54 protein-coding genes, 3 pseudogenes and 2 riboswitches (1 of these 59 running past the window's edge) are annotated in these 57,671 nt (G+C 39.8%); of the genes and pseudogenes, 4 read left to right on the plus strand and 53 right to left on the minus strand.

Features of this window, described 5'->3' with window-relative positions:
- The 32 genes and pseudogenes from M4D81_RS29030 to M4D81_RS29185 all read right to left on the minus strand — a co-directional run.
- Positions 1-435 (minus strand): annotated as a pseudogene (locus tag M4D81_RS29030) (hypothetical protein); the annotation flags it as partial.
- 498 nt (positions 436-933) lie between these two features.
- Positions 934-1,299, minus strand: coding sequence for a copper resistance CopC family protein (locus M4D81_RS29035; RefSeq protein ID WP_260068996.1), 366 nt, complete (start codon positions 1,297-1,299; stop codon positions 934-936).
- Between the two features lie 167 nt (positions 1,300-1,466).
- Positions 1,467-2,327, minus strand: a complete 861-nt coding sequence (locus M4D81_RS29040) for a M56 family metallopeptidase (protein WP_260068997.1) — start codon at positions 2,325-2,327, stop codon at positions 1,467-1,469.
- Positions 2,320-2,745, minus strand: coding sequence for a BlaI/MecI/CopY family transcriptional regulator (locus tag M4D81_RS29045; protein ID WP_260068998.1), 426 nt, complete (start codon positions 2,743-2,745; stop codon positions 2,320-2,322). The genes M4D81_RS29040 and M4D81_RS29045 overlap by 8 nt, the downstream gene beginning before the upstream one ends.
- Before the next feature lie 191 nt (positions 2,746-2,936).
- Positions 2,937-3,680, minus strand: a complete 744-nt coding sequence (locus M4D81_RS29050) for a pirin family protein (RefSeq protein WP_260068999.1) — start codon at positions 3,678-3,680, stop codon at positions 2,937-2,939.
- 192 nt (positions 3,681-3,872) lie between these two features.
- Positions 3,873-4,157: a cytochrome aa3 quinol oxidase subunit IV gene (gene qoxD, locus M4D81_RS29055; RefSeq protein WP_260069000.1), complete on the minus strand. Its 285-nt coding sequence runs from the start codon at positions 4,155-4,157 to the stop codon at positions 3,873-3,875.
- Between the two features lie 2 nt (positions 4,158-4,159).
- Entirely contained in the window at positions 4,160-4,756 is a 597-nt protein-coding gene (qoxC, locus tag M4D81_RS29060) for a cytochrome aa3 quinol oxidase subunit III (RefSeq protein ID WP_260069001.1), read from the minus strand.
- Positions 4,753-6,702: a cytochrome aa3 quinol oxidase subunit I gene (gene qoxB / locus M4D81_RS29065; protein WP_260069002.1), complete on the minus strand. Its 1,950-nt coding sequence runs from the start codon at positions 6,700-6,702 to the stop codon at positions 4,753-4,755. The genes qoxC and qoxB overlap by 4 nt, the downstream gene beginning before the upstream one ends.
- A gap of 24 nt (positions 6,703-6,726) precedes the next feature.
- Complete coding sequence (gene qoxA / locus M4D81_RS29070) at positions 6,727-7,650, minus strand: cytochrome aa3 quinol oxidase subunit II (protein WP_260069003.1); 924 nt, start codon at positions 7,648-7,650, stop codon at positions 6,727-6,729.
- 365 nt (positions 7,651-8,015) lie between these two features.
- Positions 8,016-10,220, minus strand: a complete 2,205-nt coding sequence (locus tag M4D81_RS29075; protein ID WP_397376785.1) for a heavy metal translocating P-type ATPase — start codon at positions 10,218-10,220, stop codon at positions 8,016-8,018.
- 146 nt (positions 10,221-10,366) lie between these two features.
- Positions 10,367-10,741 carry an ArsR/SmtB family transcription factor gene (locus M4D81_RS29080; protein ID WP_036638592.1) on the minus strand — a complete coding sequence of 125 codons (375 nt, stop codon included), beginning with the start codon at positions 10,739-10,741 and terminating at the stop codon, positions 10,367-10,369.
- 131 nt (positions 10,742-10,872) lie between these two features.
- On the minus strand, positions 10,873-11,910 hold the full coding sequence (locus tag M4D81_RS29085) for a flavin-containing monooxygenase (RefSeq protein ID WP_260069005.1): 1,038 nt from the start codon (positions 11,908-11,910) through the stop codon (positions 10,873-10,875).
- A gap of 264 nt (positions 11,911-12,174) precedes the next feature.
- Positions 12,175-12,651, minus strand: coding sequence for a C40 family peptidase (locus M4D81_RS29090; RefSeq protein ID WP_260069006.1), 477 nt, complete (start codon positions 12,649-12,651; stop codon positions 12,175-12,177).
- A gap of 3 nt (positions 12,652-12,654) precedes the next feature.
- Positions 12,655-12,787, minus strand: a riboswitch (cyclic di-AMP (ydaO/yuaA leader).
- 252 nt (positions 12,788-13,039) lie between these two features.
- On the minus strand, positions 13,040-13,945 hold the full coding sequence (gene lgt, locus M4D81_RS29095; RefSeq protein ID WP_260069007.1) for a prolipoprotein diacylglyceryl transferase: 906 nt from the start codon (positions 13,943-13,945) through the stop codon (positions 13,040-13,042).
- A gap of 393 nt (positions 13,946-14,338) precedes the next feature.
- A complete protein-coding gene (locus M4D81_RS29100) occupies positions 14,339-14,791 on the minus strand; it encodes a disulfide oxidoreductase (RefSeq protein ID WP_260069008.1) in 453 nt (150 codons plus the stop codon).
- Positions 14,792-15,475, minus strand: a complete 684-nt coding sequence (locus tag M4D81_RS29105) for a DsbA family protein (RefSeq protein WP_260069009.1) — start codon at positions 15,473-15,475, stop codon at positions 14,792-14,794.
- Positions 15,476-15,578: 103 nt separating this feature from the next.
- Positions 15,579-16,292, minus strand: a complete 714-nt coding sequence (locus M4D81_RS29110; RefSeq protein ID WP_260069010.1) for a cytochrome c biogenesis CcdA family protein — start codon at positions 16,290-16,292, stop codon at positions 15,579-15,581.
- 43 nt (positions 16,293-16,335) lie between these two features.
- Positions 16,336-17,181, minus strand: coding sequence for a cytochrome c oxidase assembly protein (locus M4D81_RS29115; protein WP_260069011.1), 846 nt, complete (start codon positions 17,179-17,181; stop codon positions 16,336-16,338).
- Positions 17,182-17,466: 285 nt separating this feature from the next.
- A complete protein-coding gene (locus M4D81_RS29120) occupies positions 17,467-17,832 on the minus strand; it encodes an ArsR/SmtB family transcription factor (RefSeq protein WP_260069012.1) in 366 nt (121 codons plus the stop codon).
- 83 nt (positions 17,833-17,915) lie between these two features.
- Entirely contained in the window at positions 17,916-19,325 is a 1,410-nt protein-coding gene (gene lpdA, locus M4D81_RS29125; RefSeq protein ID WP_260069060.1) for a dihydrolipoyl dehydrogenase, read from the minus strand.
- A gap of 33 nt (positions 19,326-19,358) precedes the next feature.
- On the minus strand, positions 19,359-19,994 hold the full coding sequence (locus tag M4D81_RS29130) for a CadD family cadmium resistance transporter (RefSeq protein ID WP_311200717.1): 636 nt from the start codon (positions 19,992-19,994) through the stop codon (positions 19,359-19,361).
- 24 nt (positions 19,995-20,018) lie between these two features.
- The gene (locus tag M4D81_RS29135) at positions 20,019-20,690 is read right to left on the minus strand and encodes a class I SAM-dependent methyltransferase (RefSeq protein WP_260069013.1); all 672 of its coding nucleotides are present in this window, start codon (positions 20,688-20,690) and stop codon (positions 20,019-20,021) included.
- A gap of 287 nt (positions 20,691-20,977) precedes the next feature.
- On the minus strand, positions 20,978-22,237 hold the full coding sequence (gene cypC, locus M4D81_RS29140; protein WP_260069014.1) for a CYP152 family fatty-acid peroxygenase CypC: 1,260 nt from the start codon (positions 22,235-22,237) through the stop codon (positions 20,978-20,980).
- 766 nt (positions 22,238-23,003) lie between these two features.
- Positions 23,004-23,474, minus strand: coding sequence for a signal peptidase II (gene lspA, locus M4D81_RS29145; protein WP_260069015.1), 471 nt, complete (start codon positions 23,472-23,474; stop codon positions 23,004-23,006).
- A 119-nt stretch (positions 23,475-23,593) separates the two neighbouring features.
- Positions 23,594-25,741, minus strand: a complete 2,148-nt coding sequence (locus tag M4D81_RS29150; RefSeq protein WP_260069016.1) for a heavy metal translocating P-type ATPase — start codon at positions 25,739-25,741, stop codon at positions 23,594-23,596.
- A 1-nt stretch (position 25,742) separates the two neighbouring features.
- Positions 25,743-26,111, minus strand: a complete 369-nt coding sequence (locus M4D81_RS29155) for an ArsR/SmtB family transcription factor (protein ID WP_036638567.1) — start codon at positions 26,109-26,111, stop codon at positions 25,743-25,745.
- Between the two features lie 426 nt (positions 26,112-26,537).
- Complete coding sequence (locus M4D81_RS29160; protein WP_260069017.1) at positions 26,538-26,744, minus strand: hypothetical protein; 207 nt, start codon at positions 26,742-26,744, stop codon at positions 26,538-26,540.
- A gap of 1 nt (position 26,745) precedes the next feature.
- Positions 26,746-28,149, minus strand: coding sequence for a sensor histidine kinase (locus M4D81_RS29165; RefSeq protein ID WP_260069018.1), 1,404 nt, complete (start codon positions 28,147-28,149; stop codon positions 26,746-26,748).
- On the minus strand, positions 28,146-28,853 hold the full coding sequence (locus M4D81_RS29170; RefSeq protein ID WP_260069019.1) for a response regulator transcription factor: 708 nt from the start codon (positions 28,851-28,853) through the stop codon (positions 28,146-28,148). The genes M4D81_RS29165 and M4D81_RS29170 overlap by 4 nt, the downstream gene beginning before the upstream one ends.
- Positions 28,854-29,236: 383 nt before the next feature.
- Complete coding sequence (locus tag M4D81_RS29175) at positions 29,237-29,461, minus strand: DUF2933 domain-containing protein (protein WP_260069020.1); 225 nt, start codon at positions 29,459-29,461, stop codon at positions 29,237-29,239.
- Between the two features lie 144 nt (positions 29,462-29,605).
- A complete protein-coding gene (locus M4D81_RS29180; protein WP_260069062.1) occupies positions 29,606-31,309 on the minus strand; it encodes a multicopper oxidase family protein in 1,704 nt (567 codons plus the stop codon).
- A 132-nt stretch (positions 31,310-31,441) separates the two neighbouring features.
- On the minus strand, positions 31,442-31,672 hold the full coding sequence (locus M4D81_RS29185; RefSeq protein WP_260069021.1) for an SHOCT domain-containing protein: 231 nt from the start codon (positions 31,670-31,672) through the stop codon (positions 31,442-31,444).
- A 171-nt stretch (positions 31,673-31,843) separates the two neighbouring features.
- Here M4D81_RS29185 and M4D81_RS29190 point away from each other — a divergent pair, with 171 nt between their 5' ends.
- Complete coding sequence (locus M4D81_RS29190) at positions 31,844-32,107, plus strand: hypothetical protein (RefSeq protein ID WP_260069022.1); 264 nt, start codon at positions 31,844-31,846, stop codon at positions 32,105-32,107.
- Between the two features lie 759 nt (positions 32,108-32,866).
- On the opposite strand, the gene M4D81_RS29195 is transcribed toward M4D81_RS29190, so the two are convergent.
- The 4 genes from M4D81_RS29195 to M4D81_RS29210 form a co-directional block, all read right to left on the minus strand.
- On the minus strand, positions 32,867-33,442 hold the full coding sequence (locus tag M4D81_RS29195) for a YdhK family protein (RefSeq protein ID WP_260069023.1): 576 nt from the start codon (positions 33,440-33,442) through the stop codon (positions 32,867-32,869).
- Positions 33,443-33,581: 139 nt separating this feature from the next.
- Positions 33,582-35,030 carry an MFS transporter gene (locus tag M4D81_RS29200; RefSeq protein WP_260069024.1) on the minus strand — a complete coding sequence of 483 codons (1,449 nt, stop codon included), beginning with the start codon at positions 35,028-35,030 and terminating at the stop codon, positions 33,582-33,584.
- Positions 35,031-35,381: 351 nt separating this feature from the next.
- Positions 35,382-36,164, minus strand: a complete 783-nt coding sequence (locus M4D81_RS29205; protein WP_260069025.1) for a flagellar motor protein MotB — start codon at positions 36,162-36,164, stop codon at positions 35,382-35,384.
- Positions 36,165-36,322: 158 nt separating this feature from the next.
- A complete protein-coding gene (locus M4D81_RS29210) occupies positions 36,323-37,774 on the minus strand; it encodes a UDP-N-acetylmuramoyl-L-alanyl-D-glutamate--2,6-diaminopimelate ligase (protein WP_260069026.1) in 1,452 nt (483 codons plus the stop codon).
- Between the two features lie 222 nt (positions 37,775-37,996).
- Between M4D81_RS29210 and M4D81_RS29215 the strand changes: the two genes are divergently transcribed.
- Complete coding sequence (locus M4D81_RS29215; protein WP_260069027.1) at positions 37,997-38,923, plus strand: stage II sporulation protein P; 927 nt, start codon at positions 37,997-37,999, stop codon at positions 38,921-38,923.
- Between the two features lie 42 nt (positions 38,924-38,965).
- On the opposite strand, the gene M4D81_RS29220 is transcribed toward M4D81_RS29215, so the two are convergent.
- From M4D81_RS29220 to M4D81_RS34985, 7 genes and pseudogenes are all read right to left on the minus strand, one after another.
- Positions 38,966-40,150, minus strand: a complete 1,185-nt coding sequence (locus tag M4D81_RS29220) for a D-alanyl-D-alanine carboxypeptidase family protein (RefSeq protein ID WP_260069028.1) — start codon at positions 40,148-40,150, stop codon at positions 38,966-38,968.
- Positions 40,151-40,367: 217 nt separating this feature from the next.
- Positions 40,368-41,213: a hypothetical protein gene (locus M4D81_RS29225; RefSeq protein WP_260069029.1), complete on the minus strand. Its 846-nt coding sequence runs from the start codon at positions 41,211-41,213 to the stop codon at positions 40,368-40,370.
- A 22-nt stretch (positions 41,214-41,235) separates the two neighbouring features.
- Positions 41,236-41,748, minus strand: a complete 513-nt coding sequence (locus M4D81_RS29230; protein ID WP_260069030.1) for a TlpA family protein disulfide reductase — start codon at positions 41,746-41,748, stop codon at positions 41,236-41,238.
- Between the two features lie 15 nt (positions 41,749-41,763).
- Positions 41,764-42,477, minus strand: a complete 714-nt coding sequence (locus M4D81_RS29235; RefSeq protein ID WP_260069031.1) for a cytochrome c biogenesis CcdA family protein — start codon at positions 42,475-42,477, stop codon at positions 41,764-41,766.
- Between the two features lie 113 nt (positions 42,478-42,590).
- Complete coding sequence (locus M4D81_RS29240; protein ID WP_260069032.1) at positions 42,591-44,792, minus strand: spermidine synthase family protein; 2,202 nt, start codon at positions 44,790-44,792, stop codon at positions 42,591-42,593.
- A gap of 164 nt (positions 44,793-44,956) precedes the next feature.
- Positions 44,957-45,166: pseudogene (locus tag M4D81_RS29245) on the minus strand (sensor histidine kinase); the annotation flags it as partial.
- A 421-nt stretch (positions 45,167-45,587) separates the two neighbouring features.
- Positions 45,588-45,941: a four-helix bundle copper-binding protein gene (locus tag M4D81_RS34985; RefSeq protein ID WP_466046931.1), complete on the minus strand. Its 354-nt coding sequence runs from the start codon at positions 45,939-45,941 to the stop codon at positions 45,588-45,590.
- A 191-nt stretch (positions 45,942-46,132) separates the two neighbouring features.
- Between M4D81_RS34985 and M4D81_RS29250 the strand changes: the two genes are divergently transcribed.
- Positions 46,133-46,690 carry a C40 family peptidase gene (locus M4D81_RS29250; protein ID WP_311200718.1) on the plus strand — a complete coding sequence of 186 codons (558 nt, stop codon included), beginning with the start codon at positions 46,133-46,135 and terminating at the stop codon, positions 46,688-46,690.
- Between the two features lie 117 nt (positions 46,691-46,807).
- On the opposite strand, the gene lgt (M4D81_RS29255) is transcribed toward M4D81_RS29250, so the two are convergent.
- The 8 genes from lgt (M4D81_RS29255) to M4D81_RS29290 form a co-directional block, all read right to left on the minus strand.
- A complete protein-coding gene (lgt, locus tag M4D81_RS29255; RefSeq protein ID WP_260069033.1) occupies positions 46,808-47,602 on the minus strand; it encodes a prolipoprotein diacylglyceryl transferase in 795 nt (264 codons plus the stop codon).
- Between the two features lie 50 nt (positions 47,603-47,652).
- Positions 47,653-48,390, minus strand: a complete 738-nt coding sequence (locus tag M4D81_RS29260) for a sulfite exporter TauE/SafE family protein (protein ID WP_260069034.1) — start codon at positions 48,388-48,390, stop codon at positions 47,653-47,655.
- A 72-nt stretch (positions 48,391-48,462) separates the two neighbouring features.
- A complete protein-coding gene (locus tag M4D81_RS29265; RefSeq protein WP_260069035.1) occupies positions 48,463-49,320 on the minus strand; it encodes a M56 family metallopeptidase in 858 nt (285 codons plus the stop codon).
- On the minus strand, positions 49,317-49,748 hold the full coding sequence (locus M4D81_RS29270; RefSeq protein WP_036638517.1) for a BlaI/MecI/CopY family transcriptional regulator: 432 nt from the start codon (positions 49,746-49,748) through the stop codon (positions 49,317-49,319). Before M4D81_RS29270 ends, M4D81_RS29265 begins: the two co-directional genes overlap by 4 nt.
- 70 nt (positions 49,749-49,818) lie before the next feature.
- Positions 49,819-50,745: a WD40/YVTN/BNR-like repeat-containing protein gene (locus M4D81_RS29275; RefSeq protein ID WP_260069036.1), complete on the minus strand. Its 927-nt coding sequence runs from the start codon at positions 50,743-50,745 to the stop codon at positions 49,819-49,821.
- 153 nt (positions 50,746-50,898) lie between these two features.
- The gene (gene asnB, locus M4D81_RS29280; protein WP_260069037.1) at positions 50,899-52,770 is read right to left on the minus strand and encodes an asparagine synthase (glutamine-hydrolyzing); all 1,872 of its coding nucleotides are present in this window, start codon (positions 52,768-52,770) and stop codon (positions 50,899-50,901) included.
- Between the two features lie 277 nt (positions 52,771-53,047).
- Positions 53,048-53,527, minus strand: coding sequence for a C40 family peptidase (locus M4D81_RS29285; protein ID WP_260069038.1), 480 nt, complete (start codon positions 53,525-53,527; stop codon positions 53,048-53,050).
- 4 nt (positions 53,528-53,531) lie between these two features.
- Positions 53,532-53,665, minus strand: a riboswitch (cyclic di-AMP (ydaO/yuaA leader).
- 358 nt (positions 53,666-54,023) lie between these two features.
- Positions 54,024-54,353: a four-helix bundle copper-binding protein gene (locus M4D81_RS29290; RefSeq protein ID WP_084046982.1), complete on the minus strand. Its 330-nt coding sequence runs from the start codon at positions 54,351-54,353 to the stop codon at positions 54,024-54,026.
- A gap of 382 nt (positions 54,354-54,735) precedes the next feature.
- Between M4D81_RS29290 and M4D81_RS34990 the strand changes: the two are divergent.
- Positions 54,736-56,792 (plus strand): annotated as a pseudogene (locus M4D81_RS34990) (copper-translocating P-type ATPase).
- 73 nt (positions 56,793-56,865) lie between these two features.
- Here the strand turns inward: M4D81_RS34990 and M4D81_RS29300 are convergent.
- Together M4D81_RS29300 and M4D81_RS29305 are read right to left on the minus strand one after the other, a co-directional pair.
- Positions 56,866-57,333 carry a MarR family winged helix-turn-helix transcriptional regulator gene (locus M4D81_RS29300; protein ID WP_260069039.1) on the minus strand — a complete coding sequence of 156 codons (468 nt, stop codon included), beginning with the start codon at positions 57,331-57,333 and terminating at the stop codon, positions 56,866-56,868.
- 40 nt (positions 57,334-57,373) lie between these two features.
- Positions 57,374-57,671, minus strand: partial view of an N-acyl homoserine lactonase family protein gene (locus tag M4D81_RS29305; RefSeq protein WP_260069040.1) — the final stretch only. Its footprint extends 548 nt past the window's final position; 298 of the gene's 846 nt are visible here — the last part of the coding sequence; its start codon lies beyond the right edge, outside the window — the gene reads right to left on this strand; the stop codon is at positions 57,374-57,376.

Consider the following 57,671-nt stretch of genomic DNA (forward strand, 5'->3'; position numbering starts at 1 on the left):
GTTATCACTGGTGTTGGTTGCACCACTGGTGGAATTAACCGTTTCGTTAATGGTAGAGTCACTATCGGTATTAGTGGCGTTCGTTGCCGTACTTTGGTTATCGACTTTTTCGAAAATTTTCGAGTCGCTGTCGCTTTCCGAATGATTTTTAGCGCCACTTTCGCTTGTAAGTTGATCGTTAATGGTGGATCCGCTGTCGTTATCATTTGTGCTTGTGGCATTACTAATGGCATGAGCTTGGTTTTTAGCAAGGTTTTTAGCAAGGTTTTTAGCAAGGCTTTTGGCAATCGCCTTGTCTATCGCCTTGGCTAAGGAAATCGTCACTTTGACAGGCGGCTTGCGGTGTTTGTGTTTTTTACGATGACAGCTACACGCTGTTTGCTGGGAAGATTTTTTTTTGCAGGTTGTTTTTCTTTTTCTAAATTCCTTTGTCATTACTTCTATCCTCTCCTTTGATGGGGGTAGTTGACTACCCTTTAGTATATTTGCCTGCTATTAACTCGGAAACGGCGAATCTACCTATAAATTTTTGTCCATCTATCAAATACACAGAAAATGGGCAAAAAAAGACCTTGTCTCGCTCTCGGCAAGACAAGGTAAGGTCCATGACAAAGGAGGTGTAGCTACCCTATGTTTGATATATGCAGGAGGACGGGTTTTCGCTCCCCTTGCCCTGGACAGTCAACCGGGGTATTGCCAACAAAACGCGGAAAGCGTACGCTAAGAAACCTTGAAATTTATTAGCCTCAATCTATCCAAATGATTCCATCCAAAAGAAGCAAACCCTCCCTACTTTGCAAGGGCTAGGGGGATTACCAAGAATATAAAAGAGAAAAGAATCGGAAATAAGATCAACCTCAAATAGTCGGTGATTCCTTAAGTATAAGAAACGTTGGCTTTTTTATATAGAAAAATCCTTAGAGTATATTTTCGTCAAAATGTTGGATGGACCCCTTCTATAGGGTGACCGTCTTTTCCAACAATTCTCCATTCAACGGTATACGTACCATTTTCAAGAGCAGTCCCATCCATAATGTGCCTTGTCATCGTATTCCCCTCAATCGTAGTTTGATCAAGAGGCACTTCCTGTTTCGATTCATGAATGATTTTAAAAGAGCTAAGTTTTTCAATATTCGTGTTAAATTGCAGGGATACATCCTTAAGTTCCGTCGTTACGGTTTCCCCTTCTTTGGGTGATGACATTTCCAATTGAGTATGTGCAAATATGGTAGTTGGGAAGGCAAAAACAAGAGCAAAAAGCATCCCTATTATTATTTGCTGACCTATTTTCTTTATCATAATAAAGCAACCCTTTCAAATTTAAATTAATATTGCTATCAGACTAACACATGAAGATATGTTCATTCAATAATGTTAAAACTCTAATTCTGACAAATTTAAGACAGAGTGAATTTCTTATGCAGAAATTCACTCTGTTAGATTGTTGCGCACTTCATAGGAACGAATTAAATACATTCCATGATGATGATAATTCCCATTAATACCGGCACAATCAGAGAAGCATACAAAGCTTTCTTTCTAAATACCATCACTTGTAATTGACGCTCGGGGTCCATCAGCTGCTGAATTCGATAATTGATCGCGGTATGCGAGAAGTGCACACCATAACCCGGAGTTTTTACGGTTTGATTCTTGATTAAATCAAGGAGTACATGGCCTAAAGGCGACTCACTCCCCATCTTTGCAATTGCAAATCGGTCTGCATTCAGTTCCATCCATATTTGATAGTATTGGACCAGCTCTTTTACGATCGGGACATAAATAAGACTCTTCGAACCGATACATAACATTACATTATGAAGAGGATGCCGCTTTAAACAGTGAAACGATTCATGTAAAATAATTGCATTTAGTTTCTCTTCATTGAAATGGTTGATAAGACCGGTAGATAGCACGATGTAGGGCTTAAAGAATCCTGACGTCACTGCAATCTTTCTTGAATCTGAGACTACTTTGATCCTACAATTCAAATCTACGTTTTTTTCAGTATAGTAAATAGACAAAACAGGTAATTCGTTAGAACTAACGAATTTCCCCCAACTTCGATATAGAAAAAATTGTTTTATGGTTTGATAACTAAGAATGATGAGTGAATAAGCAATAAAAGCATTTATAAAAATCTCATGATTAAACAATGCATCTCGAATGGTAGACATCATCAATGGGGTGATATCGGAATCAAAAGGCACGTCTTTAATTTGGTGAAGGACATTGTAACCCATCTGAAGCAAGACAGTTGCACAGATTAGTAAAGCAATGGTTAAGGATATTTTCGGATTATGACTAAAATCATTTGGTTTATTCATCTCGTCTCATTTCCTTCAACTTTAGCTCTAATTGTTTGATTAAATCAGGGTCAGCACTGTCTAGATTATCGATTAGATTTTTGACCAAAAATGTACCAAAGTCCGCAAAGAGACTGTCTGTAACAGCTCGTGTCTGCTCAGTGATAAACTCCTCTTTCGTTTGTGGGGCATAAAAATGCGACACCTTGGATCGCCCTTTCCCCGTTGATTCTCTAATGAGATATTCCTTTTCCACCAGTCTTGTCATGACCGTCATGACAGCGTTTTTCGATATAGGGGTCTCATCATCAATCATTTCGTGAACTTCTTTTATTGTGACTCTACCTTTTGCCCATATGATATCCATAATTTTGGCTTCTAACGAGCCAAAAAAACGATTAAGACCTTCCTCATCCATGTTAATCTTTTTTATTCGCATGATAATCCACCTTTTCCAAGTTGATTAATATCATAGTATGATGATTTAAACCGACTACTATACTTTAAATCATCTTTGGGGATATGCCAATAACACGCATTCAACTGGATGAGGATCCTTTTTATAGGAGTAAAAAATATCTTAATCTGTCAAAGAACGAAGAATAACTATACCCAGACCTGAATATGCACTTAAGCAAAATCATACTGCCTTACGTCAACAATAACGGCTCGAAGGTAACCATTGTGAGAAGTTTGAAGATGTACATCTTCTGCGTCACTTTCCGTGGAATAAACCGCCACAAAGTCCCCTTTTTGAAAGTAGCCTAAACCATCATTGAGATTCCCTTGGCCTTCAACGATAAACATGGTCATGAGTCGAAACGGTGCAAGGGTTAATGACGTTGATGCCCTGTGTTCAAGTTCCAAATCTATCATGGAAACATCTGTTTTTAGAACAATTGGGGAATTGTCACCAATGATCTGACGAACTCTCACACCTCCCTTTTGTTTCACAGAAAAAGCACTAGACTGATACCCACGATGGCGTGGAAGATCCCTAACACTTTGAGAGCGTTTCGGATCAAACCATATTTGAAATCCATGTGCTCGGGGACCTAAGAAACGCTCTTGATGACATCCCCCCGTTGCAGTCTGCAGTACGTGGACTCCTCCCCGACTAACTCTATAGACCTTCCCTTTCACGTCATCATGTTCCATTGTTCCCTGAAGCATGTAAGTCAAAATTTCGAACCGATGATGATATTGTATAGGGGAACTAAAATAATCACTTACTCGAAACCAATTCCAGTAAAACAGTGGACCCACTTCCTTTTCGTCCGGTGTTTTACCACAACTGACAGGTATATGACCGTTTAATTGTGCCCCCCATTCCATAAACCCTTGATTACGAGGTGGATAAATGTGAATGTTCATATATAGCCCCCTGTTAAAACAATTCAACTCGTATGAATGAAGAATACGCCACCAATAAGCATTCAGGGAGAGCTGCTGATTTACTTATAGATAAATGTTACATTGGAATCAGCGACTACTTATTGAAATAACAAGAAGTAGTCGCCCCAGTACAACATCTATAGAGAATTGCACATTGATTCAGATATCAAATTAGTAGTAACCCCAGATTAATGTCAGAAGTGTTCCGAATATCGTGACTAAGGCAATGAAGATCCCATAATACAGACTTGTATATATTGATTTCTTATCTTCCGTCTCACCAGCATGCATAAACACAACCAATTGTATAGCTGCCTGAATGAACGCTGTCACAAGAAGAATAGTAGCCCCGACGGCGAAGGACATATCCAAGAAGTATACCGTAAGGGCAGCGGCGATCAGGACAAGTGAAAACACAAAACCGATCACTTGTTTTCGCGGAAATAACTCTTTCATGTTCACATCATTCCTTTCAGGAAGACGAAGCTAAAGATGAAAATCCAAACAACGTCAAGGAAATGCCAATACAGCGAGAAAATGAAAGCTTTATTCGTGGTTGCCGGTGTTAATCCATGCTTTTTGATTTGAAGGATAATGAACAAACCCCAGGCTAAACCTATCGCAACATGCGCCCCATGAATGCCTAAGGTAGTGAATAGAATCGCAGTAAAGCCACTTGTCTGGAGTGTGGCCCCTTCATGGACGTACACAAAGAAATCATATATTTCGACACCCAGAAAGCCTAACCCGAGAAGCAATGTGATGAGAAAAAATGTGATCATGGCTTTGGGTCTTCCTATTCGCATAGCATGTATGCCTAAACCGATTGTGAAACTGCTTGCCAACAGCAAAATCGTTTCAATTACTACAGGGGCGATTTCAAATAATTCGGCACCTGTCGGGCCGCTGCCTGTTCGATTAACCAATGTAAAATAAGAGGCAAACAGCGTTCCGAAAAGTGCAATTTCAGCTCCAAGAAAAATCCAAAATCCAAAAATATTAAGCCGGTTTTGTTCCGTTCCGTATTCTAGTGGGAGCGATGGATCTGTTTTCATTCTCTAACCTCCCCCAATCTTTTTTCAGTATCAATAATTTTTTCAACTGGGATGTAATGTCCATCATCTTTTTCAAATGAGCGATAAGCCAAACAAGCAAAAATTCCGATTGTAGCTGCAATGGCGACGCCCCACATCGCGAACACTAGTGCAAATCCCCATACGAAGAAAATGATCGCCAGGATGAATGGTAATCCGCTATTATTGGGCATATGAATTTGATCTATTTTATTTTTGAAAAGATTGAATCCTTTCTTCTTATAATCCCAGAACGCTTCAGTTGAATTTACCGTTGGAATTACAGCAAAGTTGTATTCAGGTACTGGACTGTGTGTCGCCCACTCTAATGATCGAGCGTCCCAAGGATCAGCCGGAATATCTCTTGATGCAAAGCGAGTGCTGTAATAGATGTTATACACGATAAGCACAAATCCGATTAAAAGCCCAATTGCTCCAATAAATGAAATCATATTCCACAGACCAAATCCGGTAGACTCTGAATATGTGTACATACGTCTTGCCTGTCCGTCCAAGCCAGAGATAAACATAGGGAAGAAGGTTACACAAACACCTACCGCAATAAACCAGAATGCCCATTTCCCAATTCTCTCATTTAGCATAAAGCCGAACATTTTTGGCCACCAGTAAGTAAGACCCGCAAGCATCGCAAAAACGACTCCTGGAATAATGACCAGATGGAAGTGGGCCACTAAGAACATGGTGTTATGGTACTGATAATCCGCACTGGCCATTCCCAGCATGACACCGGTTACTCCACCAATGGTGAAAATGGGGATAAACCCTAAGGAATACAGCATGGGAACCGTAAAAACAATTTTTCCTTTTCGAAGGGTGAATAGCCAGTTAAATATCTTGATCCCCGTCGGTACGGCTATAGCCATGGTCGTAATCGAGAAGATACTGTTCACGAGCGCTCCCTGGCCCATTGTAAAGAAATGATGTACCCAGACTAAGAATGAAAGAGCAGAGATGGCAACCATGGATATTACCATGGATTTATAGCCATAGAGATTACGTCGAGCAAAGGTAGAAATAATCTCACTATAAATACCGAATGCCGGCAGGATTAAAATGTATACTTCTGGATGTCCCCAAACCCAGAACAAATTAGCCCAAAGCATGTCCATACCGCCATCTGCCGTTGTAAAGAAGTTGGTGGCAAAAAGTCGATCCATTGTCCCCATGATGAGTGCAATGGTTAGGACAGGAAACGCAAACACAATAATAAGGTTGGTAATCAGCGCAGACCATGTGAACATAGGCATCTTCATCAAGGTCATACCTGGTGCTCTCATTTTTAATATTGTCGTGATAAAATTGATACCCGTTATTAAAGTACCAATGCCCGAAATTTGAAGAGCGAACATATAGTAATTCGTTCCTACGGACTGGCTAAACTCGTTCCCGGCAAGAGGGAAGTAAGATGACCAACCAGCATCAGGAGATCCACCGATTACAAAAGAAATGTTAAATAGCATAGCACCGGAAAAATATAACCAATAACTTAAGGCATTTAGCCTCGGAAATGCAACATCACGAGCGCCAATCTGAAGCGGCACCACAAAGTTCATTAAAGCCATAATAAATGCCATCGCCATAAAAATAATCATGACAACCCCATGGGTCGTAAATATTTCATTATACTCTTGGGCTCCAAGAAGATTATTATCAGGTACGGCCGTTTGTGCACGCATCATAATCGCGTCTGCGCCGCCTCTGAATAACATCAGCAGAGCAGATATGAGATACATGATACCAATACGTTTATGGTCAACCGTTGTTAGCCACTCACGCCATATGTAACCCCATTTTTTATAGTAGGTTAAGCCAAAGATTATTGCGAAAACGGTAAGAGCTATAGCAACCATTGAGGCATAAATCGTCGGCCCCGGGTTGGGGACGGCAAATCGATCGAAAAAATCCATGCTTCTGTCTCCTTTCTGCTGAACTCAATGGTTCATGTTGCTCATATTGTTTTCATCAGGATTTTCTTCGCCATTTTCTTCAGCTGGAGAATCACTTTCAGCATCCGTTTCTTTGGTTGAAGGATGGTGACCTGCTGGAGGTGGTGAAAAGCCTAAGTGTGTTCCTGTAAATGTTGACTGTCCAAGATGCCCTGGTTCGAGAAGTTCTTTAAACTTCTCTTCAGTGAGGGGGTTAGCTGTCGCTTTAACTTCATTGACCCATTCATCATATTCTTCTGGAGATAGTGCTTTTACGCTAAATGTTTGTTGGGCAAAACCTTCACCAGAGAAGTTTGCGTTACGGCCGGTGTATTCGCCTGGCACATCAGCTGCAAGGTTTAAAGTGTTTACCATATCAGCCATGGCATATTTCTGTCCGCCGAGCTGGGGAATCCAAAAACTCGATATGGGTCCGTAAGAATACAGTTTGAATTGAATCGGTCTGTCAGTCGGGATAAATAAGTAATTTAAGGTTTCGATATCTTCTTCAGGATAACTAAAATGCCATTTCCAGTTGGAAGAAGATGCGTATATGACTAAAGGCTCCTCCTTATATCCTTTAGGGATAGCTTCCACCTCATAAGTGGATTTCACCGTTACAAACGAAAGGAAGGCTACGATTAATATGGGGATCGCTGTCCAGAGTATTTCGAGTTTGAGACTTCCTTCTATATGAGGAGGTTCATACTCATCACTTTGCTTGGAGGCTCGATACTTCCTAATAATCAAAACATAAAGTGCAATCACAACCACAACAACAATCGCCATGGTCCAAATGGATATCATAATGACATCAGCTGTTGTACGAGCTTGCGGTCCCTTTGGATCTAAAACCTTAAGTGGCTCACAACCGGTCAGAACAGTAGCAAAAATAAAAACCAATGATAACATTGCCCATTTTATTTTCATGAAGTACCCCTTTCTCAAAAATTCATGCCATACGTTTTAGGTTGTCGGATCGCGCTCAATAGTTATCTCTTCTTCACTCCTCGCTGTCGACTTATACGTGCTTAAATCATTGTATATAAATAAGACTATGTATTGTAGTTTTTTAGATGGATTGTCATAACTCTTTCACGCTTTATTCACCTTTTCAACACTAAACAGCCTCAGAATATTCATAACCTTGTTCTGTAATGTTAAAAAGTTTATATCCTAAGCCCAGGATATAGCGTCGAATCCATGTGATTCTTTAGAGGTTGCTGTTTTGGGACTGCTAAAGAACCTACTATGTTTATGAAATAAAAAAAAGAGCCGCTTACGGCTCTTTGATTTTAACTCTTCATGACACGAACTGCGTTTAATACAGCGAGGAGTGTTACCCCAACGTCGGAGAAAACGGCTTCCCACATCGTTGCAATGCCGAAGGCTCCAAGTAATAAGAAAATGGCTTTAACTCCGAGTGCGAAGATAATATTTTGCCAAACAATTCTTCGGGTTCTCTTCGCAATACGAATTGCTGATGAAATCTTGGATGGTTCGTCTGTCATAATCACGATGTCAGCAGCCTCAATGGCTGCATCTGAACCAAGTCCACCCATTGCTATTCCCACATCAGCTCTAGCTAATACCGGTGTATCGTTAATACCATCTCCAACGAAGATGATTTTCTCTTTTGATGTTTTCTGTTGATCCAGCTTTTCAATTTCTTCTACTTTATGCTGTGGAAGCAGTTCAGCATGTACCTCATCTAATCCGAGTTTGCGTCCCACAGCTTCTCCTACAGTTTTGGAGTCACCGGTTAGCATAACTATCTTTTTAATTCCGAGTTCCTTCAAAGACCGTATGGCTTCTGCAGAATCCTCTTTCACCTCATCGGAAATGACAATATACCCTGCATATTCTCGATCAATACTAATGTGCACGATAGTTCCTAAATCTTCAGGTTGATTAAATGGAATTTGTTCTCTCTTCATTAATTTCGCATTACCGGCCAAGACCTCTTTTCCATTAACCTTTACTTGAATGCCATGACCAGATATCTCGTTGTATCCTTCCAATTCTTCTTCACGTGTTTCCTGCCCGTATGCTGCTCTTATCGATTCTGCAATCGGGTGGGTAGAGTGCATTTCGGCATATGCTGCATATTTGAGCAACTCGTCTTTAGAAATCTCGCCCATTGGATGGATATTGGTTACCGTAAATGCTCCCTTTGTAAGGGTTCCCGTCTTATCAAACACAACATATTTGACATCATTAAGAGCTTCAAGATAATTACTTCCTTTAACCAATACCCCTTTTTTCGAAGCAGCTCCAATACCACCAAAAAATCCGAGCGGAATCGAAACAACTAAAGCGCAAGGACATGAAATAACTAAGAATACTAAGGCACGATAAATCCAATCAGAGAATGTGGCTCCACTTATAATAAGGGGAGGTAACACAGCGAGCAATACCGCAATAATGACCACCACTGGCGTATAATAGCGGGCAAACTTTGTTATGAAATTTTCTGTTGGTGCTTTTTTACTGCTGGCATTTTGCACTAGATCCAGAATTTTTGAAACTGTAGATTCACCAAATTCCTTGGCTACTTCTACCGTTAATACGCCATTCTTATTAATAAATCCACTTAGGACATCTTGACCTGGTTCCACTTCTCTTGGAATAGATTCCCCAGTTAATGCAGAGGTATCTACTGCTGAATTCCCTTCAATGACCTTACCATCCAAAGGTACCCTTTCGCCTGGCTTTACGACAATAAAGTCACCGATCTTAACTTCTTCCGGAGATACACGTTTTGTATCGTTACCCATTTTAAGGTTTGCATAGTCAGGGCGAATATCTAAAAGAGCACTGATGGACTTTCTAGAACGATTTACAGCGATCCCTTGGAACATCTCCCCAACCTGATAGAACAACATCACGGCGACACCTTCAGGGTATTCCTGAATGGCGAAAGCACCAAGTGTTGCTATCGTCATAAGGAAGTTTTCATCAAAAACCTGGCCGCGAACAATATTTCTAGCTGCCCGAAAAACAATATCTCCACCTATAACAATGTAAGCTACTGCAAACAGTGCAAATTCTAAATAACCGGAAAAAGAAGAAAATAAGCCAACCGCTGCAATAGCGGTACCAAACAATAAACGAATTAACATCCGTTTCGTATTTTCATTTCCATGTTCATGAGAATGTCCGTGATCATCTCCATGACCGTGACTGTCCTCTGAATGTAATGCCCCTGCTGCAGATTTGTTCTTTTCAATCACTCGGATATGAGGCTCTAGTGTTTTCACTTTCTCCTTGGCTTTCGATACAATGTTTTCAACCTGTCCGTTTGCTGTTTCCATCGTTAGTGTCTTCGTTACAAAATTAACGGAACAGGAACTTACACCTTCAATTTTCTTAACACCATTTTCGATCTTCATTGCACAGTTAGCACAATCCAGTCCTTCTAATATCAACTCTTTTTTAACCCTTTGTTGTTGAGCTTCCATCGTATGTTCTCCTTTCCACCAACCTTGCCGTACACACATGAACAATTATTCATATGTTATTTAAACTCATTATATTCAAATGAAAAGTTAGTTGTCAATTATTTCGTACATTCTCCGCTACATTAGGTGAAGACTTCTAAACACAACAAAAACAGCACCAGCAGCTGACTGCGGGTGCTTTCATGTTATTCTCCATGCATTGTATGTTGTAGGGTTTGTGTAAAAATTTGCTCGATGTGTGTATCATCCAATGAATAAAACACCGTCTTGCCCACTTTACGACGTTTTACGATCCTCATATTACGAAGGTATCGCAGTTGATGCGAGATCGCTGACTGCCCCATCTCGAGTAATACAGAAAGATCATGGACACATAATTCTTTCTGCAATAAAGCATTGATCAATTTAACCCGAGTAGGATCACTGAAGGCTTTAAACCAGTCTGCCACTTGAACAGCTGCATGTTCATCAATCATTCCGGCCCTAACTTGTTTTAAATCAGCCTCAGACCCAAAGCATGATGTGTCACAATCTTCAATCAAGGGATCCTTCTGCTCCATTTTCGTAATCACCATCCTATTTACCATTACCACTTATTTTATAGCAAAGGCACAAAAAACGAAAGGATTACGATTAACAAACCGAATTTTGTCAGAAGAAAGTGTCCCGAACTACTACTCCTACCCTGTTTTTATTCTCTCAGCAGATGATCAACAATACGCTTAGCATCATATTTCACCCATCCAAGCAGTGCTGACCCTCTTGATGTTTGCCACGGTAATCCAACAAAGTAGAGTCCTTTTACAACGGATACACCTTCCATATGATCGATATGTCCATCTTTAAATGCCGCTTTTATGTCTATCCAGTGATCATCACGTTTAAAACCTGTAGCCCAGATAATGTTGTCGATATGTATAGGAGTTCCTTCGTTCTGAAAATATAACTTTTGATCCACTATCTTTTCCGTCCTTGCATGGAGTTTTATCCTTCCTTGTTGAATGAGCAGCTTTAACTCCTTTCCATATATCTGTTCTGGCATTGCGTGCAACCATTTACCTAACATACTTTTGCGGTTTGCTGTTAGAAAGCCCACCTTGTCAAAATACCAAAAAATACTCTTGCCGAAAATATGTAACGGTTTATATTGGATCTCACTGCTTGCGGACAAATGCACTTCAAAATCATCTGCCAATTCACTGGAAATTTGGGCCCCGGAGTTTCCTGCACCTACAACACAAACAACCCCTTCTTTAAGTTGGTTCTTATTTCGATATTCAGAAGAATGTAATTGTATAACTGCATCTCCTACCTTATCATGAAAGGAAGGTACAAGTGGCTTCTGAAAAGGACCGGTGGCTACTATAACCTTTTTTGATCTAAATGTACCCTCCGATGTGGAGACTTCAAAGATACCATTGTTCATGGTTAATGATGTAACTTGTGTATTACTTTGAATAGGAAGCTCTAAACGATTCGCATAATCTTTCAAATAATCTGCAACCTCATTTTTATGTGGTAAACCCTGAGGATCACCTTGAAAGGGAACACTTGGTAGACTATTATACATTCTTGGCGTAAACAGATGAAGAGAATCATAGCGATCTCTCCAAGAATCACCAACCTCCTTGTGACCATCAAGGATGAGAAAATCCACAGATTTTTGTTTGAGATAGTAAGCAGCCGCAAGCCCGGCTTGACCTCCACCGATGACTATAACATCTAACATATAAATATCATCCCTCCTTTTAATATTTTTATTTAAAGTATCATATGAGCATTTATTCATCAATAATGAATATCCCAACATTGAGTATCGGCAGAAATGCACATCTTCTAAATAGGCATCAAGTCATTAGTTTTTGTACACTTAAATAATAAGCACCAACGTATGTCTAAGAAGGAAACACGATTGCAAGCCATGAGGGTAACATTGAATTGAAATCATAAAACAAGCCCTTCATAAATGAAGGGCTTGTTCTTTTTAATTATTTCAGTTGTAACTTCCGACCATCATCGTGTAACTTTTTTGACTAATGGTTCTTCTTGCTGTTACATAACGCTGTTTGTAATAGGATTCTGAAAGTTTACTTATCCTTACACCCTTACTGCTGGACGAATGTGCAAATTGACCATTACCAATATAAATTCCAGCATGAGAAATGCCCTTGCCACTCGTATTAAAAAAAACTAAGTCACCCGGTCTCAGATTAGCTTTGGACACTGGAGTGCCTACCTTGGCCTGAGCTTTTGATGTACGTGGTAAATCTAGATTGAATTTATCAAAAATGTACAGAATAAAGCCGGAACAATCGAAACCACTTGAAGTTGTACCTCCCCATTTATAGGGTGTTCCAACGACTTTACTTACTTCAGTAGTCAACTTAGGTTGATTATCCGCAAACGCACTTGCTGCTCCCGAAGATAATATAATGGCAGACCCTAACAACGACAGTAAAATTTTCTTCAAGATTTTTTCTCCCTTCGATGCCTACGGAGTTAGCTGAGGGTTCGGTAGAAGGATCCCTATACTCCCTTTACTACAAGAATAATTCACCCAAAAATGGTTCCCCCGTTTTCAAAACGAAACTCGGCATAATTTATGAATTTTTTGTAACCCTACATAATGTAGTCTATTTATTACCCTTTTGTCAATCTTATCTTTTAATTTCTTTCCCTCCTCCAATAAATGTTGTGATTCGTTCATATTCTCCTATTTAATGGACTTAAATCATTACATTATTCGAAGAATAGCTGGTTTGAACGGTCTAATAAAAAAAACAATATTGTAACAATTTTGCGGAGGATAGAAATTAAAATGGCAGTCGAACCTGGTTCGACTGCCTAAATTGAAATCTTTAAGATTTGTTAGAGACGATTGGATCTGCATATCGTTCAGGATGGTTTCTAAACCTTCGGTATGCAATGAGGCAAATGGCAATTAAAATAATAAAGACACTCAATAACTGCGAGACACGAACTGTACCATAACTCATTTCGCCTTCCTGGAACATAAGCCCCATCGGTGACCAAAGTAATTTCATCAAATCTGCAAGCCAGTTAGAGGCATACCATGCTAAACTGTCGGTACGCAGTCCTTCGATAAAAAACCGCCCGATGGAATACCAAGTGAAATAAGTCAAAAATAACTCACCTGAACGTAGAAAAGGCTGGCGTCTCAACCATAAGAGCAACAACAAACCAACCAAATTCCAAATGGATTCATACAGAAAGGTCGGATGATAATAGATGCCCTCGACATTCATTTGATTGACAATAAAGTTAGGCAAGTGTAGTGTTGTCCTGAGAAAATCCTCAGATACTGGCCCTCCATGAGCTTCTTGATTTATATAATTTCCCCAACGCCCGATCAATTGTCCTATAATTAAACCCGGAGCACATAGATCTGCGATACGCCAAAAATTATAGCCACGTATACGAAAGAAAAAAATCATAGCAACGATCGCTCCGATTAAAGCTCCGTAAATGGCGATTCCACCGTTCCATATTTTGAAAACATCCCAAAAGTTATCGCGGTAATCTTCCCACTTGAATATGACATAGTAAGCTCTAGCCCCGACGATAGCCGATGGCACGCCAACTAGCACCATATCCAAAAAGAACCCTGGATGGATCTGATACCGCTTGCCTTCTTGAATAACGACGATTAGACCAATGAGAGCTGCTACGCTTAAGATAATTCCGTACCAGTATAATTGAATTGGCCCTAATCGAAATGCAATTGGACTAATCGCATCGAACAAACCCTCTCACCTCAATCCCACATCGTTTGTAACCGATGTATTGAGTAGTTCATAATTAATGTTGAAATTACGATTAAACACCCTATATTCACATAAGGAAGGCGATACATGTTGAACAATGATTCTTTTCTTTCACTTCTCAAGCCTAGGATTATCATCTTTAGCTCACTGTTACTGTTTACTATGATTAGCATCGTTTTTCTGACGGATATCTACTTTATTCATTTCAACAAAACCGTTCATATGATAGCACATTATATCAGTCCGTTTATCATTCACTTAATGTTATCCCTTTTTGTGAAGAACAAGGTGTCCTGGTTACTTGGTGCAACGCTGACAACGATTATCTCACTAGTACTGATTCTAGTAGTGGTTTTGGTGTTTTTTTAGCAATTAGTTGCCTGATTTTGGGCTCACGCCAGTCTCAGATCTAGTGAGTACCATTAAGATTGTAATTAAAATAAAGGCTACTAGTGCGAGAAAAGGAATCGTTATAAAACCAAACCAATTAATGTATTGTACATTACACGGCACCCCGTTCGTGCAGGGCTTGATCTCTGCAAATCCAGGGACCTTCTGCTCCAAATAATGAAATAAGGAAACGCATGCTCCAAAAATCGAAAGTGGAAGCACATATTTTTTTATGCTTGTCTCACTGTAAAAGGCAGCAATTCCAAGAATGATACTGAGTGGATACATTAGTATTCTCTGATACCAGCACAATTCGCAAGGAATAAACCCCCTTATCTCGCTAAAATAGAGACTTCCAAGCGTTGCTGTAAGTGCGACAACCCAGGCTAAATATATTGTTTTGTCACGTACTCCCACTACTCGATCCTCTCCCATCTATTCCTTAAGTTGCGCATTGATTAAGGAAGATATCTCCTCATAATCAAACGGGTTCGATACCATAACATTATTGATCATAATCGTGGGTGTTTGTTGTACATTATATTCACGGACTAATTCCTCATCTAAACCAACTTGGTCTTCGATTTGTTTACTTCCCATATCTTCTTTAAGCTTCGCTAGATCGATATTAGGTGTATATTCTTTAGCAAGCTCCAACGCCTTGTCTGGGGTTAGCCATGCGTTATCATGCTGCTCTGTTTCAGGTTGTGCATTAAATACTTCATGATGAAATGTCCAAAATGCTTCAGGGTCTTGCAACCGTATCGCCTCTGCAGCGAGTGCGCCTGTTTTTGATTCTTCACCATGAAAAAGAACATTAATATAGGAAAATGATGCTTTTCCTGTTTCGATAAAGTCCTTCGAGAGTTGTGGCATTATATTCTCTCCCCACGCTTTGCAGGAGGGACATTTATAATCACCAAACTCCACGATTGAAACTTTTGCATTTTTGTCACCTAGGGTAGGCTGGTTTTCCGTGGCCGGTGGGTTGTCAAATACCCCTTCCGAACGATTTGATGGTTGGCTGTTCTGGTTTAACAATACCAAAGCTACCACCAGGCCCACAAAAATGATGGTGAAAATAACTAGATTTTTTGATGATTTCTTCTTATTATTCATGTTTCACCTCAGCTATTTATTCGTTTAGTTGCTTTTTTTAGATGTTTGCTTACTTGCCGTTTTATATGTTTATCACCGCCTTAATTCCAGATCTCGAACTACATCAAAAACCTGTAAACCCGCCGTATAACCCGATTAACCATATGGTGATTTTGGTCATTTGATCTGTGTAAAGTAATATTCCGGTAAGCACCATCATCGCCCCGCCAATTTTCATCATTAGTGAAGAATATTTTGAGATCCATTTTAATCTGCCTATAAAAAAAGCCATAATGAGAAACGGAATCCCAAACCCTAATGTATAGGCACTTATGTAACCGACTGCCTTCTCAGGATCTGTAACTCCCATAGCTAAAACGGCTGAAAGAATGGGGCCGATACACGGTGTCCATCCTGCAGAGAATGATAATCCAACTAATATCGATCCAAGATATCCTGACGGTTTATGCTTAAATTGAAACTTCCTATCTTTCATTAAAATCTGTAATTGAATAACTCCTAGCATGATTAATCCCATTACAATCACTAATAATCCACCTAATTTTTGAATCAATTCGCGATTATTCGAGAACAAATCTCCTACTAAACTGGCTGATAAACCTAATGCGAAAAAAATGACAGAGAATCCTAGCATAAAGCATATAGTATGTGCAAAAGCCTTCTTTTGCATGATCCCCTTACCATCCTTTAACTCCTTAACAGAAATTCCGGTAATGTAAGATATATAGGATGGATAGAGCGGAAGACAGCAAGGAGATATAAAAGACAAAAATCCTGCTGCAAATGCTATCCATAAAGTCAAGTTCTCTGGGCCCATAGTTAACTTCCTTTCTACAATGAGATGACATCAATAATTGAAATTAATAGTTATTACGTTGATTCGGTGAGTCATATACTTCTATGGGGTCATCATGTTTCTCCTTTCGGTACCATCTTACAGAAATGATTGCCAGTGTGACTACAAATGCAGTCTCTTGCGTCATTTTCATAATAATTCCGCCTAATTGCTGATCATCAATTGGACTCAAAAATGAAAATAATTGGGGAGCATTCACATATAGATCATAGAGAATGTTACCGGCAAAAATGATGGCTACACATGCTGGATATAACAGGATTGCATTCGCTGCAATATACCCTAACTTTTTTACATTCGATAGTTTATCAAGTTCTGGTACAGGGCACATGAGTGGCCACCACATCTGAAATGACGCAATTACTAACAAAACATGATATAAGCCTCCTAGGAATGGGACCTCCATCAGCTTACTAAAAACAACTGGGAAATGATATAAGGATAATGCAGAGTTAAATAGAAACATGGCTAAGATAGGCTGATTAAAAAATGAGAGAAACTTCGAGGAAAACTTGGTATTTAATAAAGGGCGTATCAACCATGATGGCGTACCTAAATAAAAAAACAGCGGCATAATAAAATATAATAAAGCTTGCTTCAGCATGTGAGCGCTAAATAACACATGATGATTAAACGCATTGATTGGACTTCCAACCGCTATATAAAACGTAAACAAACCTGAAATAGACAATATTTTTTGTCTGGTTTTAACTGGTTCACTTTCATAAAAACGGTTACGTAATGGACCAACATATAACAAATAGATTACAGATAATAAAACGGTTATAAAAAATACGAGCGGACCCCATAATTCTGAAAAACTAAAATGTGTTAATACACTCTGGTTCATCTATGGCAAAACTCCTTTTCCATATCAAACGGTTAAAAGACTACACAACATAGTATATTACAAACTAAAGATTACTGGTTATTACAATTGTTTGTCAACTTACTGAACGAATATGTGTATTTGCCACTGGATTTTAGGACGTCACAAGAGAATAAACAAAGAAACGGGTAGATCTGCACTCTAAGTGAGTTCAATCTACCCGATTCTATTCGTCAATTAATATGAGAAGTTACTAAATTTACAGATTCATTTGAACAGAACAGGTCCTCTTTGGATGATATAGGCTCAAAACTGAATAGTTTCTGACTGATGGTCTACAGCCAGCTTTATCAGCTGCTTTAACTGCATATCCTCTAGTGAGTAAAACACAAGTTTTCCTTCTTTGCGGTATTTCGCGATCCCCATATTTCTAAGCAGTCGTAAATGATGGGATGCTGTCGCCATTGTAGAACCAATAATATTGGCCACATCGCAAACGCACAACTCATCCTCATCGCATAAGGAATAGGCGACTTTTAACCGTGTAGGATCGGCAATGACCTTAAAAATTTGGGACATATTTTGAAAATCATGATTACTCAACTTTGCTTTAATACGTCTCACTTTATCTTCGTCGTAACAAAATATATCGCAGGTATCCTCAGTTGACATGTGTAACACCTCAATCTCATACTCATTTGAGTATTATCATATTTCAGTTACGGATGGTTGTCAAAAAGCCAATACGCATCAAACTAAATATGAATAGGATGTCCAAGAGCAACTTCAGCTGCTTCTGCAGTCAATTCACCAAGTGTTGGGTGAGCATGTATGGTAAGCGCAATGTCTTCTAAGGTTGAACCCAGTTCAATGGCTAATGCAATCTCCGGGATTAGATCTGATGCATTGGTCCCTACAATTTGTCCACCTAACACAAGACCGGTCTTCTTATCCCCTACTAACTTTACAAACCCTTCAGCCGAGGTCAAAGATAATGCTCGAGCGTTAGCAGCTAAAGGGAATTTACCTGTCAATACATCAAAACCCTGCTCTTTAGCTTCGAACTCAGAAAGGCCAACTGATGCAATTTCCGGATCAGAAAATACAACGGAAGGAATCACTTTATAGTCAAATATACTTGGAAGTCCTGCTATGGCTTCTGCTACGATTTTTCCTTCATATGAAGCTTTATGAGCTAATGCCGGTCCTGGAATAATATCTCCAATCGCGTATATATGTGGTAGACTGGTTTGACCTGACTCATTGACTTCAACAAGTCCACGTTCTCCTATTTGGATACCAATCTTATCGAGACCAAGTTCACCGTCCGTATTGGGTCTACGACCGACTGTAACCAGTACATAATCAGCCGTCGCTTGTCTTTCTTCATTATTTACTGTAAACGATACGGTAACTTCTTTCTCTGTTTGCTCAGCTGACTGTGCCATCGCATCCGTATACACAGTCGCACCCAACGAACTTAAGTTCTTACTTATAATGCGTGTGATATCCTTTTCGAATCCAGGCAATATGGTACTGGAACCTTCCAGCACCGTGATTTCTGATCCGAATTTTGCATACATTTGTCCAAGTTCAATACCGATATACCCTCCACCAATGATAATGATACGCTTTGGAATTTCAGTAAGGCTTAAAGCTTCCGTCGAAGATAAGATACGACCTCCGAATGGAAATGATTTTAATTCAATCGGACGAGAACCTACTGCGACGATGCAGTTTTCAAAATGATAATGGGAGCTTTCCTGCTTATTGGATACTTTTACTTCACGCTCACTAATAAATGTTGCTTCTCCTTTGATAACCGTAATTTTATTTTTTTTCATCAGCGATTGGATACCTGACTTCAGGCGATCAACCACGTCCTTCTGCTTCCATTGCTGAATCTGGGAGAAGTCAATTTCTATATCCCTTGCTGTTAATCCGGGTATTCCTGGATTATGCATATGTTCGTGTCGATGTGCTGCCGAGATCAACGCTTTGGACGGTACACACCCGCAATTCAAACAAACGCCGCCTAGTTCCGACTTTTCAACCAATAATACTTTCTTCCCGAGTTGAGCTGCTCTGATTGCAGCCACATAACCACCTGATCCCCCGCCAATTACCAACAATTCAATGTCCTGATTTGCTTGATCCATCCTAATCTCCTCCATCTTGTTATTTAAATGTTTGTATTATTATTTAATTAAGCTTCTGACAACATCCAAAACATCACCATGAAGCATGATGGATATACCCAGAACGATAAAAACGATTGGAATGATAACATTACCGTACTTCTGCAATATCTTCACAATAGCAGGGAAACTCGCTAGACGATACCCCAGGAAACACCAGACAGCAACCATAACCAAGAAAACAATCGAGATATAGATGAGTGAGTCACTGCTTTGGGTTGTAAAAAAAGGGATATATATTCCTAGGTTATCTCCACCGTTTGCAAAAGTAATCGCTGCAACCTTAACAGTCAATGGACCAAAAAAACGATTACCGCTTAATTGAGACTTTACATCACCTAATTTCTCGAGTGCTTCTTCTGCCTCATCTTCCTCTTTGGTGAAGAACATTCGAATACCAAGATAAATCGGTATCAAGCCAAGAAATCCAGCCCACTCTGGTGGCAGAAAAGTAAAACCAAAGGCACCAAGTAAGCTTAGTATTACTAAAAGTCCGAATCCAAGGTACTGACCAATCACAATTTGCATATGGCGAACTTTATCGATTTGGGCAAAAAAGATCATGAGGATAAAAATATCATCAATGTTGGTTACGATAAAGGTACCTATGGCTGTTAAGAGTTGTGTAATAGACATATTGATCCTTCTTTCTATATGGGCTTAACTGCACTTCTTTGCTTTATAAAGTGAAAGGCTACCATATAAGGTTGCATATTGAGTTGTTTCCTTTATCGTATGAAATCCGGCCTTTAGCGCAAATTCAGGTAAAAGTCCCTTAACATTATCCGTGGTGGTTGAAAATCCATCGAGGATTTGAATGGAATAATATGCAACTCGCATAAAGCCATTTTTCGCTTTCCCCCAATCGGCGATATGAAGCTCTCCTTCGGGTTTAAGCACTCTGAATATCTCCTTTAAGGTTTGGAGCTTGTTTGTTGTGGTTAAATGATGAAACATTAGACTGGTGACCACACGATCAAAGGAGTGATCAGGGTATGGTAATTCGTACGAATTCCCTTGAACAAACTTAATATCTAAATGCCTCTGCGCGGCCTTTGCCTCTGCAATTCGAAGAACATCGGGATCAATATCAAGACCGGTGACCTTTGATTCAGGATAGCTTTGTTTTAATTGCACCGTTAATGTACCTGTGCCACACCCGAGATCCAGGATTCGTTGTCCTGAATAACTTTGAACTTGTTTGATTAATTGGTTTTTAAATGTAGACTCTCTCATTGTCCAACGTAATACAGAATCGTAAAAAGACGTGAGCCAGTGAAACCGTAGAGCCGGAATGTAATCTGATTTGGTTTGGTCGTTTCTCCTCTTCATTGATCTACCCCAATTCATTGAGAATGAATAATCAAACAATCATTTGAATGTAATTATAATACACCATTATTTTCTATTAGTCAAATGTTCATTTGATTGTTTTTTTCACAAACTGAATTATTTCCGAACAGATTTAGGACATACATTTTAGACTGGTATCTTTAGCAATCTGAACAAAGAAAGCACGTCTCAATTACCGGTGGCTCCAAAAGAAATTAAGCAACCTTAATCCGGAGATACTGACTAAGGTTGCTTGGTACTCTTTTTCTGCTTTAAGGTGAAATTACCTACATCCTCCTCTTAACATTATTGATCTCTACTTTACTGTGCGGAATACTGGGCATGTTGACCATGCCGAAACTTAGATCTTGGTCGGGAACATCATAATCAATTTGATTTGCTAGATAATCAAGGGATACTTTCATGACTTCAATTGTGACCCACTCACCAGCACAGCGATGACCCATTAAGTAGTCGCCACCACCCTGCGGAATGAAGCTGAAGGGGCTTCCTTCCCATTTGGCAAACCGATTTGGGCAGAACATATCAGGCTTTTCCCAAATCATGGGGTCATGATTTGTCCCATAAATATCCAATAAGGTTAATGTGCCTTCTTCAAATCTATAACCGTTCCAGGTAAAATCTTTTTTTACCAAAGCTACAACGAACGGAAAAAACGGATAGAAACGGCGAACTTCTTGTACAAACATTCGAGCATAATTTGCATCGCCGGATATAAGTTTCTCCCTTTCTTCTGGATAGTGGTGTACTGCCACCCCAATGAAATTAATGAATACGGCGATGGCCACAATCGGTCTTAAGATATTGATCACTTCTACAGCGGCAGTCTCTGTATCCAAAAGATTCCCTTCCAGATCGCGATGCCAAGCAAATCTGTGTAATGCTGAATTTACAGGGGGATTCACTTTCCCATCACGAACCTCAATAATGAGGTCTCCGACCCACTTTTCCACCTGATTCCGCGCATGTCTCCCTAGCCAATGAACTGGACCAATAGTAGCAGCTGACTCGAACATTGCCCCCAAATCTTTTGCTAACTCCTTAACTTCATCTTCTTGAACAGGAACACCAGCCCACTGGCAGGCTATCTTGCACATAATTTCCTTTGCTTCATCATAAAGAATAACCCTATCCATCTGTTCCCATTTGTCGACTGCTTTCTCCCACTGTTCTTTTGTAATGTCATTTAGGATTTGAAGTCCGTCAGGAGACATGAGAGACATAAACATTTCTTTTCGTTGTTTATGGGCATGTCCATCTAGCGCCTGAACACCATTCTTTCCAAACAATGTTTGCGCCACTCGGTTTGGTGCTGCATCCTTCCTTATAAATTTCTCAGTGTCATAAAAAAGTTCCGCAGCTTCCTCTCCCTTCATGCAGATAGCTTTCATGCCAAGTAATCGGGTTTCAAAAATTTCAGAATTAAAACTGTGACATCTGTTCGAAATGTACATATATCCTTCTCTCATAAGGCTCAAACTATGGTCGATTCCTTCTTCTTTAGGCATTTGATTTGTATTTGACACATATGTCTCTCCATTTCTCATGATTAATGATCATAATATTTACTCCTTTCCCTTCTTTATTCAAAAATTATGTAACAGATTTTTCGGAAAGGCGGTTGAAGAATCTAAAGCTGATGCTAAGGAGCTATGATTGAACGAAGATCTTCTACTTACGCAAAAGATAAGAAGGATTTGTGGGACGTGTTTATGCGTTGACATAAACTTATTATTCCCTAATTCCTGGATATCCCAAGTTCCGCGATATATGCGTCAAAATCATTTGAAGATACCATACAGCAGTTTATCAAGCCTAACCGTTTACAAATTTTGTCGTCATTATAACTTTAAAAGCGAATGAAGTAGCCCAATACGTACGAAAATCAAATAAACGCCAACGATCCGAATACCGGAGCAATGACGTTTATTCGCGTTAATACTAAATTAAGTGCTTAAATAGGAATGAAGCGCATATATCATCAAGTTAACTTCGATAAGGAATCCCATTAGAGCCAGCAAAGCGGACGGCTTCCCCCACCAACCACGTGATTACCGGAGATGTAAATACACACTATAGAGTAAACATATATATAACGCTCCTATGTCTTTGGAATCCATCCCCAAAATCCGCAAAAGGCAATTTATGCCGCAAATGAACGCTAAAAATAGCGTTCTAAGGGTGAAGATGGGGAGATTAAAGGTTCGATAGATGATTTCGTCTATCAGATCCGGATCCACACCTAAATCCACGATTTGTATCACCTTGCCAAAAGGCCTTCTTCAACCACTCCTAACTACTCCTGCCTGATGCCTTCTCCGTTCTAGATACCCGCAGTGTATTGATCATAACCAAAACAACCCCTGTGACAATAAAGACATCGGCCATATTAAACACGGGATAGTTGATAAAAGTAAATTCCAGCATATCCACAACTTCGCCGTGAAGGGCCCGATCTACAAAATTTCCGAGTGCCCCTCCAAAAATCAGAGCTAGAGCATAAGCAAGCACTTTTTGTTTTCGATGAATTTTGTACAAGTAAAAGATAATGCCAATAAGAACAATTGTCGTCACCACAATGAAAAAGAGCCGCTGGTTTTGCAGGATACCAAACGCGGCTCCCCGATTTCGTATGGATGTTAGCTGAATAAAACCCGATATTAGTGGTATCTTTTGACCGATATCCATAAAAGCAGCTACACACCATTTGATGAACTGGTCCACAGCAAAGGCGACAATCGCAACGACATAGTAGTGAAGCACATTTACACATCCTCTCAAATAAAGAGTTAGAGGCGTTTACCTCTAACTCTAGTTTAATTTTATGATCGGCTATATGGATAGCCAGAGCCTAATGCTTGAATAACCTCAGCCCGTACTTTTTATTCTTTCACGCGCATTAGACGTAAGCCATTCAAGGCAACCAGGAGTGTCGCACCCATATCGGAAAGAATGGCAATCCAAAGCGTTAGCCAACCTGGAATAACGAGCAGCAATGCAATCAGTTTAATCGCAAGTGCAAATGTGATGTTTTGTTTGATTATCGATAGCGCATTTCGGCTTAGTTTAATTGCGAAAGGCAGTTTTCTTAGGTCATCCCCCATCAAAGCCACGTCTGCAGTTTCGAGCGCTGTATCCGTCCCAGCTCCGCCCATGGCTATCCCAACTGTTGAAGCAGCTAGTGCAGGAGCGTCATTAATACCGTCTCCAACCATGGCTACATTTCCGTATTCAGATCTCAACTGTTTAATGAAATCTAGTTTATCCTGAGGTAATAATTCGGCCTGTACATCCGACACGCCGACAGATCCAGCGATAGCTGTGGCCGTACCTTTATTATCACCTGTGAGCATAATGGTTTTCTTGATGCCAAGTTGATGCAGTTTTTGAATAACTTCCTTACTGGAATCGCGAACTTCATCTGCTACAGCAATCACAGCAAGGATATCCTTTTCTGTACCAACAACCATAGCCGTTTTCCCTTGATTTTGGAGGAACGAAACCAGTTGCTCTTGGTCAGGTGTGAACTGGACCGTTGGCAATTCCTTAAACAGTTTTGGATTTCCAATATAATATGTCGTTCCGTTAACACTACCCTTAATCCCCTTGCCTGTTATTGATGAGAAATCCTCAACCATAATATCCGAATAAGAAATATTGGATTCCTCTGCCTTTCTCATGATTGCAGAGGCAAGAGGATGTTGAGAACGATACTCCAAGGCAGTAATAATGGAGAGTATTTCTTTTTCATTGGCAGCTTTATTCAATACATTATAATCCGTCACAACTGGAACACCTTTGGTGAGCGTGCCGGTTTTATCAAAAGCAATTGATTTTAAAGCACCCATTTCCTCCAGATATACGCCACCTTTGATGAGAACACCCTTCTTCGCAGCATTTCCAATAGCAGACACAATAGAAATCGGTGTGGAAATAACCAGGGCACAAGGACAACCAACCACAAGTACGGATAAGCCTTGGTAGATCCATGTTGTCCAATCTCCACCAAAGAGCAATGGTGGGATCACAGCGACCAATGCTGCCACAATCATAATGATAGGGGTATAGTATTTCGCAAATTTATCAACAAAGGCTTGCGATGGCGCACGTTCACCCTGTGCTTCCTCAACTAAGTGGATGATCTTTGCAATCGTCGTGTCATCAACCAGTTTGGTTACTTTAACTTCAAGCAAACCTTCTTCATTTAATGTACCGGCAAATACGTCATCATCTACTTTTTTCTCTACGGGGACTGACTCACCCGTAATTGCTGCCTGGTTTACTGCTGAATAGCCACTAACAACGACACCATCCATGGCTATCTTTTGTCCAGGCTTAACGATCATGATATCGCCTAGTGCGATGTCATCCACATGTATCATCATCTCCTGCCCATTGCGTCTCACCAGAGCTTCTTTTGGTGCAATATCCATTAGAGAACGAATGGATTGTCTTGCGCGATCCATCGAGAATCGTTCAAGAGCTTCACTTATTGCAAAGAGAATGACTACAATTGCACCTTCCGCCCATTCCCCGATTACTGCGGCACCAATAATAGCAACCGTCATAAGTGTTTTCATATCAAACTCAAAACGCATTAAGTTTTTAAAACCCACTTTAAAGAGCGAAAATCCGCCAATCACAATAGAGGCAGCAAAGAGCAAGGACGTAATCAGGTTTTCCTCTCCGTTTACAATTAAGGAAAGATATCCGAAAACGATCAGTAAAGCCGCATTCAATAACGTGCTATGCTTTTTATAAAATGGTTCCTTTTCTTCTTTGTTAGAGTCTGCTTTTACTTCCCTTTGGGCTTTTTCCGGGGCTACCTTAAGATTCTCAAAGGCACCGGCTTTCTCAAGCTCTTCAATCGTTGTGTCACCATACACGGAAATTTTAGATGCACCAAAATTCACCTTGGCATCTTGTACTCCCGGAAGCTGTTTCACATTATTCTCAAACTTCCCTGCACAATTCGCACATGTAAAGCCTTCTACACGGTATACATTTTTTTTATCTGTTGATTCAGCCATGTTACTCAACTCCAATAGCCTCCTTCTGATGCTCAATCGCGATACGGATGATTTGTTTCAATTGGGCATCCTCCATTGAATAAAAAACAAGTTTTCCTTCTTTACGATATTTCGTAATCCCCATGTTCCGCAGCAGCCGTAAGTGATGGGAAGCCGTTGCCATAGTAGAACCAATAATATTTGCAACATCACATACGCAAAGCTCATCCTCATCACAAAGTGCATAAGCCACCTTCAACCTCGTTGGATCTGCTAAGACCTTGAATACTTGAGCCATGTCTTGAAAATCATGTGTGCTTAGCTTTGCCTTCACTCGATTGACCTTATGCTCGTCATAACAAAAAATATCGCATGTATCTCTAACTTCCATTGAATCACCTCAATCAAATGATTATTTGATTATTATAATAATGCCTAGTTCTTAAATTGTCAAAGAAAACCTTAAAAGGCTACCATACCTTGCCGATCCCCTTACACCAGAGGATTCTTCGCTGCCGTTCAAAAGTTCCAAGCAGCTTCCGTTGCCTTCATCCATACGCAACAAGTTTCGGCTTCTCTATTCCCTCTTGCGAGGTCTTTTTGACGACGCGCAGGATTCACTTTATATTACGGCCTGGTATGTTGCTCGCCCTGTCTCCGACAGGTACTTTCGTCAATACGCTTCTACGCACAGATTTCGCCAAACGCAGGTATCTTAGCTCACGGGGGCTTGGCCCCTCCCGTGACCGAACTTTCACCGGCTAGAAGATGCTGGGCACGCAGTGTAAAAAAAGTGACTCCCTATGGAAGTCACCCTTTACTTGCCTTTTCCTTGTTTGAAACGAATCAAGCGATAGATAATATAGATGGCCGCACCTACGGCCGCCAATCCAATGCATGCCGATCTGAATATACCAACCTCACTTATAAACGAGCTCATTTGGTAATATGAGGCCGAAAACATTAAACACATCAACCCGAGTGTCATGAAAAATAAAGCAATAAACCAATCTGTTTTCTTCATCTTATTGATCCTCCTGCATCATCGGAAGGACGAATTGAACAGTAACACAGGTGCCTTTCCCAACCCTGCTGGTAACATGGATTGAACCTCCTTGCAGCTTCACTAATTTTTTGACAATCGACAAACCGAGCCCTGTCCCGCCCGTTTGCCGTGATCTGGACTTCTCGACACGATAAAAACGGTCGAAGATGTAGGGGAGCTCGTCGTCAGGAATTCCGATCCCCGTGTCCTGAATGGATAGTGTCAGCATGGTGGATGAATGGTGAAGATATACATCAATACGCCCTTCATCGGTATATCGTATAGCGTTCTCCAAAAGATTGAGGGCAATTTGCTCTAAACGCATGCCATCCCCTCGAATGTATGGAACAGACTCGGTGGGATGGACAACCAACTCCAACCCTTTTTCCTTTGCTTTTAACGATACCTTTTGGACTGACTGATGGATAACATACCTCAAATCAATCCATTCCATGGATAAACTGATCTTTCCTTCTTCCATTTTGGCAAGCTCAAATAGATCATCCACCAAATGCTGGATTCGAACTCCTTCTTGATAAATAATATCTAAATAACGGTCTTTCTCTTCCTCCGTCTCATACATATGGTTCTTTACAACCTTGGCATATCCCTCCAAATATGTGATCGGTGTTCGAAGCTCATGCGAAATATTCGCAAAGAACTCCTGTCGTGTATCCCGGTATCGTTGAAGATCTGCGGCCAAATTATTAATTGCTGCCGCCAAATCGCCGATTTCATCTTTGCTATGGATGTCCAACCGGGTTTCTAACTCGCCGACGGCGATTTTTTTCGTCGCTTTTTGCATCATAATGAGTGGTCGTGAGAAAAGCAATGCCATAATCCATGTAATGCCTATTGCTAGCAAAAATGCACCTACCCCGGATAACATCAACAAATTACGTATGGCTGTAAGCGACTTATCCATGCTTTGCATAGAAGCCATCACATAAATAGCTGAGGTAATCTGATGATCTTTATGGATCGGTTGACCAATCACCATATAGCGATGGCCTAATGGATCTTCATGCTCTAAGTTGATCGCTTTTCCTGAGAAGATTTTCTTCAAATCCTCTTTGCGAATAAAAGTACGATCGGCGGGATTATGTTCCCCTGTATGAAAAGTGATGTCTCCTGCTGCACTAATATAAAACATGCTGACATTCGAAAAATCGGCGAAGGTCAGCATCATTTCTTCCGAAGATGCTTCTGTGGTCTCGGCCATGGTCGAGACATGAGAAGTCATTTCCGTGATCTCTGTTTTCATTTCTGAATGGTAAAAGCTTGAAAACATTTGATATAGACTGACACCAAGGAAGAGGAGAACAATAAAAAAAATCGCAGCTATGATAAGCCCCAGTTTCATCCCAATTCGATTACTTCTCATCTTTCTTCTCCCTGCGCAATAAACTTATAGCCTACTCCCCAAACCGTGTGAATTGCCTCGTATCCAAGTCCTGCACGATTCATCTTCTCTCGAATATTTTTGACGTGGGTATCGACGACTCGAGCGTCTCCCGTATACTCATACCCCCATAATCGTTCAACCAAGTCATCACGCGAAAATGTACGTTGACTATGCTCAGCAAGAAAGTGAAGTAAATCAAATTCTTTGGGCGTAAAATCAATGCTTTTTTCATGAATGTAAACTTCTCGAGCACCTGCGTTGATTTTGAGGTTATTAAAAACCAACGTCGTATCTTGAGGTTTTTGGGCTTGATTGATCATAGATCGTCTTAGCAGCGAAAATACCCGGGCTACCAATTCCTCAGGTTCAAATGGCTTGGTTAAATAATCATCCGCCCCAATACCGAGCCCATGAACTTTATCCTTTGTCTCCGTACGCGCGGTGAGCATGAGGATGGGAATTATCTCCGTTTCTCGAACGGTTTTGCACACCTGCCAACCATCCATTCCAGGCATCATCACATCCAAGATTAGAAGGTCAAAAGAGTGCTGCTTGAGAATCGACAGCGCCTCATAGCCAGTGGAAGCTTCCTTCACCACAAATCCCTCTTTCACAAGATATAGGCGAAGTAGATTCCGCATGTTCCACTCATCATCTACCACAAGTACATGAATCTTTGACATTGTATCCACCTTCTTCAATGTGTAAATCCTACCCAAAATGTAAACGATTCATAGCGTCAAATGCAAGATGAAGAAAGAAACGTCGCCAGCATTCTGCTGAAGCAAAGGCAATTGATTCATTCTTTGGATGTTCTTCTGTGATGGATCTTGTTCATCAAAGGCATGAAAATCATATGGAATAATGGGCATATCAGCAAGATGCCTATTAGAATATTATTGGTTGGTTCTCCTCGAAAGGCACGAATCAAGACCATGAGAACGACGACTACAATTGGCAGCGCGCAGCATAATGTCATGATCCAATGATGCGACTTTGAAGCATGATAAGAAGATTGAGACTGATGGCTGTTTTCTTGATGATGCCCTCCACAACAACTCAACATTCATTCCTCCTTTAGATGGTATAACTTGGTTACATTCTGAAGATCATTTCGCATTTTTTCGTTTTGGGCCTTTAACTCGTTCAGTTCTTTCTGCATTCTTTGAGTTTCTTCACTCGTCCCATGTCCTTGTTTTTCATGCCCGTTACCGTGACCACCACGCATACCCAACATCATCAAGATCATCATGAGCGGGCAAACCAATACCAATAACCATGTCCAGTCCATCTCTAACTCCTCCTATATCTGGTGATGTAACTCTATTGTAGAAGAAGAATGTGTGGAAATCGTGTTGAAACGATGGAGGATTGATGTGACCATGAATCAAATCAAAACTCCTGCAACGGTTGATCGATGCAGGAGTCTTATTGATTATTCAGGCTTATTTCCTACGGTAGGGTCAGGTGTGTAATTGCTATTGTATCCATTGTACATGACGTCCGTAACCATACCTGCGGACGCATGATGCAGATCATGGCAGTGGAACATCCAATCCCCAGGATTATCGGCTTCAAATGCGACCACATATTCTTCGCCAGGCTTTACATTCAGCGTGTCTTTGATAACTGGCGTTCCTTCGAGCGGTTTTCCGTTCTTGCTTAACACTTGGAAGAAGTGCCCGTGCAAGTGCATCGGATGATCATCGGTCTTCGAATTATTCACGAAGGTTACTTTCACCTTATCCCCTTTATCTACTTTAATTGGATCGGTATCAGGAAATAGCTTTCCATTAATGGTGTAAACCATTTCTCCGGCTTTCATTTCCGTGTTCAGATCTAGCTTCACGTCTTGATCAAATTTCTGATCCAAAGAAAAATTGGTTCTTGCTTGCTGACCGTATTTGGTTAGATCAAAGGTCGGCAGCTCTTCGTTTGCGTTCGAAGCGTCGGGTCTGTCGGTTACTCCTTCATACTCAATGACTGCACGCATGTTCTTCACGCGGTCCTCTTTTCCATGTTCTTCTAATAGCCATGATCCTGGGTTATTAGCAGTAAATTCGAGATCATAGCGTTCGCCAGGCGCGATTGCAATGCCTTGATCGGTGATCACGGCTGGACTATTAACAGGCTGTCCATCAGATGCAATGACTTTGAACTCATGCCCATGTAAATGTATCGTGTGCGTAATGTAACCCGCATTGACCAAACGAATACGGACTTTATCCCCTTTCTTCACGGTGAGCTTGTCAATTGCATCACCTGTTTTCCCATTCATGGTATACACATCATACATGCTCATATCATGCCCAGCCATCTCTGTCATGTTGCTGGTATCGCCCATGTCCATTTGGCTGTGATCCATACCCTCCATGTCTTCATTGTTGCTCGTATTGCCCATATCCATCTGGCTGTGATCCATTCCCTGCATGTCTTCATTGTTGCTCGTATCGCCCATATCCATTTGGCTATGATCCATACCTTCCATGTCTTCGTTGTTGCTCATATCCATCTCACCTGAGCTCATCCATTCATCGAGTACAATCGTATAATCACGGTCATAGCTCTCGCTGGGATCTTCCACGATTAACGTACCATACAAGCCCTTATCCACCTGATTTACGCTATCTTGGTGCGAATGATACCAGTAGGTTCCTGGGACCGTTGCTTTAAATTCATATGTGAATTCCTTACCTGCAGCCACTGCATCTTGCGTTACGCCTGGAATACCGTCCATATTATTTGGAACCGGGTAGCCATGCCAGTGTATTGAAACAGGCTCCTCCAATTCATTCTTCAATTTAACTTTTACGGTGTCCCCAACCTTCACACGAATCTGCGGGCCAGGTACCGAATTGTTAAACGTCCAAACAGGCAAGGTCACATCATCCGATACTTTCAAGTTGCTCGCTTGTGCGGTAATCGTAAATTCCTTCCCATCTGCAACAGGAGTCGCTTGCGTCAATTTCATGTCCCCTGACTGCTCTTTGTTTTGACTCGTATTTTGTTGAGAATCCCCCATGTTCATCTTGGGTTGATCCGTACCTTCCATCCCATTTTGACTATTTGCATTTGCACAACCCGCCACGATGACACTAATGGCACCTACAGCGAGGAATAATTTTAGTTTACCCTTCATCATGAACCTCCTTTTGATTTTTCTCTTCATCAATATATCTAAAATTTGTGTTGAATTTATGAAGAAAAACTTTTTGAAATTAGAAATAATGAAAAGACCAGCTGGATGGTTTATCAGCTGGTCTGTTGATGTCTACTCTTCGATGATCGTTTTTCGTTGTTTAAATTCTTCTTCCGTGATTTCACCTTTTGCATACCGCTCCGCTAGGATCATAATGGGGTAGTTCTTCGTCCTGTTCTTTCTTGTCAGTGAAGCAACTACCCAATAAACCGACACGCCTACTGCAACAATCAGTATAAGCACACCTAAAAACATGAGCAACATACACATCATCATGAACGAGTTATTCATATTTATCATCATGTTATTTTTCACCTCGAAAAAAATTTCCTTGCATGGTTTACAAAGTTCAGTATTTCCACAAAAGCCCCATCAATGCCCTTACTCCTGGGAGGCACTGAATTTTTTTACATGAATGGTTTTTCCAAGATTGGGCTTTTTCATCAATGGCATTTGCCTTGTCGTGGTCATACAATGGTGAAGAAATCAAAACAAGGAGAGATCAGAAAAGTGTATTATGTGTATCCCAATACCTGGTATTATCCGCCGTCTCGATCCGTGCCACCCATGCGTCAGGAGATGATGGCAGCAGAAAATATGATGATGTCTGAACCTATGAAGGAAATGATGAACATGATGAAGCAGCATATGATGACGACAAATGAAATTAAACGTACCGTAGACAGTATTGAAGAAAGATGTAGACGAATGGAAGAAATGATGAAAGGTAAATCTTAACGAAAGGATTCAGAAGGATATACCTAGAACGCGTCTCTTTGACTGTATCTTACGCCTTAATGATAAATGGTAGGACACTACTCACCAACCCGCAGTCCTCAACCCTTTCCGGGACTAATGTTAATTAGCCCCGGATTTGCTGCTTTGATGGTAAGTGACGAGCCCCACAAAAAAGCCACTTCCGCGACTTCATATCCATATATGTTCTTGTCCTCCGACATATTCTTCAAACATAGGCGAGGATCGTTCTCTTCATCCATTATGTATACCTCTTTAGCAATGACACCGTGAACAGCCACGGCAGAAAAAGCAGCAGTTCACCCATAGTGGGCATGGCGTATGTTCCACCCCAACTTGATTTTGCTAATTTTCCGCACATTCAAGAAAGAGCAGAATATGCTACATTGACATACCGTAGTGTTAACTGAAATGAAAAGTAATCATATGAATTATTATCCTTGATTCGTTCAAATGCTTCATCTTTAAAAGGAGAAGTCTTTGAAATATGGATTATTGTAGGAGGTAGATGCATTTTGTCCGCATTTATTGGAATTATTGCGCTCTTACTTATTATCTTAAGTGTCCTTCGGCGGAGAACTAGTAGTTAAAATTAGGCATAAAAGATATGTTTGAATGACCTGTACTAAGGAACCCTCTATATCACTTTCGAATATCGAGAAAGAAATAAATCGTCGAACTAAAATCATCAATAAAGGAGAGCTTAATCAATTATGATTAAGCTCTCCTTTATGATTAAAATTATTTAACAGGGGATAACTCACTTTCTGTTACCCATTGATGATTTTTAACTTCTTCTCCACCGGTAGTAGGAGTGAAATCAACCATATATACTGTTGTTTTCTCTGCCGAATCAATTTCAGCCGTTGCTCCTTTCATACCCTCCATATGATCTGCATTTACAACCACTTCAGTTCCTGGTTTTAATGGAGCCTCGCCTGCATTTTGTAATTCTTCATGGATGACCCATTTGTGATTCTTCACTACTTCTCCACCGTTCGTTGGTGTATAAGAAATAGTGTACACCGTGGTATCATATGCTCCCACAATCTTTGCCGTTGCACCTTTCATACCAGCCATGTGATCTGATTCAATAATCGCTTGTGTTCCGACTCCATAGGTTGGATTCTTTGCGTCTTTCAAACCTTTAGGCACTTCTCCAGAGCCAGTGTGTTCCATGTTACCATGATCCATTTCCCCCGCATTATTTGGACTTTCGGGGTCATTATTATTAGCGTTGCCGCAGGCCCCCAATACTAATAAAAGGGACATGAATATTAATAATACAGCCATTGGTCTAATTCTCTTCTTCAACATAATTAACTCCCTTCATGTAAAGAATTTTGCCCTGTTTAGAACAAAGTTATTGAAAATGTATCCTTAACCTTAACAGTTATTATTGGTTTACCCTCTCTGTAAAAAATGTATTCATTATCGAGATCAGTTAGAGCAACAATTACATAGCTTTCGGTACGTTCGACGAATCCGCCTGTTTAGGGGAGCGGATAAACATCAAAGCTAATATCGCACCCGCAAAAGCAACCATACCTGACCAAAAGAATGCTTGTTGAAAACCATCATTTAGTGCTTCTACAGGGTTGGCACCCGTCGTGGAAGAAGTAGCTGATGCGGCAATGGCAACCATGATTGCTAGGCTAATAGCTGAACCTATCTGATAGCTTGTATTCGCTAGGCCGGATGCAAGACCGGCTTCTTCTGGCTTCGCTCCCGACATCGCGGCCATCATAGAAGGAATGTAGGCTAGAGACATCCCGAGAGCACCCAAAAGCGAAGCTGGAAGTACATTGATAAGGAAACTGCCGTCTACAGGCGTATTACTTGAGAACATGAGCATCGAACCGCCAAGGGCCGTCAACCCAATCACAATGTTTGCTTTTATACCGAATTTCCCAATCAACTTACCTGTAATAACGATCATGAAGATGGCAATCAAAATGGTCATCGGAAGCAGTCCAACCCCACCCGCGAAAGCGGAAAACTTTAATATTTGCTGCATGTACAAGTTTAGGAAGTACCATAATGGAATCAAACCACCTGACAGCATGATAAGCGCAATATTGCCAGCAGCCAGGTTTGGTGCTTTAAAGATTCCAAGCGGAACAAGTGGTTCTTTTTTGTTTAACTGAATGATTAGGAAAAGAACGAACAATATCAGCCCAGCGATAAGGGTCCATATGGTGATTGGTGCACCCCATCCATTATGCTCTGCAGTTACAATTCCATACACGATCAGAACCAAAGATGCTGTTACAGAGATGGAGCCTGCTATGTCAATACTTCCTTTTCTTCGTGTACCTTTCGCTAGAAGACCGGGAGATAAAATTAAGGCAAGGATACCAACTGGTACGTTAATTAGAAATGTCCATTGCCAACTCAACCACTCTGTAATAACACCACCCAAAAATACCCCAGCGGATCCTCCAGCAGCTGCGGAAGCGCCCCAGAAGCCCAGTGCCTTGCCCAATTCCTTAGGATTACCGCTAAAAAGCATCATCACAATGGTGAGAGCCGAAGGTGCTATTAACGCGGAACCGAATCCTTGCAGTGCACGACCGATGTTTAGTGAATCATCGTTCCAAGCAAAGCCCGCAAGTAAAGATGCTAAAGTAAGAATCAAAAATCCCCACATGAACATGCGTCTTTGTCCAAAGAGGTCGGATAAACGACCACCTAGTAGTAATAACCCTCCGAAGAATATTACATAGGCATTAAATACCCACTGTAAACTTTCCTGTGTATATCCTAGCGCTTCTTGAATTGCCGGTAACGCAACTCCGATAATCGAAGTATCCATAATCACCATAAAATTCGCAAGACATAATAATGCTAGTGCCATCCATCGTCTTGGATCTGCTTGCGAAAGACTCTGTCCTTGTTTAGACATTTGTTTTATCCTCCTTTAGCTACATATCTCCGGATTTCATCAATCCAAAATTAACGCTTTCGACGGCCGTCAAAAAGTGAAGTTAATTATATGCCATAATTTACCGGAGATTGACTGCTTTTATAGTATAGCCCCCTACCCTATATTGTCAACATATTTTTATTTTTTATTTGACTTTGATTCCCTGCTCATAATCAAACGGTTTCACAGCAAATAACAAAAACGCTCAGATTTTTAATATCTTGAGCGTTTAAATTAGTGTTATAGATTTAGCTTTGGTCTAAATGAATTTTTTTACGGTACCATTATTTAAAACATAAGGCCATTCTAGCCTTCTTTGATCAAAAGAAATTAAAGTTGTTTATCTATAACGAATCTTCGTACAAGGGATACCTCCACACGCCGATTCATTGCCCTCCCCTCAGAGGTAGTGTTTGTGGTTTTTGGACGAAATTCTCCAAAGCCAACAATCTGAAATCTTTCCGGATCCATTTTATTATTTTGAAGCAAAATATCCATGAATCGAAGCGCTCGCTTCTGACTTAATTCCCAATTTGAATCAAATTCGCTATTACTAATCGGCACATTATCGGTATGTCCTGCGACGATTATATTATAATCTTCAGTTTCTTCTAAAATCATGGATATAGCCATAACAATGGCCCGTGATTCAGGTTTTATAACAGATTCACCAGAATTATACAATGTAGTATCACTAATCATTATAGTTAATTCCGTTTTAGTCAAACTCGTTCGAATCTTAGTTTCAAAACCACTTGTTTGTATGAATGAATCGATCTTCTTCTGTATCTTTTCAAGATCTATCTGCTCTAAATTGACTAATGTGTTTATTTGCTTGGTAATCCTTCTATCGATAGTTTGCTTAACGTTTACTGTACTATCCATTCTCATATCAGATTCTATAATTCCAGACTGTGACAATACCCCCGAACCAGAACTAAAATATGTACTGAATGCTTTACTCATCTCTTCATATTTCTTCGCATCTATTGAACTCATTGCATACAACACAATAAATAGTGCTAGCAACAAGGTTAACAAATCGGCATAAGGAATCAACCAACCTTCATTAACATGTTCCTCGTGTTCATTATAGCGTTTTTTTTTAATCAAGTTTGTTCCTCCCATCTACAAATTAGTATTAGCTATGAAATTACATAGTAAGATTAGCGGGTTATGACAACACAAAACTCAATAACACTATGAATTATAGTGCTATTGAGTTCAAATTCCCCGTATTTTCATAGTTCTATGGCATTTATATAGAATCATCAGGGGGCAGTGGATTTTAACAAATATTCAATCGTTTCAATATCAGATTTACTTGGTATTGCGAATCTTTGTTCATAACACTCTCGCCCCTTACCGGTAATTATAACAACATCATCTTTCTTGGCTTTTTTCCAAACATATTCGATCGCCTCCGTACGATCGTCAATGATTAAGCATTTACTTTTCCCGTAATTACTAACTAAACTTCTCATTTCCATCAACATTTCTTTTTTATTTGCACCCTTTAAATCATCTAGAGTTAAAACAATCATATCGTTGTTTTCAACAGAAATCCGGATCATCTCCTTTCTTTTTGTTGGATCTCCATTCCCTCGAAAACCGAAAATGTGAACGACTCTGTTATTTGTACGCGAATGTATCGTTCTGAGGAATTGGAGAAATCCGTCAGGAGTGTGGGCATAGTCAACTATAAGTTCTGCCCCTGAAGGATGTTTAAAAATTTCAAAGCGCCCAGGAACACCAGCGAATGTACAGAGTGCCTTTTGTATGACTTCAGGCTCGACCCCCATTCGACTTGCTGTTAACCAAGCAGCTACGGCGTTCCAAGCATTGTATATTCCTGGGATGGGTAAAACCAGTCTATAGTGCGTACCTCTTTGTTTCAATTCAAACGTCAAAGGGAATTCTGATTCAATATTAGTGAGTTGCACATCGTCGTTACCAATTTTCCCAAAGGTATGTACTCTCATTTTTTGAGTAGCCAGAAGATCAATAAGCCTTTTACCCCAATCATTGTGACTCGATATAATGGATTCTCCGCTCTGCTTTATTTGAGTAAATAAACGCGCTTTAGTTCCAAAGTAATCTTCAAGAGTCTTATGATAGTCTAAGTGATCATGACTAAGGTTCGTAAATACCGCATAATCGTATTCGATGAAGGCTATACGCTCCTGATCAATTCCATGTGAAGATACTTCCATGATGACCACTTGGTCATCGCTTTGATTCAACCATTTATTCAGTTGTAGTGAATCTGGTGTTGTTTGTGTCGATATCACCTTTTGTCCATTAATTTCTTGAAATACAGTGCCTAAGAGCGTACATGTAACGCCAGCAAATTCCAATATATGCTTAAGCATATGCGCAGTGGTGGTTTTACCGTTTGTACCTGTAATACCGATCATTACATGACGCTGAGAAGGGAAATCGTATAAGTGACCAACAAGAGCAGCTAAGGCCCTCCGTGTATTTGAAACACGATAATAAGGAACGGGTAAGTCCGTTATTTTATATTCACCAACAACAGCTGATGCACCCGCCTTTATCGCACTTTGGATATAATGATGACCATCTTCTTTGGTCCCGTTGATGGCCACAAATACATCTCCCTGTTGTATCTTACCCGAATGAAATTGAACACCGGTAATGTTCATGTTTGCTATTGTTGTATACTCCTGCACAAATGGTTTCAAAGCTGTGTGTAGATTCATGTGAGCTCCTTTGGCATGTTAGTTATCAAATTTGATTAATCCACATAAACTACAAGTTGTAGTGTTTTGAGTGTGCCTCATTCAATTTTATAGGAATTCTTACCTTCATTATCGATGTTTTTCTTATTACTAATTCTATCTATTGGTTCTACATCTCCTACTCCACTCATAATCTACTAGTAAATGAACGCTAGATTCAGAGAGATCCAGGAGGGAAAATTCATGAGTAATAAACGCAAATATATCAAAGTATTTGGATTGGTTTTTTCGTTAACTTTCTATACAACGATAGGAGTTCATATATATCACACGAAATTCGCTTCACCTCAAATAATAACGAAATCGGATCCCCAACCGGTACAATCTGTTAAAGTAACCTCTCTAGGTTCCCCCTTAACAACAGAATCTTCAAAGCACAAATCGAAACAACCGGCACCATTAATAAATAAAGAAAAAACATCAACCGAGGCACAAACGAATCCTTTAAAGAAAAAAGTAAAAGCCAAACGTTCTATGCCTCAAATTCTCATCTATCATTCGCACAATCGTGAATCATGGTTACCCGAATTAAGCAATGTCCAAACAGCGAATGAAGCCTTTGACTCTAAAACAAATGTTACCTTATTAGGTGATTATCTAATAAAAAAAATGAAATCGTATGACATCCCTGTTTTTCATTCAAAAAAAGATTATCCTTCAGTTGTCGACAGTTTTAATTATGCCTATTCCTACACCTATTCAAAGAATACATTAAAACAGGAACGTACCATGCATGATAATATTGAGTATCTCATTGATATCCATCGTGACTCACAGGGACGAGATAAAACCACCGTTCAACATAATAACTTGAATTATGCTCAAGTGTATTTTGTTGTTGGAACAAATAATCCGAATTGGGAAAAGAATATGAGATTCGCTGAACGCATTCAAAAGGGACTAAATGATAAAGTACCTGATCTTTCAAAAGGAATATATAAAAAAGACTCCGCCAATGGAAATGGTGACTACAACCAAGCCCTATCGACCAATAGTGCACTTATAGAGATCGGAGGAGTCGAAAATAATCTTGAAGAAAGTTATCGTTCCATAACTGTACTAGCTGAAGTTATTCAAGAGATCTGGTTAGAAGATAACGATTTAAATTAATACATGATTTGATCAACTAATTAAGCGAAAATATTCGATTTTTCAATCATTACTCAAATATCGTCGCTTTTTCTTTATCCATTGTTTTCTAATAAGCAGTAGCGTGAACAACGTGGTTACTGCCAAGATAATGATTTTAGGTATTGATGTACGATAGGACTCACTTTCTGTTTTTATAACTTGATCGGTAGTTGTTGTTTTTTGAAGGCTTTGAACGATAGGTACCAATTTTTCCTTATATATAATTTGCCCAGCTGAATCAATAACAACGATCTGACCGTCAGATTGATCGATCTCAACTTTAAAATCTATGTCTTTTGTGCCTGTAAACACCAATGTCTTGGGGATTACAAACCGATCTTTATAACTTTGGAAGGATGTTGCATCTACCGAGATCGAGTAGGTTTCATAATGTTCGAATCCATAATCAAATAAATTTACCATATCACTATAAGCTAGTTCTGATGAATCCGATTTTAACGTTACAGCGATCCATTCTGAGCTTCCTCTCTTTGCAGAAGCAACCAATGTATAGCCGGATTGATCTACGAATCCATTTTTCACACCCGTCGTTCCCTCGTAACGCCAAAGAAGCTTGTTATGATTATAGAGAGTCGTTTCCCAACCTTCTCCAACCCATTCCATTTCCTTTGTACTTACTATGGATCGAAACAAAGGATTTTTCATTGCATATTGTGTAATCCTTGCCATATCATAAGCGGTTGTTTGGTGCTTTTGATCAAATAGCCCGTGCGGGTTCTGAAAGGTCGTGTTTTTAACACCAATCGTTTCACTCACAAATTCATTCATTCGTTCAGCAAACTGGGCTTCACTTTCATCAAAGTACTCCGCAACCGCTGTAGCCGCATCATTACCTGAATTAATAAGAAGCCCTTGTACCAGCTTCAACAGAGGAACCCGTTCACCCTCAAGTAAATAAACCCTAGTACCATCGATAGATCTAGCCGCTTTGCTGACGGTTACAATGTCGTCTAAATTCCCTTCTTCAATCGCAATGATTCCTGTTACAATTTTTGTGATACTTGCTGGATACATCAAACGATCACTTTCTTTATGAAACAAAATGGAACCTGTTGTTCCGTCAATCAATATAGCTGCCTCGCTATTGAGTGAAAAGTGATCCTTATCTTCCATTGCAAATGTCAGATTCTGAAGACTGAACTGCAAAGTGAATAGGATTAGAAAAGCCTTGTAGAATTTTTTCATAGATGCCGTATCCTTTTCTGAAGGCAATAATGCATTCTAAAAATGTGTATAAATTATGGATGGTTATTTTCTCTACAAATTGTTAGTTGCCCTATATTTTCTCGAGTGTTGAATGGTATCATCAAGAAATGATACACGCACCGCATCAGGCTCCAAATTCACTGAATAACACAATGATTCAAACCAATCTGTATGAATGAATGCAATTGCATCTTGTCTAATCTGATAAAAATGACCTTTTTTCTTTCCTCGAATCTTTAGATCTGATCGGGTCAATATCAAGATTTCTTGAATGAGATTGTAATATCCCTGATGCTTCATTTTGTCCCTCCTCTATAATATTTTCATTCATTACATTTGTCTGATCTCTTCTAGCATTACGTAATGATAATCCAATTCCTAACAACATTAAGATGAGATACACCATTTGTTCGAAGGATAACGGGATGAACCATTTGGGTTTTGAATCAAATAATGACACGACCATTAGACCCATCACGGGAATTTTTAACGCAGTAGTTAGCCACTTACCGCTTCCAATATGCCCAGCGTTTTTCCAGATCCAAACAACCATCGGTAAAAGAATGATTAACCGGTATACGTTGATTGGGTGATAATGGAATTCAGGATTATAAATTGATATTCCCCATGGAAGGGTTGTCAGACTTCCGTATTGCCAAGCAAGCATGCTGTACGTTACATACGTAACCACCCCTCCAAAGGTGAGTAAGTCGCCAATTAACCACCAAGAAACTTGGAGACGATACCATGCACGGTATAAATAAATCGAACCAACTATCAAACCGATCCACCATCCCATCATGGTCCCGGGCATCGTCAACCAAAGTAACGGATGGTTACTCAACAATGATGGTGTACTAACCAGCGGGCTAAATTTCCATATGATCAATATCCATAACAAAGCATTGGCAACCGGGTCTAATATTGGCTGATCTCGATTACCGGATCGGTTACACAACCATTGCATGGCTATAAATCCAGCGAATCCAGACACCGCTATTATCAACCAATCTATCCTGATTACAAAAGGACCAAACTGCAAAATATCCCCCCCCTACTAATCCCTATGGTAACAACCGCCGAAACTTTGATTCCATGGTTTGTGGATCAACTAACCCAATGACCTGTTCGATAATGATTCCTTCACTATTGACAAATAACGTAGTTGGTATGGGACGAATCGCATATTTTTGAGCTACTTCACCTTTTTCATCGATCAGAACGGGAAACTGAAAACCATAATCTTTTGCAAAAGCTTTAGCTCCTTCAATTGAATCACTAGCTGTTACATTCACCGCATAGATTTCGATACGAGCTCTATATTTATCGTAGAGCCGTACCAATTCTGGTGCCTCAATTTTGCATGGACCGCACCACGAAGCCCAGAAATTAATAACGACAGGTTTGCCTTTCAAACCTTGGAGTGAATAAGTCTGTCCATCAAGTGCTTGTAGTGAAAAGTTCGGGGCTTGATAACCCGTTTTAGGCAGCTCTTCTGTGCTTACAGACGTCGATTGAATAATAGCGAGGATAGCGAGAACAATAATTGTCAAGAGTATCCACCATTGTTTTTTCACTACAAACTCGCCCCCTTAAAAGCCAGTAAATCCACCGTATAATCCAATGAAAAAAATAGTGATTTTTGTCATTTGATCCGTATAGAGCAAGACACCTGTCAACACCATTAAAGTTCCTCCGATTTTCATGAGTCGATTAGAATGCTTTAGGATCCATTTCGTTCGCCCAAGGAAAAAGGCCATGATAAAAAACGGAATAGCGAAGCCTAAAGTGTAAGAAAAGGTATATATCAATGCCTCAGAGGGATTGGTAAAACCTAAAGCTAACACCGCTGTGAGTATAGGACCAACACAGGGGGTCCACCCTGCTGCATATGTAACCCCGACTAATACGGAACCCAGATAACCGATAGGCTTTTTATTCCATTCAAATCGCAAATCTTTCATTAGAATTGAAGGTTTAAATAACCCTACCATCATCAAACCCATAACAACAATCATCACACCGCCTATTTTGCGAATTAACTCTTGATTACCAGTAAACAGATTTCCTATGAGACTAGCAGACAGACCTAGGGCGAAAAATATAATAGAAAACCCTAAAATAAAAAAAACAGTATGAAACAATGTTCTTGTTCGAAAAGCCCCTCTGCCTTCCTGTAAATCTTTCACGGATACCCCTGTTATATAAGATAAATACGAGGGGTACAGCGGAAGGCAGCATGGTGAGATAAATGACAGAAATCCTGCTGCAAATACAATCCACACCGTCAAATCAGCGTTGAACATGCTACTTTTCTCCTTAAACTACAGTAAGTAGTGATTAACCTCACACTACGTATTGTAGTATCAAAGAATAGACGCTGTCAATTCCAATGATAAATTAATAAGAACTTTTTATATTACTTACTTAAATTTAATTTCGGTTGCAAAATATACAACAAACCGTATAACAAAGCTCCGATTGTCATTGCTGCAGTAAAGCCTAGGGTTAAAGAGATCATGGTGGCAAGAAGCGAACCCGTGACTGTCATTAGACCATTAATTGCCCAACTTAATGCTATCTTCCGCTCAGGAGTCTTCGTCAAACCGAACGGAAACGGCATACCCATAAATAAACCTAATGGGATGAGTATGAGCCCCGTTGCTATAACCCGATAGGTTAATGATAAAGAAAATGATTGTTCGTTATACCATGATATAACTCCATTCACAATCAAGGTTAAAACACAAATCCACAATAAAGGTGTGTATCTTGTTTTGTCAAATGAGAACCATTTACCAAAAAACAGGCTGCCAACACCACCAGAAACTAACAATACACCAAGCACCAATACAAATGATAACGTTGGATGTCCTAACGGTAGGATTAACCTCTGTATCAGTGTTGTTTCAATCACAATAAATCCGATGCCCAACCCAGAAAAGTAAGCAGTACGTCCTAATGTGAACTTTGTTCTTACAGCTAGTATTAAAGTGATCAATATCGTACCTATCGTTAGAATGACAAGTTGGACAGGAACCCCATTTGCCTTATTGTAAAAGTAGGGCATATCGTCACGATTAGAGAGTAATTGGTTTTGTGAAATCGAAAAAGTACGATATAAATCAGCATAGCGATCATATATCTTTGGGATATGAACAGGTATCTGTTGTTTATTTTCAGCTTCCAATTTAAGATGTTGTGCAGACTCTAATGAAAAGGGGGCTTTCGTCACAATCACCAACGGCCTGGTAATACGACTCCCTTTGAATCCCCACACTACATGACCAAGATGCTGATATGTGCCAATCACTGCCAGATGATTCTGTAATTGATTATGATTAATCCCTTCAAATCGTAGAGATTCCTCTGCTGCATTCAACACTTTCATGAGCTCTGACTCATCATGGAGTAAAAACGCAAGCCTCCCCCCTGGCTTCAACTTGTTTAGATATTCTCGGATGGCTTCTTCTGTGAAGATATAATTTTCGGTCAAAGCAAGGCCTAAGCCGTTCTCCGATTCTTTTTTTACAAGGGACAAATAGATTAAGTCATACCGATTTTGTGTTTGACGTATATAATTCCTTCCATCAGAAACGATTGCTTTCACCCCCGGTTGATTAAATACATCGCCCGAGAATGAAGCAACTGACTGTACAGCTCGAAAGCTCCCAGGATTGATATCAACCGCTTCTATTTCCTTAAAGCCTGCAAGTTGGGCGGCTAAAACCTCTTGGCCACCGCCTGCTCCAATAATGAGTGCCCGTTTTTTATCTAGGATATCTTCAAAAGCAAGAAAACTGGTTGTTGATCGTAAATAGTCTACCTCCTCTAAGTCCCCCGTATATTTTGATATGGGAGAAACAGCTCCCCCATCAATAGTAATATATAACAGCTCCCCGGTTGCATCATCGTATACATCAGTACGAGAGAATGAATTCCATTCCGTATACATAACTTTTGAATTCGTGTTTCCTTGGAACACATTTGATGGACTCGTTTCAAATGCCAGAAAGGGAATGTATTGTGAGAATGGTAAGACCGTGTTGACAAGCAGAAGCGTAAAAATCAAGAGATATACGAATTTCCGCTGGGTTCGCGAACGATTAAAGTCAATACTAACGCTTATTCCAAACAATATGGCAGCTAACAGTGATATCGTTGTGATGGGATCGAATATACTCATCAATACGATGGATGAAACGGCTCCAATCCCTGCGCCAGCCAAATCAGCACAATAAATGAGGCGAATTTGTTGTTTATGTTGTTGCATAATGGCAGCGAGTAAAGCACCTCCAGTAAAGAAAGGGAGCAGAGCGACTGGAGAATAAAACCATATCCCTTGGTACGGAAAGACATACATGACAAAGACGGATACGATTAGAAAAAGTGCAAACAAGCCGAGACATACATTGCGAAATTGGTAAACACGCCCGGCAGTTTTATAGGCCATAAATCCACCAAGTCCAATACCTAGCGTAGCTAATGAAATGGTTAAAAATACGTAGTTATTATCCGAGATAACTGCAAAGAATCGAGAAAGAAAAACTTCGTAGACGATGAAAGAGAAAGCAGCTGCGAATGTTAGAATCGCATCCCTCTGAGTATCCCTTATCACCATGAAAATCTCCTTCCCAATTTATCTCTCATATGTAATTCAGTCTGCTCTCATCATTCTTATTTCAAACCTGCCTTAGTCCATTTATCATTTAACATATTATAAATAAAAAGTGCCATTGTCGCAGTCAGCGATAGGCACTTAATGAATAATCACATTTTTTATTTTTAAGATTCGAATTTTTGTAAATAAACTTCAAATGTTGTGCCCTGTCCATATTCACTGAATACTTGAATTTTGCCGTTATGGAGCTCCACTAATTTTTTGGCAATTGCGAGCCCGAGTCCAGACCCGCCATGTTCCCTTGATCTGGACTTTTCAACACGATAGAATCGCTCAAACCAACAAGGAAGTTCATCTTCAGGAATACCTGGGCCCTGTATCCTCTATCGAAATGCAAACCATTCCAACATCACGCATCGTCCGGCATGGTAACGGAGGTGAAATATAAATATTCAGATTATCAAACTAATTATACCTTCGATCCGAATGTAGATAATAAAGCTGAGTAGAAGATAGAACAATCACACATCGTTTGGGAGTTTTGTGGTTTTTTTAATTTGTAACATATGTTTTTTAAATATATATTAGATCTTAAAGCAGCCCCTTCCGTATTCGTTTAGCAATTCTTCTTACTGTTCTTGCTTTCCGTCGCTCTGCTTTTGCTCTCCGCCTCTCTACTCTCGCTATCCTTCTCTGAGCCTTTGCCAGTCGCCTCTCTGCCTTTGCCAACTTCCTGCTGAACTTCAGTAATCTTCCAATGCTAAATAAGTCCATCTTAGCTCCTATTGATCTTTTTTATGCAGCGAAGGTACGGCATTCTTGAGCGCATTTCAAGCACATTCGACTGCACATTTGGGATTCCTGATCAGCAAACTTCGCACACTCATTGCCGCAGGCCTCGCAAATATATGCACACAGATTAGCAGCTGCTTTCGCAAAAACACTACGGCGAGCAATGTAACAAGAGAGCGTTTCACAAATAGTGGCACAATCACGGAGTAATTGGATTTGGTGGCTTCTAGAGCGTGCGTCAGGCATACAAAGAAAATGAGAAACCATATGTTCACACATTGCCCCACATTCTTGTACGATTTTGAGTACACGAGGAAACATCATGGCAGTGTGATGCTTCATAGTCTGATTCAACATTAGAGCCTCCTAATATTTTGTTCATACAGCTTATGCCTATGACTTTTGTCCGGTGTAGTAGGTATTTGCCTAATTCATTTGAATAATATGTACCCCAAGAGGGATGGTAAATATTCCATCCAATGCTCCTTCATGGGTTGTGATAGATTTGAGATGCAAGACATTAATCATCACGATCAGGAGGGATTATTTTGAAAAAACTCATCGCATTGGGGTTGTTGACTGCTCTATCATTTTCAGTTGTCCCAGAGCAAGGACAAGTATTGGCTGCTCCTCAAAAGACCTTATATCAGCAGGATAACTATTCTTCAATCAGACAAAACGTCATAAATAGTGGTATGAAATATTTAGGTACCCCTTATGAATTTGGTTCTAGCCGCTCGAATACAAATACCTTTGATTGTTCTGATTTTGTTCGGCAAGCTTATTGGGAGGGATCCGGTGTATTAATCCCAGCAAATTCAAGAACGCAAGGGGCCTATATCAAACAAAATGGAACTGTAACAAAGGATTGGAGAGGATTAAAACCTGGGGATATCATGTTTTTCATGTCTTATAAGGGGAATAAAGACTCGAGCTATAGAGGTATTGACAAAAGTAAGGCACGTATTACGCATAATGGAATATATCTCGGGAATGGAAAGATTTTGCATACTTATTCTAAAACATCCGGCGGTGTCCGAATCGATTCAATTGATAACACACATTGGGAAAAGAGATTTCTCTTTGGTGGAAGTTTTTTGAAATAAACACTACAAATTGTAGTTAAATTAAAAATGGACCCAGTGAATAACTGGGTCCATTAGCTATACCAATTCCAAGAGCCTTCTCCGAGATAACACCAAAAGTAATGGTGTAAGGCACGCCTATTTATCTTGCAATAATATCTCCTGCTGTTTCTGTTTATTCTGAAATGAGAAATACAGAATCAAACCAATACTTACGAATATAACGATAACGCTAGTCCATTGACCCGCCGTCCAATCCAGTACGTAGCGAGGGGAATCCCCACGCAGAAATTCTAACATAAATCTGCCAACTGCATAAAGAATGTTGTAAGAAAGGAACAATACCCCTCTAGGTAAAGTTCTCGTTCTTAATATGAGTAAAATGGCAAATACAATAAGATTCCACTGCCCTTCCCATACCTCGGCTGGCCAAAGCGGCTGCGAACCATAAACATCGAATGCCATTGTTCCTGGAGGGTATACAATCCCAAAGTTTGAACCTGTCGGAGAACCAAAAGCATCACCATTAAGAAAGCAAGCAACTCTGCCAATAGCTTGTCCTAAAATAATTGCAGGTGCCAGGACATCCGCCAATTCCCAAAATGAAAGGCGATGTATCCTAGTATAGATTGCTGCCACTATAAAACCACCCACTAATGCTCCTTGAATCGATATTCCCCCATTCCAAATGGCAAATATTTCACTTGGATTTGATGAGTAATAGTTCCACTGAAAAAAGAAAACGTGCCAAACTCTGGCCATTATAATTGCGCCAAAAATCACATAGGTCATTAAGTTCGGGATATGCTTTTGGTACTCGCTCCCTCTCGAAAGGTAATAAGCAACTCCTATGGCAAGTAAAATTGCAAGAGCTACAATTACGCCATAAGAACGAATATCAATACCGCCAATGGAAAAGAGTATAACCTTCATCTCATCATTTCCCTCTCATCTCAAGTATATAACAGCATGTAGTCACCTTATTACCAATAAGTTATCGTATCGGCGACCCCTAATAATAGAAATAACACACCGACTACTCTCTGCATCCATTTCCCCCATTGCCGCGACTTTTTTATCATAGCTGTATCGAACCCCAGTACGATACTTAATCCCACAAACAATAGAAACGGCATCGCTGTTCCTATTGCAAATATTGGAGGTAGAATGAATCCATAAGAAGATTGAAATACCAACGGCATAACTAAGCCGAAAAACAGCCAAACCATCGTTGGACAAAAACCGAAGGAAAAGGAAGCACCTAGTACAAACGCCCCCCATTTCCCACCGATACGTCCAGATAGATCTTTTAAATAGGAAGATAATTGAAAGCAGAAACTACCCGGTAATTTCAACAAACCTAAAAAGAACAGCCCCATGATAATCAGCAGTGGACCTAACATTTTACGTGCGAATACGAAAAATGGAATCATATCTTGGGATACACTTTGTCCAAATAGCCAAAACACAGCACCCAATATACTAAATACCGAAATTTTCCCGAGCAAGTACATACTGATTTCGATCCATGATAATCTTCGCTGAACTTGGCGATTACTAAAATACATCATGGCACCTATGTTTGCTGAAATTTGACACGGTGCCACTGAACCGACAAACCCCAAAAACATAACAGAAAGAAGTGCTATATTCGAAGAGTACGCTACCTCAGTTAATGGACTAGCAACGACGTTGGTTATCCAGTTGAATATTTCATACACGTCCTTAAATCACCTCAGCAATAATCTTACCGTAAAAACTACACGTAGTAGTGTTTAAAATAAAAAAAGGGCTCATGAACATCCGCCCGATATCAAACCAATCATGATGCCAAAAATAATAATGGTTGACAGAAGAGACTTGCAGTAGGAAAAGGGAATATGAAGCGGTTGATCCGGCTGAAGCACTTGTAATATTCGGTAATTTATTGCTGTATTTGCAAAGGGCACAGCTACGGTTACATGTCGATTATTTACCAAAGTGGACAACTTCAATAATACATTACCTAAGTGATATTCCGATTTCATATGTCTTAGAGCAAAACGATCCGCAAGAAGTTCCTTCCTAGTTGCAAACTGATTGCTCAATGTTTTTAATAATGGAATATACCCCATGCTCTCTGTCAGTAAAACGACCAGGAACATTTGAAGCGGATCGCGTCCCCTGCAGTGATACCATTCATGGAGTAATATTGCCCTGACTTCCTCTTCGTTGAACAGGTTCATAACTCCAGTAGAGATAACGATACGTGGATGCCAAATCCCCATTGCCAAAGCAATAAATGCGTCATCTCTAACAACTATAATTTCTGTATTCCAATCCTGGTATACCTTGTTTAGGTATAACGTTTGCTGATGATCCGTATTATTTCTAAACATCCGCATCCATTTCCAAGTCAAGAATAATTGCCTACCTGATCTGCCAACTAATCGCACTACTGTATACAAAATGACAAGATTAAATAAAACTTTAATGATGTCATGCCCCAAAGTGTCTTCCTGTATAGCGGTTAAGCAGTATTGTATTATATTCCAATTGAGTGGCACACCTAGTACTTGATGCGCGACATACCAACCCATTTGGATCAACACAAATGAGCCCGTGAGTAACATGATTAAAAAAATCAGATTTGTTTTTACAGCCGATTTCATGATGAACTCCCGTGATTCATTTGGTTCAGTTTATCTTGAAGCTTAGAGATTAATTTAGGATCTGCATCATCTAATGCATCGATCATATGACCAACAACTAACTCTCCAAATTCGCGGATCAGTCCTTGTGTAACCTCTTTAGTTTGTTCTGATAAGAATTGTTCTTTGGTTTGTATAGGTTCAAAAAACGTTAATCTTGCTCTACCGCTACCCTTGGAGGTTTTTTTCAGCAGTCCTTTCTCAATCAATCGATTCATAACAGTCATTACGGTATTAAATGAGAGTGGTTCTTCTTCACTTACAATGGTTTGTACATCACGAATCGTTGTTTTTTTTGATGCCCATAGAATTTCCATAATTTTCGCTTCCAGCGGACCAAAGAATTGATTTAGACCTTGTTCATGCATGTTAAACTTTTTAATTTTCAATTTCCTCACCTCTGTAACTACAAATTGTAGTAACAATTAGTAGCACTGTCAATTGTAGAAGGCGAATTAATTACTTCGTTTTTGTCCAATTCTCTCCGCCGTTACTACTTTCATAAACAGAATAACGATCTGTTATAATAACGAGACGGTTGCTGTCCTGTTTAGCTGCTTTAATACCAAGTGGCATTTCCCCATTCAATTCTATGTCCATCGCCGTCCATGTTTTCAAATCCATTGATTTTTGGAATCCGCTTTCCGTCATAGTAACTACTTCTTTATTAGGTAAAGTTATGACTTGATAAACCGGATCATTGGTCAGTTTGTTTTCTTGAATTGTTCCATTTTGTATATCATACCGCACAAGTCCCGTTTCCGTTGCAGCCAAAATGGATGATGACGATCCGGTCATCATTGTAATAGAATATGCACCGGCAGGTAAACTTGTTATATTCGTCCACGTATTCCCGCCATCCTTCGTTTCATACAGATTATCCCTCTCACCGGCTAACAATGTAAATAAATGATTCGGATCATCTGGGTCCATTGTTAAATAATGGGCATCTGGATCATCGGGTTTTGCTTCATTAGGGAGTCCATTTTCAATTGTCTGCCAAGTTTCTCCACCATCAACGGAACGTTTGACAAATCCATGTCCTGATACAAAGATCCTTGTTGGTTCAAGCGGATCAATTTCAAGCCCCATGACATCATTCGTTCGAAGTTCTGGTAGTGTTCTTTGAAATACATCGTTTTTCAGCTCGTAAACACCTGTATGTGTCCCTACCCAGACCGTTTCATTACTAGGCGAGTAGCTAAATATATGTGGATGTGTGTTAGAGTCAGCATTCAGTGTATCAAGCGTGGTATCATTCGATTTTTTCACACTTCCCCAAATAGCAAAACCAATCAAGACAATCATAACCACAGAAAATAATGATCCGATACCTAACGATATTCCCTTCCTTTTTTTCTTTGATTTCTTATCCGTCATCATCATTCTCCTAACTTGAGTATAGAATAACTCCTATTATAGTTGGTAAATGTGTAGATTTTGTGAGCCTCATTCTCTTAGACCATTTAAGCCAAGGTTTAACCCATCAACTTAGAAAGTAAAAAATGAGAGGTCTACCCCCTCATTTTAACAACTAATTTATATCACGAGTCTAACTGAATTTTCATGTATAAAAACCGAGTGCCACAAGGCAAAAATATAAATGGTCCATATTTTTCTTGAGTTGTCGACTTTCCCATTACGGTGTTCCTTTAATAGACCAACAACATGATCTATTTGAATCCATTCTTCAATACCACTTATAATGATTTGTTCGATCATGATATCTCCGATAGATCCCATAAGCCATTTCTTTAAAGGTACTGGAAAACCTAGCTTGGGACGATTCAGTACATGATTAGGTACAATGTCCTCCATCGCTTTACGAAGTACATATTTCGTTGTTTTATTTGTTACACGGTATGATGATGGTATTTTACGAGCTATTTCAAACACTTCTTTGTCTAGAAATGGCACACGAACCTCTAAGGAATGTGCCATGCTCATTTTGTCAGCCTTCATTAGAATATCGCCAGGTAACCAGAAGTTAAGATCGATTAATTGCATTCTGCTAATATCATCAAGGTCTTTCGAAGTCTCATATATTTTACTGGTCAGTGCAGTTGTAGGTTCCCAATTCGCTTTCAAATTTACCATTGAAGACAAGACAAGTCTCTTTTCTTGTTCGTTAAAGATCTTAGCATTCCCCAAAAATCGTTCTTCTAAAGGAGTTAAGCCTCTTTTCATATAGTTTTTGCCATAAAAATTGAACGGAATTTCGTCTATAAATTGCTTGATGTTCCGTTTTAGGTTCGTAGGTATCCACGATAATGGTTTAAGTGAGGAGGGCTCTCTATAAATACGATATCCTCCAAACAGCTCGTCAGCACCTTCACCTGATAATGCGACAGTAATATGCTCTCTTGCCACTTGGGAAAGTCGATAGATCGCAATTGCAGACGGATCTGCTATGGGCTCATCCATATGCCACACAGCCTTAATCGTATCCTCAAAAAAACGATCAACCGATATCACTTCATCAAAATGATCTATACCCAGTTCAGTTGCCGTCCTTTTAGCATATATATTTTCATTATGCTCGCCTTCAAAACCTACCGAGAAGGTTTTTACAGGCCCTCTCTTGCTAAGATAACTGGCAATCGATGTTGAGTCTATTCCCCCAGATAAAAAACTCCCAATCGGCACATCACTCTGGGTATGAAGATTCACAGATTCATTAAGTTTATACCGGATCTCTTCAATAAATGTTTCAATTGGCCGATGTTCCGGTTCGAACTTAGTTTCCCAATATGTTTGATTCTTTATATTTCCCCATTGATCGACAATCAAATAGTGACCCGGTTCAAGCTTTTTTATTCCAGCAAACATTGTATCTGGTTGGGGCACATACTGTAATGTTAGATAATGGAACAGACTTTTTGAGTTAACGGCGGGTTTCAGACCATCTAAAGAAAGGATACTTTTAATTTCGGAGCCAAAGGCAAATTGAGTGTTATCCGTATAGTAATAGAATGGTTTTATTCCGAAATGATCACGAGCAGCAAATAATTGTTTTTTCCTCCGATCCCATATTGCAAATCCAAACATTCCACGCAGTTTTTCTAAACAATGGTCCTGATACTCCTCATATAAATGTATGATGACTTCAGAATCTGTGTTCGTTTTAAACATATGACCAAGGTCTTCAAGTTCTCTTTTTAATGATTGATAGTTATAAATCTCACCGTTAAAAACTAGCCAAAGGCTCTGATCTTCGTTGGAAATAGGCTGGCTGCCGTGTTCCAAATCAAGGATCGACAAACGGGTAAATCCTAAAGCAATCCTATCTACCAACCTAATGCCCGTTTGATCGGGACCACGATGTTTGATTGCATCGGTCATTTTTCTAATTGCTACCGTCGTTGGCAGCGAATTGTTTTCAAACATCAAAAGCCCTGTAATCCCACACATAGAAAAAGTCTTCCCTTCCGGATTATTAACTACGTAATGTAGTGTTTTTAATAAAAAAATTGATCCTTGTTTAAAAACATCAAGAAATCAATAATATATTATATACTACGAATTGTAGTTTATTTAATTTAACTAGTCAATTTTTCATTTTATGGTATTTCCATTGAAGATTAATGAATTATGTTAGATTAAATTCTTAACAAGATTTAATTCATCCTGCGATACAAAAAAACAAACCCGTGGTTTTTACCAGGGCTTGTCTAATTACAAATAAGTACTAGTGCAATCCACCAACCATTTTTGTATAACTTTGTTTAGAGATTGTACGTCTTGCTGTAACGTATCGATCCTTATAGTATGATTCCGATAAATTACTAACCCTTACTCCCTTACTACTGGAAGAATGAGCAAATTGCCCATTACCGATATAAATCCCTGCATGAGATATACCAGCACCACTTGTATTAAAGAAGACCAAATCTCCAGGTTTGAGATTTTTCTTTGCAACTGGGGTACCTGTTTTTGCCTGAGCATTTGATGTCCGTGGCAGCTCCAAATTAAACTTATCAAAGATATACAAAATAAAACCAGAACAATCAAATCCACTCGATACAGAAGTTCCCCCCCACTTGTAAGGTGTACCAACAACTTGACTTACTTCTGTACGCAATTTGGATTGATCATCAGCAAACGCATTAGTCGCACCAGCTGATAAAATAACTGCAGACCCTATTAATGAAATCATGAATTTCTTCAAACACATGCTCTCCCTTCGGATGCCTACGGAGTTAGCTAAGGGTTCGGTAGAAGGCGCCCTTTATTCCTTTTCAATCAAGAATAATTCACCCGGAATGGTTCCCCCGTTTTCAAAAATGAAACTCGGCATTAAAAATTAATTTTTTGTAACGCTACATAATGTAGTACATTTTCGTATATGTTGTCAATCCCATCCTCTAAATCCATCATTTTTTTATAAAAAGTCGAGTTTCGTTCAAATTCACCCTATAAAGTACAAATATAAGGAGAAGTTCCGCTCTTATTGTATTATTCTTATATGAACACCGACTTCTTCTAAGTTAATTATTAAATACATTTTTGTAACCACTTCTTTTTCAGCATAAGCAGAAAAAACTGTTCAAGCAGACGTTGATCTGCTCTAACAGCTATCTCCAATTTATATATAATTTTAGTTATAACTTATAATCAATAACCCTCCTTTCTCACAAGGAGGGTTATTGATTATTGAGTCTGTTCTACGCTGCCATTGCTCTACAAGCCTCTGCACATCTAAAACAAGCTTCTGCACATTCTTGACAGTGTTTTACATCATGCATTTTACATTCTGTGCCACATTCTTCACAAACGTCGGCACAGATACTACAGATCTCACGCGCATAAACACTGTTCGTTGACATTGCATGCGCAGCAAAAGCACAAATATCAGCGCATTGCCGATCCAAACGAATACATTTTGTCATCATAGCTACATTCTCTTCATCAAGACAAGCGTTGTAACAATGATTACATGCCATCATACAACGTATGCATTCCTCGATACACTTTTGGTATTGTTCATGTGACATAGTCAATATCTCCTTTCGAATTTACGATTCAAGAATTTAGGATGCACAACACTTTTTATTTGATTCAAAAAATCAAATAATGTAATCACCTCGCTTTTCATACGATTTGTAACCTATTGTTAGGTTGAATATTATATAACCCGAAGTTATGTAGATTTTATGAGGAAACTGAACAAATTTGAAAATGATTATTCTTCATGAAGACGGAGTTTTGAATCCGTGATTACTTTACTCCTTTAGGTTTAAATTAGTATTAATGGGTAACAATACTACGTGATGTAGTCCTAACATTCTTTTCTTATTACGACATTAAACTAAACATTCTTATGAAGAGGTGAATTCAATGTATAAAAACTCCAAAAAGAGCGTGAAACATCAACTAATGAATAATCATATGCACAACCACGAAATTGACAATCATCATCAAGCTATGAAACACGACCATGACCATTCCGGATCACATCATAGTACAGGGCACCCCCAACATAGCGGGGATAAACATGCTGGTCATCATGTAGATGACTTTAAGAAACGCTTTTATATTTGTTTAATTATTACGATTCCAATCATGGCTCTATCGCCAATGATTCAGATGTTCATTGGTGTACATTGGCGGTTTCCATATGACACCGTTTTACTGTTTCTACTCTCCACTTTTGTCTTCATTTATGGAGGTAAGCCTTTTCTAGTTGGTGCATATCGAGAACTAAAACAAAAGAGTCCAGGCATGATGACGTTAATATCACTTGCTATCGTTGTTGCTTACGTATACAGTTCATTAATTGTCATAGGATTGACGGATGTAGATTTCTTTTGGGAACTGGCAACCCTTATTGTTATTATGCTGCTAGGTCACTGGCTAGAAATGAAGTCTATTTTAGGTGCATCTAATGCCCTAGAAGAATTGGTCAAACTAATCCCTTCTGAAGCACATCTTATTACGGAAAATGGAGATATCAAAGAGGTAAGCGTGTCAGAGTTAAGCCCAGAGCAAACAATATTAATTAAACCTGGAGAACGAATCCCTGTAGATGGAATTATTGTGAAAGGACAATCATCACTTGATGAATCCATGCTCACAGGGGAATCGGTCCCGGTCATCAAGAATCCTGGAGATACGCTCATTGGAGGGGCTGTTAACGGTGAAGGAGCATTAACCGTAACCGTAACCAATAGTGGTGAAAAAGGTTACTTATCTCAAGTTATTTCACTAGTTAAAGAAGCTCAGGAATCTAAATCTAAAACTCAAAACTTATCCGATCGGGCGGCAAAATGGTTATTTTATGTAGCTTTAGGTGCAGGGTTAATAACCCTACTCGTATGGCTCTCTTTGGGTTACGGCTTTAACTTCGCAATAGAGCGCATGGGACTGTGATGATTATTGCATGTCCACACGCTTTGGGTTTGGCTGTACCTCTTGTTGTATCAACCACTACCTCGATAGCAGCAAAAAAAGGGTTATTGATACGTAACCGTACTGCCTTTGAAGAAGCTCGAAAATTGAACGCTGTCGTATTTGATAAAACAGGAACACTAACTCAAGGTAAATTTGGAATAACCGATATTTTACCTGCATCGGGTTATACAGTGACGGAAATTTTAACCCTCGTTGGTTCCCTGGAAGCTCAATCCGAACATCCTATTTCTAAAGGTGTAGTAGAAGAAGTGAAGAACCGTGAAATAAAAATATCAGAACCAGAGTCATTTGAAGCACTGACAGGGAAAGGTCTTAAGGGGAAAGTTAACGGCAAGGATGTTTTGGTTGTTAGTCCTGGCTTTATGGAGGATCAAAAAATAGATTATCCTATTTCAGAGTATAATAAGCTGGCATCACAAGGAAAAACGGTTGTCTTTGCCGTTGTTGATAACCAATATGCCGGTCTAATTGGCCTTGCAGATAAAGTCCGGGAAAGTGCAAAGAACGCTGTGGAAAATTTAAAATCATTAGGAATCAAATCCATGATGTTGACGGGGGATAACAAGAAAGTTGCCCAATGGGTTGGCGAAAGCTTGCATTTAGATGAGATACATGCAGAAGTCCTCCCCCATCAAAAGGCTGATAAAATAACTGAAATTCAAAAAGAGGGTTATATGGTTGCCATGACGGGGGATGGGGTGAATGATGCTCCAGCCTTGGCGAAAGCAGATCTCGGCATTGCGATTGGCGCCGGAACGGATGTTGCAATTGAAACAGCAGATATTGTTCTTGTAAGAAGTGATCCAAATGATGTCGTTTCGATTCTCGACTTATCTAGGAAAGCTTACAATAAAATGATTCAAAATCTTTGGTGGGCCAGTGGTTATAATATTATTGCCATTCCACTTGCTGCCGGTATATTATATGGCGCTGGAATTGTCCTAGACCCTGCGATTGGAGCCATACTGATGTCTCTGAGTACTATTGTCGTAGCAATTAACGCCAAACTTCTTAGGGCATAACCCAAGTGTGCAACAATTACTGCAAGAGGCTCAAACGAGCCTCTTTTTTCTTTGGGCAAAGCGAGGCATCCCATTATTTCATAAAACCCCTAGCCTGCAGGCTGCTCGCAATGGGTTCTTCCGACAACAGTTCGCAAAGGAATTGGTTGATCGATTCTAACTTATCGTTATCGATTTTTCGAGATATCATCGTGTATAGTTCTTGCTCTACCAAAGTTACTCTTTTTGATTTTTCCACACCTTTATCGGATAAACGTAATATAACCGCTCTGGAATCTTTAGGGTGGGTATCACGAATAATGTATCCTTCCTGAACAAGCGTGTTAACGAGCCTTGATGGACTGCCACCTTCACATATTAACAGAAAGCCGAGCTCCTTCAATGAGAGTGGTCCTCTCTCTTCAAGAACCCGTAACACCTCAGCCTGTGATCCGGTAATACTTTCTTTACTCAATGCGGACTGCAACATACGTCCACCCTGTCTTTCGGCAGCAAGGATTAGATAACGTAATTGTTCAGCAAGTTCTATATTTTTTTTCAAGTTAATCACCATTCTCCGTAGCATACTTGATACGTAGAAATTATATCATACCATTACGCCTCGAAAGTAAAACTCCAGCGTTCGGATCATGGGTTGATAAGATAGGTGCACCACCATTTGTTTTTGACCATTCCCTAAGTTGGGTCATTGATGTTACAGCAGCCTTTTTATCATCTGCAACACCATCTGCTACCTCTCGCTCGAATTGTGGTTGTGTGTAGATTGCATCCCCGGCTAAGCAAACCGGCAGTCTTCCATTTACCAACAACGATTGATGACCAAATGTATGCCCTGGAGTCGGAACAATCACAAGGGAACCATCCCCGATTAAGTCATAT

The sequence above is a fragment of the Paenibacillus sp. p3-SID867 genome (assembly GCF_025142895.1).
Classification (GTDB): Bacteria; Bacillota; Bacilli; order Paenibacillales; family Paenibacillaceae; genus Paenibacillus_AQ.

Bases quoted from the DNA above. Each gene is read 5' to 3' on its own strand.
- M4D81_RS29035 (WP_260068996.1), bottom strand. From the start codon at position 1,299: ATGATAAAGAAAATAGGTCAGCAAATAATAATAGGGATGCTTTTTGCT.
- M4D81_RS29040 (WP_260068997.1), bottom strand. From the start codon at position 2,327: ATGAATAAACCAAATGATTTTAGTCATAATCCGAAAATATCCTTAACC.
- M4D81_RS29045 (WP_260068998.1), bottom strand. From the start codon at position 2,745: ATGCGAATAAAAAAGATTAACATGGATGAGGAAGGTCTTAATCGTTTT.
- M4D81_RS29050 (WP_260068999.1), bottom strand. From the start codon at position 3,680: ATGAACATTCACATTTATCCACCTCGTAATCAAGGGTTTATGGAATGG.
- qoxD (WP_260069000.1), bottom strand. From the start codon at position 4,157: ATGAAAGAGTTATTTCCGCGAAAACAAGTGATCGGTTTTGTGTTTTCA.
- qoxC (WP_260069001.1), bottom strand. From the start codon at position 4,756: ATGAAAACAGATCCATCGCTCCCACTAGAATACGGAACGGAACAAAAC.
- qoxB (WP_260069002.1), bottom strand. From the start codon at position 6,702: ATGGATTTTTTCGATCGATTTGCCGTCCCCAACCCGGGGCCGACGATT.
- qoxA (WP_260069003.1), bottom strand. From the start codon at position 7,650: ATGAAAATAAAATGGGCAATGTTATCATTGGTTTTTATTTTTGCTACT.
- M4D81_RS29075 (WP_397376785.1), bottom strand. From the start codon at position 10,220: ATGTGTGTACGGCAAGGTTGGTGGAAAGGAGAACATACGATGGAAGCT.
- M4D81_RS29080 (WP_036638592.1), bottom strand. From the start codon at position 10,741: ATGGAGCAGAAGGATCCCTTGATTGAAGATTGTGACACATCATGCTTT.
- M4D81_RS29085 (WP_260069005.1), bottom strand. From the start codon at position 11,910: ATGTTAGATGTTATAGTCATCGGTGGAGGTCAAGCCGGGCTTGCGGCT.
- M4D81_RS29100 (WP_260069008.1), bottom strand. From the start codon at position 14,791: ATGGGAGAGGATCGAGTAGTGGGAGTACGTGACAAAACAATATATTTA.
- M4D81_RS29105 (WP_260069009.1), bottom strand. From the start codon at position 15,475: ATGAATAATAAGAAGAAATCATCAAAAAATCTAGTTATTTTCACCATC.
- M4D81_RS29110 (WP_260069010.1), bottom strand. From the start codon at position 16,292: ATGGGCCCAGAGAACTTGACTTTATGGATAGCATTTGCAGCAGGATTT.
- M4D81_RS29115 (WP_260069011.1), bottom strand. From the start codon at position 17,181: ATGAACCAGAGTGTATTAACACATTTTAGTTTTTCAGAATTATGGGGT.
- M4D81_RS29120 (WP_260069012.1), bottom strand. From the start codon at position 17,832: ATGTCAACTGAGGATACCTGCGATATATTTTGTTACGACGAAGATAAA.
- M4D81_RS29130 (WP_311200717.1), bottom strand. From the start codon at position 19,994: ATGTCTATTACACAACTCTTAACAGCCATAGGTACCTTTATCGTAACC.
- M4D81_RS29135 (WP_260069013.1), bottom strand. From the start codon at position 20,690: ATGAAGAGGAGAAACGACCAAACCAAATCAGATTACATTCCGGCTCTA.
- M4D81_RS29150 (WP_260069016.1), bottom strand. From the start codon at position 25,741: ATGGCTGAATCAACAGATAAAAAAAATGTATACCGTGTAGAAGGCTTT.
- M4D81_RS29155 (WP_036638567.1), bottom strand. From the start codon at position 26,111: ATGGAAGTTAGAGATACATGCGATATTTTTTGTTATGACGAGCATAAG.
- M4D81_RS29160 (WP_260069017.1), bottom strand. From the start codon at position 26,744: ATGAAGAAAACAGATTGGTTTATTGCTTTATTTTTCATGACACTCGGG.
- M4D81_RS29165 (WP_260069018.1), bottom strand. From the start codon at position 28,149: ATGAGAAGTAATCGAATTGGGATGAAACTGGGGCTTATCATAGCTGCG.
- M4D81_RS29170 (WP_260069019.1), bottom strand. From the start codon at position 28,853: ATGTCAAAGATTCATGTACTTGTGGTAGATGATGAGTGGAACATGCGG.
- M4D81_RS29175 (WP_260069020.1), bottom strand. From the start codon at position 29,461: ATGGACTGGACATGGTTATTGGTATTGGTTTGCCCGCTCATGATGATC.
- M4D81_RS29180 (WP_260069062.1), bottom strand. From the start codon at position 31,309: ATGAAGGGTAAACTAAAATTATTCCTCGCTGTAGGTGCCATTAGTGTC.
- M4D81_RS29185 (WP_260069021.1), bottom strand. From the start codon at position 31,672: ATGATGATAAATATGAATAACTCGTTCATGATGATGTGTATGTTGCTC.
- M4D81_RS29190 (WP_260069022.1), top strand. From the start codon at position 31,844: ATGGTGAAGAAATCAAAACAAGGAGAGATCAGAAAAGTGTATTATGTG.
- M4D81_RS29195 (WP_260069023.1), bottom strand. From the start codon at position 33,442: ATGTTGAAGAAGAGAATTAGACCAATGGCTGTATTATTAATATTCATG.
- M4D81_RS29200 (WP_260069024.1), bottom strand. From the start codon at position 35,030: ATGTCTAAACAAGGACAGAGTCTTTCGCAAGCAGATCCAAGACGATGG.
- M4D81_RS29210 (WP_260069026.1), bottom strand. From the start codon at position 37,774: ATGAATCTACACACAGCTTTGAAACCATTTGTGCAGGAGTATACAACA.
- M4D81_RS29215 (WP_260069027.1), top strand. From the start codon at position 37,997: ATGAGTAATAAACGCAAATATATCAAAGTATTTGGATTGGTTTTTTCG.
- M4D81_RS29220 (WP_260069028.1), bottom strand. From the start codon at position 40,150: ATGAAAAAATTCTACAAGGCTTTTCTAATCCTATTCACTTTGCAGTTC.
- M4D81_RS29235 (WP_260069031.1), bottom strand. From the start codon at position 42,477: ATGTTCAACGCTGATTTGACGGTGTGGATTGTATTTGCAGCAGGATTT.
- M4D81_RS29240 (WP_260069032.1), bottom strand. From the start codon at position 44,792: ATGGTGATAAGGGATACTCAGAGGGATGCGATTCTAACATTCGCAGCT.
- M4D81_RS34985 (WP_466046931.1), bottom strand. From the start codon at position 45,941: ATGTTGAATCAGACTATGAAGCATCACACTGCCATGATGTTTCCTCGT.
- lgt (WP_260069033.1), bottom strand. From the start codon at position 47,602: ATGAAGGTTATACTCTTTTCCATTGGCGGTATTGATATTCGTTCTTAT.
- M4D81_RS29265 (WP_260069035.1), bottom strand. From the start codon at position 49,320: ATGAAATCGGCTGTAAAAACAAATCTGATTTTTTTAATCATGTTACTC.
- M4D81_RS29275 (WP_260069036.1), bottom strand. From the start codon at position 50,745: ATGATGATGACGGATAAGAAATCAAAGAAAAAAAGGAAGGGAATATCG.
- asnB (WP_260069037.1), bottom strand. From the start codon at position 52,770: ATGTGTGGGATTACAGGGCTTTTGATGTTTGAAAACAATTCGCTGCCA.
- M4D81_RS29290 (WP_084046982.1), bottom strand. From the start codon at position 54,353: ATGTCACATGAACAATACCAAAAGTGTATCGAGGAATGCATACGTTGT.